The organism is Massilia sp. TWP1-3-3, assembly GCF_049897805.1.
Classification (GTDB): Bacteria; Pseudomonadota; Gammaproteobacteria; order Burkholderiales; family Burkholderiaceae_D; genus Telluria_A.
In genome coordinates this window covers 57,436-104,691 of the sequence record NZ_JAFCWX010000022.1, presented here as the reverse complement: position 1 = coordinate 104,691, position 47,256 = coordinate 57,436, and the positions used below count along the sequence as shown (strand labels likewise).

37 protein-coding genes (1 of these 37 only partly in view) are annotated in these 47,256 nt (G+C 63.5%); 16 read left to right on the top strand and 21 right to left on the bottom strand.

Annotation, left to right across the window (positions count from 1 at the left end; translation table 11 throughout):
* Positions 1-96: 96 nt before the first annotated feature.
* The 3 genes from ACP7D4_RS19770 to ACP7D4_RS19760 form a co-directional block, all read right to left on the bottom strand.
* Positions 97-1,113 carry a phage late control D family protein gene (locus ACP7D4_RS19770; RefSeq protein WP_426210867.1) on the bottom strand — a complete coding sequence of 339 codons (1,017 nt, stop codon included), beginning with the start codon at positions 1,111-1,113 and terminating at the stop codon, positions 97-99.
* A 12-nt stretch (positions 1,114-1,125) separates the two neighbouring features.
* Complete coding sequence (locus ACP7D4_RS19765) at positions 1,126-1,317, bottom strand: hypothetical protein (protein ID WP_426210863.1); 192 nt, start codon at positions 1,315-1,317, stop codon at positions 1,126-1,128.
* Between the two features lie 678 nt (positions 1,318-1,995).
* Positions 1,996-3,549, bottom strand: coding sequence for a glycosyl hydrolase family 18 protein (locus tag ACP7D4_RS19760; protein ID WP_426210861.1), 1,554 nt, complete (start codon positions 3,547-3,549; stop codon positions 1,996-1,998).
* A 333-nt stretch (positions 3,550-3,882) separates the two neighbouring features.
* On the opposite strand from ACP7D4_RS19760, the gene ACP7D4_RS19755 reads away from it, so the two are divergent.
* Entirely contained in the window at positions 3,883-4,986 is a 1,104-nt protein-coding gene (locus ACP7D4_RS19755) for a serine hydrolase domain-containing protein (protein WP_426210860.1), read from the top strand.
* Positions 4,987-5,163: 177 nt separating this feature from the next.
* Here the strand turns inward: ACP7D4_RS19755 and ACP7D4_RS19750 are convergent, their stop codons facing one another.
* The 5 genes from ACP7D4_RS19750 to ACP7D4_RS19730 form a co-directional block, all read right to left on the bottom strand.
* Positions 5,164-7,425 (bottom strand): hypothetical protein, encoded by a 2,262-nt coding sequence (locus tag ACP7D4_RS19750; protein ID WP_426210858.1) that lies wholly within the window; start codon positions 7,423-7,425, stop codon positions 5,164-5,166.
* Positions 7,426-7,554: 129 nt separating this feature from the next.
* The gene (locus tag ACP7D4_RS19745; protein WP_426210856.1) at positions 7,555-9,924 is read right to left on the bottom strand and encodes a penicillin acylase family protein; all 2,370 of its coding nucleotides are present in this window, start codon (positions 9,922-9,924) and stop codon (positions 7,555-7,557) included.
* A 252-nt stretch (positions 9,925-10,176) separates the two neighbouring features.
* Entirely contained in the window at positions 10,177-11,163 is a 987-nt protein-coding gene (locus tag ACP7D4_RS19740) for a HEAT repeat domain-containing protein (RefSeq protein ID WP_426210855.1), read from the bottom strand.
* Positions 11,164-11,173: 10 nt separating this feature from the next.
* Positions 11,174-11,881, bottom strand: a complete 708-nt coding sequence (locus tag ACP7D4_RS19735; RefSeq protein WP_426210853.1) for a hypothetical protein — start codon at positions 11,879-11,881, stop codon at positions 11,174-11,176.
* 200 nt (positions 11,882-12,081) lie between these two features.
* Positions 12,082-12,846 carry a helix-turn-helix transcriptional regulator gene (locus ACP7D4_RS19730; RefSeq protein WP_426100921.1) on the bottom strand — a complete coding sequence of 255 codons (765 nt, stop codon included), beginning with the start codon at positions 12,844-12,846 and terminating at the stop codon, positions 12,082-12,084.
* 205 nt (positions 12,847-13,051) lie between these two features.
* On the opposite strand from ACP7D4_RS19730, the gene ACP7D4_RS19725 reads away from it, so the two are divergent.
* Both ACP7D4_RS19725 and xth read left to right on the top strand, forming a co-directional pair.
* Positions 13,052-13,438: a cupin domain-containing protein gene (locus ACP7D4_RS19725; RefSeq protein ID WP_426210852.1), complete on the top strand. Its 387-nt coding sequence runs from the start codon at positions 13,052-13,054 to the stop codon at positions 13,436-13,438.
* Positions 13,439-13,530: 92 nt separating this feature from the next.
* The gene (xth, locus tag ACP7D4_RS19720) at positions 13,531-14,304 is read left to right on the top strand and encodes an exodeoxyribonuclease III (RefSeq protein ID WP_426100917.1); all 774 of its coding nucleotides are present in this window, start codon (positions 13,531-13,533) and stop codon (positions 14,302-14,304) included.
* Between the two features lie 116 nt (positions 14,305-14,420).
* Here xth and ACP7D4_RS19715 read toward each other — a convergent pair whose 3' ends face one another.
* Entirely contained in the window at positions 14,421-15,074 is a 654-nt protein-coding gene (locus tag ACP7D4_RS19715) for a pyridoxamine 5'-phosphate oxidase family protein (protein WP_426210851.1), read from the bottom strand.
* 110 nt (positions 15,075-15,184) lie between these two features.
* On the bottom strand, positions 15,185-16,597 hold the full coding sequence (locus tag ACP7D4_RS19710; protein ID WP_426210850.1) for a pyridoxal phosphate-dependent decarboxylase family protein: 1,413 nt from the start codon (positions 16,595-16,597) through the stop codon (positions 15,185-15,187).
* Positions 16,598-16,743: 146 nt separating this feature from the next.
* On the opposite strand from ACP7D4_RS19710, the gene ACP7D4_RS19705 reads away from it, so the two are divergent.
* The 4 genes from ACP7D4_RS19705 (at position 16,744) to ACP7D4_RS19690 (ending at position 20,687) form a co-directional block, all read left to right on the top strand.
* The gene (locus ACP7D4_RS19705) at positions 16,744-18,150 is read left to right on the top strand and encodes an L-cystine transporter (protein WP_426210849.1); all 1,407 of its coding nucleotides are present in this window, start codon (positions 16,744-16,746) and stop codon (positions 18,148-18,150) included.
* A gap of 76 nt (positions 18,151-18,226) precedes the next feature.
* Entirely contained in the window at positions 18,227-18,988 is a 762-nt protein-coding gene (locus ACP7D4_RS19700; RefSeq protein WP_426210847.1) for a histidine phosphatase family protein, read from the top strand.
* 25 nt (positions 18,989-19,013) lie between these two features.
* Complete coding sequence (locus tag ACP7D4_RS19695) at positions 19,014-19,916, top strand: NAD(P)H-hydrate dehydratase (protein ID WP_426210846.1); 903 nt, start codon at positions 19,014-19,016, stop codon at positions 19,914-19,916.
* A gap of 222 nt (positions 19,917-20,138) precedes the next feature.
* On the top strand, positions 20,139-20,687 hold the full coding sequence (locus ACP7D4_RS19690) for a hypothetical protein (RefSeq protein WP_426210845.1): 549 nt from the start codon (positions 20,139-20,141) through the stop codon (positions 20,685-20,687).
* A 71-nt stretch (positions 20,688-20,758) separates the two neighbouring features.
* Here ACP7D4_RS19690 and ACP7D4_RS19685 read toward each other — a convergent pair whose 3' ends face one another.
* The 3 genes from ACP7D4_RS19685 to ACP7D4_RS19675 form a co-directional block, all read right to left on the bottom strand.
* The gene (locus ACP7D4_RS19685) at positions 20,759-23,992 is read right to left on the bottom strand and encodes an efflux RND transporter permease subunit (RefSeq protein WP_426100903.1); all 3,234 of its coding nucleotides are present in this window, start codon (positions 23,990-23,992) and stop codon (positions 20,759-20,761) included.
* Between the two features lies 1 nt (position 23,993).
* Positions 23,994-25,136: an efflux RND transporter periplasmic adaptor subunit gene (locus ACP7D4_RS19680; RefSeq protein WP_426100901.1), complete on the bottom strand. Its 1,143-nt coding sequence runs from the start codon at positions 25,134-25,136 to the stop codon at positions 23,994-23,996.
* 177 nt (positions 25,137-25,313) lie between these two features.
* A complete protein-coding gene (locus ACP7D4_RS19675) occupies positions 25,314-25,736 on the bottom strand; it encodes a divergent PAP2 family protein (RefSeq protein WP_426100900.1) in 423 nt (140 codons plus the stop codon).
* Between the two features lie 153 nt (positions 25,737-25,889).
* Here ACP7D4_RS19675 and ACP7D4_RS19670 point away from each other — a divergent pair, with 153 nt between their 5' ends.
* Complete coding sequence (locus ACP7D4_RS19670; protein ID WP_426100898.1) at positions 25,890-26,939, top strand: DUF475 domain-containing protein; 1,050 nt, start codon at positions 25,890-25,892, stop codon at positions 26,937-26,939.
* A 59-nt stretch (positions 26,940-26,998) separates the two neighbouring features.
* Complete coding sequence (locus ACP7D4_RS19665; protein ID WP_426100896.1) at positions 26,999-27,364, top strand: hypothetical protein; 366 nt, start codon at positions 26,999-27,001, stop codon at positions 27,362-27,364.
* 62 nt (positions 27,365-27,426) lie between these two features.
* On the opposite strand, the gene ACP7D4_RS19660 is transcribed toward ACP7D4_RS19665, so the two are convergent.
* Both ACP7D4_RS19660 and ACP7D4_RS19655 read right to left on the bottom strand, forming a co-directional pair.
* Positions 27,427-27,822 (bottom strand): hypothetical protein, encoded by a 396-nt coding sequence (locus tag ACP7D4_RS19660; RefSeq protein WP_426210843.1) that lies wholly within the window; start codon positions 27,820-27,822, stop codon positions 27,427-27,429.
* Between the two features lie 68 nt (positions 27,823-27,890).
* Positions 27,891-30,632 (bottom strand): polysaccharide deacetylase family protein, encoded by a 2,742-nt coding sequence (locus ACP7D4_RS19655; RefSeq protein ID WP_426210842.1) that lies wholly within the window; start codon positions 30,630-30,632, stop codon positions 27,891-27,893.
* A gap of 209 nt (positions 30,633-30,841) precedes the next feature.
* On the opposite strand from ACP7D4_RS19655, the gene ACP7D4_RS19650 reads away from it, so the two are divergent.
* Positions 30,842-32,638 (top strand): alkaline phosphatase D family protein, encoded by a 1,797-nt coding sequence (locus ACP7D4_RS19650; RefSeq protein ID WP_426210840.1) that lies wholly within the window; start codon positions 30,842-30,844, stop codon positions 32,636-32,638.
* Positions 32,639-32,886: 248 nt separating this feature from the next.
* Here the strand turns inward: ACP7D4_RS19650 and ACP7D4_RS19645 are convergent, their stop codons facing one another.
* Together ACP7D4_RS19645 and ACP7D4_RS19640 are read right to left on the bottom strand one after the other, a co-directional pair.
* On the bottom strand, positions 32,887-35,148 hold the full coding sequence (locus ACP7D4_RS19645; RefSeq protein ID WP_426210839.1) for a hypothetical protein: 2,262 nt from the start codon (positions 35,146-35,148) through the stop codon (positions 32,887-32,889).
* A 327-nt stretch (positions 35,149-35,475) separates the two neighbouring features.
* Entirely contained in the window at positions 35,476-36,465 is a 990-nt protein-coding gene (locus ACP7D4_RS19640) for a serine/threonine protein kinase (RefSeq protein WP_426210838.1), read from the bottom strand.
* A gap of 107 nt (positions 36,466-36,572) precedes the next feature.
* Between ACP7D4_RS19640 and ACP7D4_RS19635 the strand changes: the two genes are divergently transcribed.
* Complete coding sequence (locus ACP7D4_RS19635) at positions 36,573-37,268, top strand: UPF0149 family protein (RefSeq protein WP_426100884.1); 696 nt, start codon at positions 36,573-36,575, stop codon at positions 37,266-37,268.
* Positions 37,269-37,341: 73 nt separating this feature from the next.
* Here the strand turns inward: ACP7D4_RS19635 and ACP7D4_RS19630 are convergent, their stop codons facing one another.
* Complete coding sequence (locus ACP7D4_RS19630) at positions 37,342-38,565, bottom strand: HPP family protein (RefSeq protein WP_426100882.1); 1,224 nt, start codon at positions 38,563-38,565, stop codon at positions 37,342-37,344.
* A gap of 129 nt (positions 38,566-38,694) precedes the next feature.
* Between ACP7D4_RS19630 and ACP7D4_RS19625 the strand changes: the two genes are divergently transcribed.
* The gene (locus ACP7D4_RS19625) at positions 38,695-39,264 is read left to right on the top strand and encodes a hypothetical protein (RefSeq protein WP_426210836.1); all 570 of its coding nucleotides are present in this window, start codon (positions 38,695-38,697) and stop codon (positions 39,262-39,264) included.
* 40 nt (positions 39,265-39,304) lie between these two features.
* Here ACP7D4_RS19625 and ACP7D4_RS19620 read toward each other — a convergent pair whose 3' ends face one another.
* The 3 genes from ACP7D4_RS19620 to orn all read right to left on the bottom strand — a co-directional run bounded on the left by ACP7D4_RS19620 (position 39,305) and on the right by orn (position 42,340).
* A complete protein-coding gene (locus ACP7D4_RS19620; RefSeq protein ID WP_426210834.1) occupies positions 39,305-39,478 on the bottom strand; it encodes a hypothetical protein in 174 nt (57 codons plus the stop codon).
* Between the two features lie 89 nt (positions 39,479-39,567).
* Positions 39,568-41,625: a hypothetical protein gene (locus tag ACP7D4_RS19615; RefSeq protein ID WP_426100876.1), complete on the bottom strand. Its 2,058-nt coding sequence runs from the start codon at positions 41,623-41,625 to the stop codon at positions 39,568-39,570.
* A 115-nt stretch (positions 41,626-41,740) separates the two neighbouring features.
* Positions 41,741-42,340, bottom strand: a complete 600-nt coding sequence (gene orn, locus ACP7D4_RS19610) for an oligoribonuclease (RefSeq protein ID WP_426210832.1) — start codon at positions 42,338-42,340, stop codon at positions 41,741-41,743.
* Positions 42,341-42,387: 47 nt separating this feature from the next.
* Between orn and ACP7D4_RS19605 the strand changes: the two genes are divergently transcribed.
* The 4 genes from ACP7D4_RS19605 to ACP7D4_RS19590 form a co-directional block, all read left to right on the top strand.
* On the top strand, positions 42,388-43,650 hold the full coding sequence (locus ACP7D4_RS19605; RefSeq protein ID WP_426100872.1) for a M48 family metallopeptidase: 1,263 nt from the start codon (positions 42,388-42,390) through the stop codon (positions 43,648-43,650).
* A complete protein-coding gene (locus ACP7D4_RS19600; RefSeq protein ID WP_426210831.1) occupies positions 43,647-44,003 on the top strand; it encodes a 4a-hydroxytetrahydrobiopterin dehydratase in 357 nt (118 codons plus the stop codon). Before ACP7D4_RS19605 ends, ACP7D4_RS19600 begins: the two co-directional genes overlap by 4 nt.
* A gap of 20 nt (positions 44,004-44,023) precedes the next feature.
* Positions 44,024-44,914, top strand: coding sequence for a ribosome small subunit-dependent GTPase A (rsgA, locus tag ACP7D4_RS19595; RefSeq protein ID WP_426100868.1), 891 nt, complete (start codon positions 44,024-44,026; stop codon positions 44,912-44,914).
* Positions 44,915-45,005: 91 nt separating this feature from the next.
* Positions 45,006-47,256 carry the 5' portion of an ATP-binding protein gene (locus tag ACP7D4_RS19590; protein WP_426210830.1) on the top strand. It continues 620 nt past the right edge of the window, so only the first 2,251 of its 2,871 coding nucleotides appear in the window; it begins with the start codon at positions 45,006-45,008; its stop codon lies beyond the right edge, outside the window.

Here is a 47,256-nt window from a genome sequence, read left to right as displayed (position 1 = left end):
GGGCCGGCCCCCGCTGCGACGATGCCAGCCGGTCACGAGCGGTCGCGTCGCGGCAGAGCGTCCGATTGACCATCAGATATCGTGACCATCAAGCCATCAAACATCTTGCACGCGCTCACCTGCTTCATTTCCGCCCGTGGCATCGTCGTCGGTGCGCCAGCGATTCAGCGCGAAGAGGCGGTTGATCCGGTCGCCCAATGTCTTTGGCAAATTGTTCTCGGCGGCGACGCGAATTTCCGTGAAAACGAACTCGCGCTCCGACGCCGGATGGCTGTCGAGGCCGGCGTGGCCGGTGACAACAACCCACTGGCCAGGCGTCCAGTCGCGCCCTCCGCCTTCGCCCCTGCAGCACTTAGCGATGTATTCGTGGTACAGCATGCGCAGGGTGCTCAGCGCGTCGTAGTCGGCTGCGTCGTCGCCGGCGTGCTGCACGTCGATCAGGCCATCATCCAGTCCTGCGGCGAACTGATCGCCAAGCGCGCCCTGATCGCTGCCGCTAGGAACACTGACGTGACTGGCCTGCCCTGTCTTGTAGTCGAAACTTTGTCGTGTAACACTCCCGGGACTCAGGGTGCGTATGGCATGCCAGGCGGTGATGCTGTCGGCGACTTCGGTGCCATCGTCCCGGTGGTAGCGTACGGTGCCAGCTGCGTTCTGCGCAAGCGAGGCGACTTCATCAAACAGGACAAGGGTGTGTGAAGGAGCGTCTTTTTCCTCCCTGTTGGCGGTAGGCTCAAAGAACCATGCCAGGCCGCGCCGCTTCCACAGGCGACGCAGGAAGGCAGAATCGGACTCCCTGTACTGCATCGTAAATTCGCGCTGCGGGTATTGGGACTTTACCCCTGATAGCTCAAAAGCGAAGGCGCCCGCCAGCACGGGGTTGGCGGCCCGCCAGTCGGCCAGGACTTCATTGGTGATGTCCACTTCGTTCATGTGGCTGAATATGCGGGTGTTGCAGCCCTTGTCCATGATGGACAGCGCATCGCGCACAATCAGCTGATAGGTGGCCAGGCCGCCGTCCGATCCGCCCTCTTCGGCGACATCGACAATGCCGCAAACCGAGCGCAAGGTGCCGGTGCTGGTGACAAATTGCACCTCGACTGGCATGGCGATGAATTGCTTGAGCTACAGGCCGGCTTTGGCCGCGACGCATAGCAGGCGATATTCAATGCCTCCACAGACCGCTTCGATGCCGACGACTTGCTTCACATACAGGAGGTCGTCCACGAGCCCATCTTCATTCCACAACTTCAAACGAAGTGGGCGGTTTGCCCCCGTCAGGCCCGACAGTGATGTAAAGACGTCGTTCAGATTCATCGCGGGTTTCCGAGGTAACAGATGCGGTTTGTCAATTTTCGGCAATAAATACTAAAGAAATATTGTACAAGAGCTAATATTTATCAAGTATAGCACCGATGCAATATTGAACGCCTGCACCGTCTCAGGTGCAAGATATGAGTGTCGGAACATTGTTTTGGATCAACCATGCTAAGGAGCGTCAAGCATGCGGTCCTTCACCTGGCGCCCACATCTTGCAGTACTTGTGGGCGGGACAGCGCATCGCGCAACACCGAGTGCGCCAAAGCACCACGCTTGCGCTTGCGCTTGCGCTTGCGCTTGAGCGCGGGCAGCAGGTGCCGATAGTGGACGACGCTCCGGCCGCCGACCGGTCGGGTTGGCCGCGCAGCAACCGGATGCGCTGTGCCGAATTTGTGACGTGCCAAACCGATGGCGAACCTTGACGCCCTTGGATGATGTTGGGAAAGGTACGCGGCAAGCGTTGTAGGTGTTTGATTTTAAATGAACTTCTAAAAACCCAACCGTCTTTTAATCCGTTGGTCGCAGGTTCGAATCCCGCACGGCCTACCACGAATGCGCAGTAAGCAAAATGAAGCAGTTACGAGTGATCGTAACTGCTTTTTTTGTTTGTGGGTCATGTCTTACGCTGCGATCTGCCGATACGGCACATCGGACTTTGGTAAGCGAACTTCGTAGTCACATTGACGACCTTCGGCGCGAAGCCGACCAGGCAAATGCGCAGTCCAGGTAGTCGGGGACGATCGCGTTTTGCAGGTTCAGCGCGTGCCACAGCGGGTTGCCGCCGCCAGGTACCGGCTGGCCGTTACTGTCGAGGTCGTGCCACACGTTATCGATGCCAACCGCGCCTTCGCCGCACGTCTTCACACCGGCGCAGGTAACCGTCGAGCTGACGAGTGCCGTTGTTCCCCACAGGCCATTGGTGCCGCCTGTGACATTTTTCCAGCTGCGGGTGTAATACGGCACGCCGATATTGATGCGGCCAGCCTGCAGCGCACCATGGTAATAGCGATACGACCAGTCCGCGTTCAGGTAGCCGATGTTGGCGAACTGGTAGGCGTTGCCGGCCCGGAGTTCAGCGTCGTTGCCGTCGTCAAACAAGGGCGCGTTCGGACCCACGTACTGGTTCCAGCCGCCGTGCAAGTCATAGCTCATCAAGCTTGCGTAGTCGAGGTATTTCAGGCCCGACATGTTTTCTGCACCGCGCAGTATCCATGCCGATGCCGAGCCGGCAATCGTGAGCATGTAGTACTTCTTGTCGGCGACTGCAGCCTTGTCGAGCTTGGTGCGCACTCGTTCGAGCAGGACGTTGTAGTTTCGCATGAGGCCAGCCTGGCGCGGCTTTGACAGCGCGAAATCGAGCGGATTGCCGGCCTCATTATTCGTGGTCGGGTGCTCGTAATCGATGTCGATGCCGTCGCAAAACGTGCACTGCCGCAGGAAGGCAACCATCGAATCGGCCAGCGTATCGATCCCGGCACTGTTGAGCGTGCCGTCGCCATTCGTGGTGGCCGTGTAGAAGCCGCCACTGCCAGCCCAGCCGCCCACCGACAGCATGATTTTTACGCCCGGGTACTTGCGCTTGTACTGTGCCAACAGATTGAAATGGCCCTTGTAGGGCAAGCTGGCATCCATGGCCGCTGCGGGATTGTTGGGCCAGGTCAGTCCAGTGTCAGGATTGTCCGGTCCGGTTCCGAGCGCAAGCTTCGCGCTTGTCGTATCGACCGCCGCGAACGCGTAATTCACATGGGTGATTTTGTCCCGCGGGATATTGTTGACCAGGTAGGACGGAGTCCCGCCCGCACCCGTGTGCCAGCTGGTGACGTAGCCCACGATGCGCCGGTTCAGCCCATTGGCCAAGATTTCGCGGCCGTTCTGGTCGTACACGCCGCAGTATGGCACGGCAGTTACACTCGACTGCAATCCGTCCGGCCGGCACGGGACTGGCGTCGGCGTCGGCGTCGGCGTCGGCGGCGTCGGCGTTTCCGGGACGGTCATGGCCCGCAGCTCCCACGGCCCCCACTGCTCACCTGGCACGTTGTTCAGCGTCCACCATTTGGCTTTGTACGTCTTGCCGCCGTAGGTGGCGCAGTCTCCCGCCAGATAGGTGGTGGCAGCGGACCAAGGCGGGCAGCCTGCCGCCGCGGCCAGCAGCCGAACCGGGCTCTGGGAAGGTGTTTCCAGCGACGTGGGCGAACTTCTGCCACGGCCAGCCAATGCAGTGGCCAGCATGGCGATTAATAATCGCGCACGAGCAAAAAGTGCGCTGGCAAAACGCCGCTGAAGCGCGCGCCAGCGTCACGAACGATATCCAGACCATTTGCATGCAGGCAGTGGTATTGCTGAATAAATAAACATCCCCCTCAGATTCATTGCGATATCCATGGTTTAACGTATATTATTTCGCTTCGCATCCCCGGCAACCGCTTCCCCTCGCCGCTACTCTTCTACAAACATCCAAATCAGATGCCATCCCACAAATCGCCTACGCTTCGCCCGTGTCACCTTGTAATGCTAGTCGCTGTTATCTCCTTGTCCGGTTGCGCCGATCTGCCTGGATGGATGATGGCGCAGCAGCAATCGGCCATTACGGATCATCGTCATTTCCAGAATGCGGCGATCGCCCGCGCGCCGAAGGCGTCACTGCTTCCCTCCGCCGTCGGTGAGCCGGTACAGGTTCCCGATTTCGGGGGCGAGTCATTCGATGCGGTCATGGAAAAGACCGGAACGGTGGCCATCGTGGTCGTCAAGCATGGAAAGGTCGTGCTGGAGCAGTACTACAATGGCTACCAGCGCGACAGCATCGTCACTTCCTTTTCCGTCGCCAAGTCGATGGTGTCAGCCCTGGTGGGCATTGCCATCCGCGACGGTCACATCGCCACGGTCGACGACCCGATCACCCGTTATTTGCCGGAACTGGCCATCAACGATCAGCGCTTCACACGCATCACCATACGCAACCTGCTGGAAATGCGAAGTGGCATTCAATTCGTTGAGGGCTACGGTTCGCCCTTTGCCGATGCGTCCAGATTCTATTTGACGCCCGATCTGGCAGGCAAAATAAAAGGTTTGCGCATCGAGCACGCGCCCGATGCGGCCTACCAATACAGCAGCGGCGATACCCAGCTATTGGGCACCATTGTCCAGCGCGCCACGGGCGTGCCACTACCGCGGTATTTGCAGGAAAAAATCTGGCAGCCGATGGGCGCAGCGTACGATGCAAGCTGGAGCCTGGACAGCCAGCAAAGCGCCCTGCCCAAGGCCTTTTGCTGTGTCAACGCGCGCGCCCTCGACTTTGCGCGCTTTGGCCAACTGTACTTAAAGGACGGCAGCTTTAACGGCCAACAGATCGTGCCGGCCGAATGGGTCAGGCAAAGCACGCAAGTGCGCGAGCATGCCGGAAGCAGCGCGGCAAGCCGCTGGAATATGGAAGCACCCAACACCTTCGCGGCAGCTTATTACGCATGGCAATGGCGGCGCCCGCCCGTCGTCGATGTGCCTTCGGAACTCGGCGTCAAGCCCAGCCACGACTTCTATGCGGAAGGCCATCTCGGCCAGTTTATTTACGTTGCCCCGGACGAGGACATGGTCATCGTCCGTTTCGGCAAGCGGTATGGAAATGCATGGTGGCCCGGCGTGCTCGGGCGCATTGCGCGGCTGAATCGATAGCTGACGCGCCAAGCAAGCATCGCAAGCCCACGAGGGCAATGGCGGCGAGCTGATGCGTGCCAAGCATCCCGGGGCTGGCCTGAACGCGGCAATTCGCCTACCCGCTTGCGTGCCGATTCGGCAGATGCGTACATGCACAGGTGTGAGGCTGGCGCGAAGCCGGTTTTGACGCCGCTGCTAAGGAACCACTCCCATGTGCGCGAAGTGCACGTCGGTGTCAGGCCGAATCGCAAGTGCAGCCTTCATGTCGCGCTGCGCCCCGATCTCGTCTCCCAAACGATGCTTGACCACGCCACGGCCATACAAAGGCACCGCATTCGCACGCCCGTCCCCCACTGCGGCGTCGTAGGTCGCCAGCGCTTCCCGATAGCGCTTCATGCGCATGAGCGTAAAGGCCTTGCTGTCGAGCGTGTGCCAGGCGGTAGGGTCCTGTTCAAGCGATGCATTGCAAATTGCCAGTGCAGTCGGCAGCGCGACATCGTGAACGGCCATTGCACAACATAATTCGTTCAGATCTTGGTATGTCTTTGCCGCTAGTCTTGCCGATGTAAAGTCCGCAGCCGCTTTTTTCATCTCGGCCCGCTTGGCATAGCCGATGCCTCGACTCATTGTTAGAAATTGCCTTCGATCTTTCATCGACGGCTGCGCCATTGCCCGACTTGCGTTCTGGATGACAGCATCCCACTGTTTGGCCTGCAAATCGGCGCTGACCAGCAAGCGCAGGCCCCATGCCGAATCAGGCTCCAGCTTGAGGGCCGCTTCGATGTCAGCGCGCCGGGCGGCCTCGTCTGCAGGTGGTCGCAGCCGGGATCGCTGCAGGTAATTGTTGGCCACGGGGGATGCGGCCACGGCCTTGTCCATGCTGGCCAAGGCGTTCGGCAGATCCCCGATTTCCTGATAAACATTGGCGGCGATTCTGTAGGCGTAATCGCCGCGCTTGTCGCGCGCATGAAGCACCGCATCCGCCTCAGCCTTCGCCGCAGCCACGTCTTTGCGAGCCCTGAAGACGTCCGCTCTCAGCCAGTGCGCCAACGCCGAGTCGGGGGCCAGTGCGAGTACCCGGTCGGCGTCGCGCAATGCGTTGTCCAGGTCGTCCGCTTTAGCATGCACCTGGCCGCGTCGCATGATGGTGAACACGTTGTCGGGATCAAGCTCAAGCGACCTGGTATAGGCCACGACTGCATCTTGAAATCGCATCTCGTCCTGCGCGAGCATGCCGCGTGAACGGAACAGAAGCGGGTTCAATGGCGCCAAGGATTCGAGTTTTTCAAGGTCAGCAAGTGCGCGCTTTTTTTCACCCAAAAAGACCAAGGCCATCGCCCGGCCCGCATAGGCGGCCGCGTTGTCCGGGTCTTGACTGAGCGCCCGGTCATAACTCAGGATCGCCTTGTCGTATTCATCTTCACCAAGGAAATGGTTGCCTTGTATAAGATCCACTGAAGCGGTCACCGGCGCCGCTGGCCCATGCCCGTTAGACCCGATGGTGCTGGAAATGAGCCTGAGCACAACCAGCAACACCACCAACGCAACCCAAAACGGAATATTGAAATCGCGCCTGCGCAGTTTGCGCCGCCATGACGGGACAGCCTGGTCCAGGTTGAGCCAGTGCGAGATCGTGTCGGCATCGGCAATCAACGCCAGCCATGCCGGAAAACGCGCTTCGACCGTCGCCAGCACCGGCATCAAATCGATCAGTTCATTGGTCGTGGGCGGCGTTGCCTCGCGCAAGCGAGTGATGAGCTGGCTTTGTTGTTCGCATGCATGGTCCGATTGCTGGTCGTGCATGGCGCGCTGGTCGATCGCAAAATGCAGCGTGTAGCCGGCCATGCCAAGGGACTGAACGCGCCGCCGATCGCTGTCCCATTCGAATCGCTTTGCCGCCACGTGAAACAGCAAATGGTGTCCGGGCCGCCAGCCGGCGGCCAGCAAATCGGCGATGCGTTGTTCGAATGCCTGGCGCGTGGGAATGTGAATCAGGCGCGCGTCAGCAAGGCTGGCCTGCAATTCGCGCGCCCACGACGCACTCGCGTGCAGATCGTCCAGACCGGCGCATCGGGCCTGAAACTGGGCGAACACTTCTTGCGACAAGGTGTCGGCATCAAGCTCAGGCGCCGCTGGCGCGGGTAACTGGCGCTGGATGCGGTTGCCGTCGTTTGCGGCGGCCGGCCGCAAGTGCAGTTCTTTTGCGGCACGGTCGATCTCGTCGAACGGATCGGCAGCGCCAGCATCAAGCTGCGCTGCTGCGTGGCGCCACCAGATGAGCGCGGCCTCGTAGGCTTCGCGCAGGTCTTGAAAGCCGGCTAAATCGGATTCTTGATCAATCAGTTTGAGTTCACGCGCATACGCGCGCTTGATTGTCCGCTCGTCGGCGCCAGCGTCGATCGTGAGCCGCCGGGCAAAGTAAGGCGCATCGTTCACTTGCAATTCGTCGTCGGTCACAGCGGGTCAATCCCTTATTTTGCAAGTCAAAGTCGACGGCATTCCAAGATGCCTGATTGGCAACTATTTTAACAGAAAGTACCTCCGACTTCCCTCATTCAGGGGGCCTGTAGCGCTATCGACGGTTTCTTACTTGTGCAGCCAAAGCCCCCGCTGCTCCGGCTCGGGCAGCCTGAACACTTCCCCGCGCGAAAACGCCGGCAGCTGGTTCAGATAATACGGCGAGCGCGGATCGGTGCTCTGCGAGTAGCTGAGGATGCCTTCTGCCGACAAGCCATGGGGGTGGTGCGAGATGAATTGCACGTAGCTCACCCCAAAGTAAGGCTGGTAATGGCCGTCGGTAAACGGACGCGATTCAAGCTTGTTGAGCACGCCTTCAAATTCCTCACCCCCGGGCACCGCAAACTTGCGCGTGCTCGAGAGCATATACTGCATCGCACCGAGCTGCGCGTTCGGCGGCACGCCCGCTGCCCGGAACATCGTTAGCGCACGTCCCAGGGCTTGCAGCAATGCCGAGCGCACCGCGACGTCATCCGTGTTCAGTCCCGCCGGCGTGTGAATCGGATCGCGCGGCGTGAACGCGATGCGGTGCAGGTTGGGAATCAGGCGCGCGCTGCGCCAAAATTCACGGAACAGGTGAGCGCCGCGCGAGCTCGTCGCGCTGCGCCGGTCCCAGCGCGACAGCGCGTCCCAGGCCTCGCCGAGCGCTACCTCAGTGCCATCGGGCATCGTGACGGCTTGGTAGCTGCCGCGCAAGGCCAGCAAGTCGTCCAGCACCATGTTGGCTGCGAAGTTGTCGCTGTTAAACAGCAGTTTTTGCAGGTGAGCGGCGCTGAACTGGCGCCCGGGCAGGCCGTCGCTGCCGGCGAGGCGGCGCTCGATCATGGTCAGCGTGGCCCGGGTGCGCAGCCGCTGCGGCACGCCGACCGGGCCGGCCATCGGCGTAATGCCGCTCCAGGCAATGGCCGGGTTGGCCAGCCAGTAGCTGTCGTTGGAATTGGCGACATAGTCGGTGCGGATGGCCACCGGCAGCTGCGCAGCCGGGACAATGCCGGGCGCCGCCGCGCTGCTGTCATGCTTCCAGGCACAGTCGCTCGACGAACCGCGCAGCACCAGCAAATCGGCCACGCGCAGCAAGGCCGCCGCGCCCGGGCTTGGCAGGCAGCGCGCGATGTGGGCCTGGTCAACGTTGGGCATGGGGGTCAAGTCCGCGTACATGACTTCGCCGGTCGAGTCCGCCGCTACCGTATTTACCCACGGGATACCAATGTTGCGCGCCAGCGCGTCGCGCGCCTGGCGCACGGTGCTGGCCCGCCCAATGTCCAGCCAGCTGCGCACTATGCGGTTGTTGCCGATATTCACGTCGCCAAAAGCATAGGCATGCGCGCTCGACCAGGAAAGGCCGGCGCCGGGAATCACCAGCACCGGGCCGAACGCGGTGCGGTACAGGCGCCGGTTGACGTTGCCCAGCGCACCAATGACCAGCACCGGCACATTCACGTCGACCGCTTCCATGCGCTGCTCGGCGCCGTCGACGTAATAGGTCAGCGGGTCGCCCGGCTTGAGGTCCAGCTCAAAGAACGTGAAGCGGCGCGCGGCCGAGACGGTATGGGTCCAGCTCAGGCGCTTGTTGAAGCCGATCTGGATGATGGGCACCCCGCCCAACGCCACGCCGCTCACGTCGAGCACGCCCGGCACCGTCATGCGCGCCTGGTAGAAGCGGTTGCTGCCCGTCCACGGAAAGTGCGGATTTCCAACCAGCAAGCTGCCGCGCCCGAGCGTCGTGTCACGCCCGAAGGCCCAGGCATTGCTGGCCAGCGGCAGCTCCGGGCGCGATGCCCGGCGCAGGTGCTCCAGGTCCAGCTCCGGCTGCGCCGCGCTCTTGCTAAAGGCCGGCGCAAGTGCGCCCGCACCCGGGGGCGTGGCACCGGCAAAGGCTTCGATAAAATTGGCGCCGCTGGCCAGGACTGTCTTGTCGAGCAAGATCTTGTGCATGTCGGCGGTGGTCATTGGACGCACCCAGCTCTTGCCGCGGCAGGCCGGGTCGATGGCGTTCACGCCCGTCTGACTGAGGTAGCGGTTCACGCCGCTGACGTAGCCGGCGATCAGCTCGCGCGTGCTCTGGTCGGCGCCGGCATAGAGCTGGTCGGCGCGCGCGCCGTCGACATAAAAGCGATAAAAGATATCGCTGGCAAGGTTGACGGTGCTGGCCCGGTCGATCTGCATCGGGACCCGCGCATCGGGGCCGAGGTGGCGCGAACGCTCGCCATTGACGGTCATGAGGTAATCCTGCAGCAGGCAAAAGTTATCCTGCGCGTAGGCAAAGCCGAGACCGGCCGCGGCACCGGTCAGCGTGGACGCATGGATCAGCGCCACGCCTTGAGCGTTGCGGCTGAGGGAAAACGGCGCCTCGGTGCCGCCCGCAGAAGCGTTGCAGGAGGTGCCCAGTACCAGTGACAGAGATACGAGAGCGGCGAGGCGTGGCTGAGAAATCTTCATGGTGATTCCTTGGGTCGAGTCGTGAGGTTCCGGTCATGGCACGCCCTGCAAAAATGCCACGTGAATTCGCTTCATCAAACAACTGAAAACCAAGATAGCACAATTACCAACATGAAAAACAGCTGCATAACCGGCTTAACTAAAAAGCCACAAAATGTACGGTGGTGTGCGGACAGGCAGCGCCAGCGAGGCATGCTGTCCGACAGAATCAGGGGGCTGCGCGCTACAGCGATGACTGCATGGTTGCGCCCTTCATCGGGGCGACAAACCGGCCACCTGCGCGCGTGCCGGCGCCAGGCGCGCATACTCTTCTCGGCTCAAGGCAAAGCGCTCCAGCGCCTGCAGGGCACTGCCCCGCAGATCCCGGCTCTCTTGCGCATTGTTGACCAACTCGATGAGCGCCGTCTTGGCCGGCTCCGACCGCACGCCCGCCTGCGCGATCGCGAAAATTGCCGCTTGCCGCACTTCGGGCGCGCGGTCCGTCAATGCCTGGGCCAGCCGCTGCGCAACGTCGCCGGATTTGTCCCATGCGCCGAGCCGCTCAATGCTCATGCTGCGCACGGCAGGATCGGCATGCTGGGACAGGGTGCTCAGTTGCGCCACGATCGCTTGCGACTCTTCCGGATCGGCCACGGACGACTGCAGCGTCGCGAGCGCCTGCAGCAGCACGTCGCTCGACTGCTCGCTTGCCAGCGTGCGCTTGACCAGGCTGCGCGTTTCGGCGGCATCGGGCGCCACGCTTTGCAGCAACTCGAAGCCAAACTTGCGTTCGGCGGCGTTGCTGCTGCTTGCCAGGCGCGTGGAAAACGCGATCACGTCAGGCGCCGGGACGGTGGCCAGCACTGACTTGAGCAAGGCGCGTTCCTGCGGCGCTTGCCCGGCGCTGTAGCGGCTTAGCAAGTTGCGCAGCGCGACAGGATCGGCCTTGGCCAGCTTGCGCAGCCTGTCTTCGGCATCAAAGCCGTGATCCTGCAACGCTGGCCCCAGCAGCGAGCGCGCCCACAGCTGGTCGACGCTGGCGTTTGCGGGCAGGTCGGGCAGTGCCGCGACCGCCGCGCGGCCAGGCGCCGCCCATGGCGCCGCAGGCTGGCTCGGCACAAGCGGCGCGACCGCCAAGGCCACCACTGCGGGCGCGCCATCGACAGTGACCGGTGCATGGATGTACCACGCCAGGCCAAAACCAAGCGCAAAACTGGCCCCTGCACTGGCCAGCCACACCTTCACGGCAAAATCATCCAACGATTGCTCCCTAGTTCATGATGAGATCTGATTGCTTGCTGGTGGTCGATGTCGCCAGCCCAAAATGCCCAAGCGCGTAATCGTAGCTGGCATTTTGCGAGTCGACATTGCTGGTGTGCGATCCATACACATAGCAACTGCCAATGCAGACGATTTCATCGATCCAGCTTTTAATCGAATACATTTTCGCCCCATAGCGCTTGCCGCGCACGGATTGGATCAACGGGCTATCGATCGACAAGCCATTGGCGCCGCACGTGGGGCTGGCCACGTTAAACGGATACACGCCGCAGGAATTCAAACCATGCTGCGCGCCGGCCACGCCGATGAAGGAATTGACCCGTCCCGCATAAGCGAGCTCGTTGATCGCCTTCATCGCCAGCGTGACGCCCATCGAATGGCCGATGACATCGATCATGCCGGTGCAGGAACTGGCAACTGCCGCTTGCAATGCGCTCTTGACGACGCCGGTATTGACGCTGTTATGGTCATTGGCGCCGGCGTTCGTCTTGGAACCCCAGTTCGGGAGAAAAAGCTGGGAATCGAGGTAGCCGCGGCTTTTCAGCGTGCTGACCGTGTTGTTCCAGCGCGACGGGGAATCAGCGTTACCGTGCACCAGCACGACATTGTCCAGGCATGCGCCCTGGGAGCTTGCGGCGCAGACGAGCAGCGTCGCGCCCAACAGGAACCGGCTTACAGAAAACAGCTTTTGAAACATGGTATCTCCTCCGCGTTGATGTTATCGCGGACGCTGGTATTGGTGATTCGCGTCCGAGCTTTTACCGCAGGAGCGTGCATCGTATCGTTATCGTTTTAAGCATGCACCGGGGTTGATGCAAGCTCCATGGGCTGGCTTGACTCTAGCGCCAGGCGAGCCCATGCGCCACTCCCCATTCGGACAGTTTTTCCGGACGCTGCTTAGGCGCGGCAGGCCGCCAGGTCGCGCCCTTTGGCCACCGCTTGGGCGCGGCTGCGCACTTCGAGTTTTTGGAATATCTGGTCGATGTGGTACTTCACGTTCAATTCGGACAGGTCGAGTATTTTCGCAATTTCCCAGTTGGTTTTACCTTCATGCAGCCAATGGAGAATTTCGCGCTGGCGTTCGCTGAGCGCTTTCCTGCTTTTGGAAAGCGCGCCCTGATACTCGTCCACCGTCGCCAGCACGCGGGCCAGCGCAAAATGCAGATGCGGCGTCAATAGTTTTAACAAAAAGGCGTGCTCCGGGCCGACTTCGCCGGGCATGCGCGACAAGATAAAGAAACTGGAAAAGACGCCGCCAACATCGAGCACGCCATGCGCCATCGTGTTGCGCAAATCATACTTGTTGAACAGCCGGACCCAATCATCGGCATACGCATGATCGTCACGCCCGCTTTGAAACAGCTGCGGCTCCAGCGTTTCGCGCCAGCGCTTCATCAGTGGACTGTCGAGCCGTCCGTCGGCATCGCGCAAAGGTTCGAAATATTCAAGCGGATAATTGAAGTTGACGATCTTGCGCACGTGATTACCCTGGCCGCTGATGCCCCCTATCCCGCACAGCATCAGTTCATGGGGAATGACGGCCCGAAACGAGCCTTCAATCACGCGGGAAAATGCGTCGGCGGAGTCGACGCTGGTGCATTCGACCAGGACCGCCATGATGCGCCGGTCGAGATCGCGTTGCTGCGCTAAGTTTTGCGGCATACGAACGTCCTGTATTTATTTTTCTGCATTCCGTTCCGCCGTCTCCAATGCGCGCAACGCAGCCCATGGTATATCGAAAAACCTGTAGCGAGAAGAAAGCACTGCGGTTCGACGCCGCCACCAACTTGCGGCGCCAAATTAGGATACGATGCCTGTTTGCGAACGTTCGCACTTTCGCACTTTCGCACGTTCAATCGGAGGCACCATGTCAGGCTACAGCATCAACATCGAACAGAAGACTCTCGAAGGCAATAACTTCCGGGAAGTGCTTTACACCACCAAGCGCAGCCAGCTGGTTATCATGACCTTGCAGCCCGGCGAAGAGATCGGCATGGAACACCACACCGGCCACGACCAGTTCATCCGCGTCGAAGCGGGCGAAGGGGTGGCCATTCTCGACGGCGAGAAGCACGCGCTGGCCGATGGCGTGGCGGTCGTGGTGCCGGCCGGGGTGGAACACAACGTCATCAATACCTCGGCCACCGAACCGATGCGCCTGTACACGCTGTACACCCCGCCCGAACATCCGGACGGCATCATCCACGCGACCAAGGCCGAGGCGGACGAATACGAGATGCAGCACGGCCATTAATTTTGGCATGATTCAGATCGATGAATCAGCCGTGCGGCGGGCAGGCCGATGTGCGTTCAAAATAGTGGTGAGATACTTACCGCGGAGAATTCATGTTAGTCGCCACATTTAACATCAACGGCATCGGCGCCCGCCTGCCCGCCCTGCTCGAATGGCTGGAAGAAAAAAAGCCGGACGTGGCCTGTCTGCAAGAACTCAAGTCACCCCAGGAAAAGTTTCCCGAGGCGGCGATCAACGATGTCGGCTACCAGGCCATCTGGCTGGGCCAGAAAAGCTGGAACGGCGTGGCGATCCTGACGCGCGGCCAGGCGCCGCAAGAAGTGCGGCGTGGCTTGCCGGGCGACGCGGACGACGAGCAAAGCCGCTACCTGGAAGCGGCGATCGACGGCATCCTGGTCGCCTGCTTGTACCTACCCAATGGCAACCCGGCGCCGGGTCCCAAATTCGATTACAAGCTGGCCTGGTTCGAGCGGCTGATCAAGCACGCCGACGAGTTGATGGCCACCGGCGCCAAAGTGGTGCTGGCGGGCGACTTCAATGTGATGCCTACGGAGCTGGACGTGTACAAGCCGGAGCGCTGGGTCAATGATGCGCTGTTCCGGCCTGAGACGCGCGAAGCGTTTCACCGGCTGGTGGCGCAAGGCTGGACCGACTCGCTGCGCACCATGCACCCAGATGAACGAATTTACACTTTCTGGGATTACTTTAGAAACGCTTATGGACGCGATGCGGGCTTGCGGATTGATCACTTGCTGCTCAGTCCCGCGCTGGCGCCGGCATTAAAGGCGGCCGGCGTGCACCGCGACGTGCGCGGACGGGAAAAGCCGAGCGACCATGCACCGACGTGGATCGAGCTCGATGTGTGAGGAGTAGTGACAAGGTCGGAAAAGCGCCAGCGCATTCCGACAAGCGCCGTCGCGACGCATGGCGCAATGCGGGCCTTGCCCTTTTCCGCCCTACGTTTCCGCGGGAGCGCAGAACTTCAGCTCGCCCCCGCCCACGCACTCACATACCCCGGCGGCGGCGCCACGCACACCTCATCGCGCACCGGCGCGGCGTTCTGCACCACAAACGGCAACACTCCCGCCCACACGGTCAGCGCCATATCCTCCGGCTCGTCACTCGGCCCGCCCGCGCGCACCTTGCACGCCGCTTCATCGAGCGCGATGCGCAAGATGGTCGTCGCATCGAATTCCTTGTCGCTCCCGGCTCTGACTTCGGCCTGCCTGCCAGGCGTAATCTTGTCCATGAACGCCACCATCGAGGCGCGCTTGTCGGCTTCATCGAGTACCTTCTCGAACACGCCATAGATCATCGCCGACCGATAATTCATCGAGTGGCTGAACGCGCTGCGCGCCAGCACCAGGCCATCGAGATGGGTGATCGTCACGCACGCCTGCGCGCCCTGCGCCAACAGCTTGACCAGCCGCCCGCCGTTCGAGCCGTGCACGTACAAATACTCGCCTTCGCGCCAGCAAGCGGTCGGAATGCAATGCGCGCCCTTGGCATCGCTGAACGCAATGTGGCACAGATAGGCCGCATCGATGATGGCGTGCAGCGTGGCGCGCTCGTAGTCGGCGTTTTCGGCGATGCGGCGCACGCGGGTGCGCTCGCTTGGTGGTGCGGAGACGGTCATGGCATTCCAAAGAAGTGAAGGGGCTAAGTGAAGGTGCTAAGTGAAGCCGTAATATAGCGGCCGCCATGGCTCCCGCATAAGATCCATTATCACGTAAATACTTGGGACCACTACTTGGCGAGCACCCGGGCCACCGCCGCCACGGCGCGCGCCACGTCGCTGTCGCTGGTCTGCCAGTTGCACACGGATATGCGCATGCAGCGCTTGCCGCGCCACGTCGTGTTGCTGAAAAAAGCTTCGCCGCCTTGCACCACGGCCTCGCACACCGCGTCGGTGCGCCTGTCATGCTCGGCCTCGGTGGCGCCGGCGCACAAGTCCTGAAAGCGCACCAGCCCCTGGTTGATGCGCGGCTCCCACACCAGCTGCGCACCAGGCAGCGCCGCGATGCCGGTCGCGATGGCGCGCGCCGCCTCGCAGCAGCGCTCAACCAGCGCCGCCACGCCTTCGGCGCCAAGCTGGCGCAGCGCCGCATAGGCGGCCACGCCGCGCCCGCGGCGCGACCAGTCCGGGTTCCAGTCCTTCTGCTCGCGCACCAGGTCGTTGTGCGCAATGTAGTGCGCCTCGTACGACATGGCGGCGCGATGCGGGGCCGGATCGGCAACGAATGCAAAGCCGCTGTCATACGGCACATTGAGCCACTTGTGGCCGTCCGTCGCCCATGAATCGGCCAGCGCCACGCCGGCCAGCAAATGCCGGTAGCGCTCACTCGCATTGACCCACAGCCCGAAAGCGCCATCCACGTGTACCCACGCGCCATGGCTGTGCGCGAGCGGAATCAGCTCGGCGAAATCGTCAAAGGCGCCGATATTCAAATCCCCCGCCTGCAGCAGCACGATCGTCAGCGCGCCGGCATCGTCTGCCAGCGCGCGCGCCAGCGTGGCCCTGTCGAGCTGGCCGGCGTCGTTGGCCGGCAGGCCGGTCACGCATGCGGTGCCCATGCCCAGCATGCGCGTGGCGCGCGTGATGCTGCCGTGGTACTGGTCGCTGCTCAAGATGCGAATGCGCGGCGCGCCGAACAGGCCGTCGCGCTCCACGTCCCAGCCGCTGCGCGCCAACAGCGCGTTGCGCGCGGCGCTTAGTGCCGTCAGGTGCGCCATCTGGCAGCCGCTGGTCACGGCGAAGCTGGCGCCGGTGGGCAGTCCCAGCAACTGCTTGAGCCACGCGCCGCACACTTCCTCGATGACCGCTTCAGCCGGCGCGCACCCAAACGATGCGGCGTTCTGGTCCCAGGCGCCGGTCAGCCAGTCGGCCGCCAGCGCGGCGGGCAGCGCGCCGCCGATCACCCAGCCAAAAAAGCGGCCGCCCGCACTGCCGGTGATGCCGCCGGCGGTGTCTCGCACCAGTTCGTCGATGACCGCTTCGGGCGCCATCGATGCCCGGTTCAACGGCTTGGCGAGGCGCTCGCGCAGCGTTTCCAGGCTGGCGCTGGCCGCGACCGGAGCCAGGTCCAGGCTGTCCAGGTGCGCCAGCGAGTGGCTCAGCGCGCGTTCGAGCACCAGGCGAAAGGGGGAGGCGTTCGTCATGCGGATTCCTGGCAAGAGTAAGATGAATGCCGCCATTATCCACATCCCATCTCAGCCTGTCATGTCGGCCGGCGCCAGGCGCACCTTCGCACTGTGTCCTTGGCAGATTTTCTATAGAATGCCAACATCACTTGCCCGAGGCACACATGATTTTCTCTCCCCTGCTCGCACTCAATATTGCCATCGCCTTGGCCGGCTGCTTCCTGCTGTACCGCATGCAGGCGGCGCATCTGTCGTTTACCAAGCGCGTGTTCAGCGCGCTCGGCATGGGCGTGCTGCTGGGCGCCGCGTTCCAGGCCGTCTACGGCGCCGGCACGCCCATGATCGCCGACACCATCGCCTACCTGGACGTCATCGGCAAGGGCTACGTGGCGCTGCTGCAAATGATCATCATGCCGCTGATCATGGTGTCGATCATCGGCGCCATCCTCAAACTGAAGGATGCCCGTTCGCTGGGGAAAATCAGCGTGCTGACCATCAGCACACTGCTGGTGACGACCATGATTGCCGCCGTCATCGGCATCCTGATGGCCAGACTGTATGGCTTGAGCGCTGTCGGCCTGACTGCCAGCGCCGCTGAAGTTGCGCGCGGCGCCTATCTGCAGGGCCACCTTGAGGCGGCCAAGGCGATTTCGCTGCCCGGCATGCTGCTCAGCTTCCTGCCATCGAACCCGTTCCTGGACTTGACCGGCGCGCGCGATACCTCGACCATCGCGGTGGTGATATTTTCCATCTTTATCGGCATCGCCGGCACTGGTATCGCCGACAAGCAACCCGAGATGTTCGCCGCCTTCAGCCACTTCATCAAGGTTGCGCACGCGATCGTGATGCGCCTGGTCACCCTGGTGCTGCGCCTGACGCCCTACGGCGTGTTCGCGCTGATGGCCAAGGTCGTGGCCGGCTCCAGCCTGGCCGGCATCATGAAACTGATTACCTTCGTGCTGGCCTCATACAGCGCCTTGCTGCTGATGTTCTGCGTGCACCTGATCATCATCAGCGGCGTGGGCCTGAATGCGGTGCGCTATGCCGCAAAAATCGCGCCGGTGCTGCTGTTCGCCTTTACCTCGCGCACCAGCGCCGGCGCCATTCCCATGTCGGTGCAAACCCAGACCACGCGCCTGGGCACGCCCGAGGGCATCGCTAACTTTGCCGCCTCGTTTGGCGCCGTCATGGGCCAGAATGGCTGCGCGGGTATTTATCCGGCCATGCTGGCCGTGATGATCGCGCCCACGGTCGGCATCGACCCGATGACGCTGAGCTTTCTGGTGCCGCTGATTGCCATCATCGTGGTCGGTTCGATCGGCATTGCCGGCGTTGGCGGGGGCGCCACGTTCGCCGCATTGATCGTGCTCTCGGCCATGGATTTGCCGGTGGCGCTGGCGGGCCTGCTGATCTCGATCGAGCCGCTGATCGACATGGGCCGCACCGCGCTTAATGTGAGCGGCTCGATCACCGCGGGCACCGTGACGAGCCGCCTGATGGGCCAGACCGACCTGGCCGTCTTCAACCGCAAGGACGTGCTCGACCTCGACCGCGAAACGCTGCCAGCCTGAGCGCCGTATCGTGCGCTGACCGCCCGCCGACTGCGTCTATCATGACGTGAAGCCAATAGTGAGTTTGGAACAAGCGATGGAACAAAAATGGCCGCAAGAAATCTGGCTGGTCCGGCACGGGCAAAGTGCGGGCAATGTGGCGCGCGACGCGGCCGAGGCTGCGGCCGGGCTGCTGATTGACATTGCCGAACGCGACGTCGACGTGCCGCTCTCGCCGCTGGGCGTGGAGCAATCGCGCGCGCTGGGCGGCTGGTTCGGCTCGCTGCCCGAAGCGTCGCGCCCCAATGTCGTGCTGCATTCGCCCTACGTGCGCGCCGCTGAAACGGCGCGCATCATCGTCGAGCAAATAGGCTTGCCAAAAGTGACGGTGCAGGTGGACGAGCGGATCCGCGAAAAGGAATTCGGCATCCTCGACCGCCTGACCACGCTTGGCATCAACAGCAAGTATCCCGACCTGTACGAGCAGCGCCAGCATGTGGGCAAATTTTATTTCCGCCCGCCGGGGGGCGAAAGCTGGTGCGACGTCATCTTGCGCCTGCGCAGCGTGCTCGACACCATCACCCGCGAATACTGCGGCGAGTGCGTGCTCATCGTCGGCCACCAGGTCACGGTCAATTGCTTCCGCTATCTGTTCGAGCGCCTCGATGAAGCGACCATTCTCGCCTACGACCGCGCCGGCGACGTCCCCAACTGCTCGGTCACCTCGTACGCGTTCGACAGCGAACAAGGCAGGCACGGTAAGCTGGTCCTTCAATTAACCAACTTCGTCGCACCACTCGAAGCGGCGGGAACGCCAGTCACGGTACAAAAAGATGTCCCCTCTGCTCCGAAAGCGTAGGCGCATTGGCCCGATGGAGATGCCTGTGTCACACACCCACATGATCAGTCTCGATGCTGCGGCCCTGCGCGGCTGGCCGCTGCCCTCGCACGAAGGCGACAAGGAAGACCGCGGCCACGTGCTGGTGCTGGGCGGCTCGCGCGAAATGCCGGGCGCCGTCATCCTGGCGGCCACGGCGGCGCTGCGCGCCGGCGCCGGCAAGCTGACCATTGCCACCGGCGCCAGCGTGGCGCAGCTGGTGGCGCTGGCCATGCCCGAGGCGCGCGTGATCGGCCTGCGCGAAACAGCCGACGGCGGTTTCACGCATGAAGCAATGGCCGAACTCGATCCGCTGGCCGACAAGGTCAGCGCCATCCTGATCGGGCCGGGCATGCAGGATGAAATCGGCACCGCCGAACTGGTGCGCGCGCTGCTGCCGCGCCTGGCGGGCGCCAGCGTCATCCTCGACGCCTGCGCCATGGGCATCATCCTCAATCCCGACTTGCCCGACGACGCCCCGCCGTTCCGCTTCGAGCAAGCCGTCATCGTCACGCCGCACGCGGGCGAAATGGCTCACCTGACCGGCAACACCAAGGAAGAAATCGGCGCCAATCCGCAAGCCATGGCCACGGGCGCGGCGCAAACCTGGCACGCGGTGGTGGCGCTCAAGGGGGCGCGCACCATCATCAGCGCGCCCAACGGCGACATGTGGCAGCACGAAGGCGGCAATGTCGGGCTGGCCAGTTCCGGCTCCGGCGATGTACTGGCCGGCATCATCGCCGGCCTGGCCGCGCGCGGCGCAACGCTCGAGCAGGCAAGCTGCTGGGGCGTGGCATTGCACGCACTGGCGGGCGAACGGCTGGCGGCGCGCATGGGCATGCTGGGCTATCTCGCCCGCGAATTGCCGGATGAAATTTCTTCCCTTATGGCACAGGCCGCTCTCGGCTGAATCCGTTTCTTTCCCGCCGCGCAATTCCGTCCTTTGATCTCGATCAAATTGCGCGGGCGTGGACGTCTATTTACCCTCGAACCGCAAAAAAAGCCGAACCCTGAGAGAAGTTACGCGTCTAAATTTTCACAGTCATATTCGTGCATCAGGACTCAAGTGCGGGACTGAAATGCGTCGTCCAACACCCGGGCGGCATCAACTGACGTGAACGAGGAGTAAACGATGAAAGCACTTTCAAATGCACCAAAAATCCTTTTGGCTGCGGCCCTGCTGACCGCCATGCTCGGCGCTTGCAAGCGCAATGACACCACGCCCGCCACCACGGGCGATACCACCACGCCGGCCACCACCTCAGGTACCAGCGGTACCAGCGGTACCAGCGGTACCAGCGGTACCAGCGGCACTGGCGGCGCTACGGGCACCGGCACCACCGGCGATACAGGCACCAGCGGGACGAGTGGTGGCACCAGCGGTACCAGCGGTACCAGCGGTGGCACCAGCGGTGGTACCAGTGGCACCGGCGGGACCGACACCAGCGGCAGCGGCACCACAGGCACAAGTGGATCGTCCGGAACCAGCGGTACCAGCGGCACCAGTGGTACCAGCGGCATGACGGGTAGCGGCACCAGCGGCACCAGCGGCATGACGGGCGGCACCAGCGGAAGCGGCACCTCGGGCAGCGGCACCAGCGGCACCTCCGGCAGCGGCACCAGCGGCACCTCCGGCAGCGGCACCACCACGCCGCCAGAGCGCAACGGCACGCGCCACTAAAGATTGCGGGCGCCGATCAAGCAAAAAAAAAGCCCGCAGAGTTTGCGGGCTTTTTCTCCAAAAAATATGGCTTACATCTTGTTCAACACAACCGGTACCGCGCCCGGCGCACGACGGCCAGTTGCCGTCCGCACACCCAGCATGATGGTGCGGTAGACAAAGCGCACCAGCAGCAGCGTCAGGATCATCTCGACCAAGGTCACCAGGAAGGCCCACAAACCGTTGGACCGCGCGGCCCGGCGTTCAAACTTGGCGAACATTCTGTCGCGTGAGACCTCGATGCTGTCGTAGAACGTCGGCACGACCAGCAAGGTTAGAATCGTCGAGGTGATCGTGCCGCCGATAATTGCAATGGCCAGTGGACGGTAGAACTCGCCGCCCTCGCCCAGCCCCAGCGCCACCGGGATCATGCCGGCGATCAGCGCAAAGGTTGTCATCAAGATCGGGCGCAAACGCATGCGGCCTGCGTCCATCAGCGCCTGCTCGCGGTCAAAGCCGTCCGCCTCGCGCCGGCGCGCAGCGTCCAGCAGCAAGATGGCGTTCTTGGCGACCAGGCCCATCAACATGATGATGCCGATCATGCTCATCAGGTTCAAGGACTGGCCGGTGATCTTCAGCGCCAGCACCACGCCGATCAGCGACAGCGGCAGCGAAATCATCACCGCCATCGGCGCCGTGAACGAGCCGAACTGAATGACCAGGATCATGTACATCAGCGCAATGCCCGACGCCAGCGCAACCACCATGTTCATCATCAGGTCGTTCTGATTCTTGCCCGAGCCACCGAGTTCACGTCCATAGCCGGGCGGGAAATCGAAACTGTCGGCCAATTTCATCGCATCCTTGGTCACTTCGCCGCTGGAGCGGCCCTGCGCGTTGGCCGAGACCGAAATGGTGCGGTTGCCATTCTTGTGTTCAATGCCCGACGGGCCCTTGCCCATCGTAATCTTGGCAATCTGGTCCAGCGGCACCATTTCGCTGGTGCCCGTCACGGCGATCGGCAAGCGTTCGATGTTCTCGGCGTTGACCCGGTCCTCAGGGTGCAGGCGCACCGCCACATCGCGCGACTCGCCGGTCGGGTCGACCCAGTCGCCCACTTCCACGCCGGCAAATGCCACCCGCAAGGACTGCGCCGCATCATTGACGGAAATGCCCATCGAATTGGCCAAGCCCCGGTCCATTTCAATTTTCAATTCATTTTTCGGATCCTGTTCAGACAGGCCGACGTCGACTGCGCCAGGCACGTTGCGCAGCTTTTCCATAAAGGTGTTGGCAATTTCAAGCAGTTTGCGCGAGTCGGGACCGGTAAATTCAATTTGAATCGGTTTGCGCGAGCCATTGTTCAAGTCGTCCATCACCACGTATTCGGCGCCCACCAGCGTCTTGATTTTTTCACGCAGCTCGACCGCAATTTCCTTGGCGCTACGCGTGCGTGTGCGCTTCTTGCCGATATCGATCCGCACGCGACCGCCGCTGGCGTCCACGCGGCTATTGGTTTCCTTGACTTCCTTGATCTCGCGCGCCATGGCGGCGGCGCTTTCCATTTTCAGGCGGGCATATTCCACGCTCGACGAGGCGGGCGTGCGCACGGTGATCATCAACTGGCCGGAATCGGTCTTGGGCAGAAATTCGCTGTCGCCCTTGAGAACCTGCAGCGCGATCGCGCCGACAAACGTGACCAAGGCAAGCAGCGCCATCCAGACGCGGTGATGCAGCGCCCAGGCAATGACTTTGCTGTAGCGGTTGGCCTGCTCATCGAACCAGTGATTAAAGCGCTGCAACACCCGGCTGATGCCCGTTTTTGGCAAGGTATGGTGGCCGACCGGGTCGCCCCAGTAAGCCGACAACATCGGGTCGAGCGTGAAGGAAATGACCAGGCTGACCAGCACCGAGCACGTCACGGTCAGGGCAAAGGGACGGAAATATTCGCCCGAAATACCCGGCATGAAAGCAACTGGAATGAACACGGCAATGATCGAAAACGTGGTCGAGGCAACCGCCATACCGATCTCGGCGGTGCCGTTCAGGGCCGCGGTGCGGCGGTCCGACCCCAGCTCCTCCATGTGGCGCACAATGTTTTCGCGCACCACGATGGCGTCATCGATCAGCACGCCGATCGCCAGCGACAGGCCGAGCAGCGTCATGAAGTTGAGCGTGAAGCCGCACAGCCACACGGCAATAAAGGCGGCCACCACCGACGTTGGCAGCGACAGCGCGGTAATGAGCGTCGAGCGCCAGGAATTGAGAAAGGCGTAGACCACGAAAATGGTCAGCACCGCGCCGAAGATCAGCGACTCGATGACGTTATTCAAGCTTTGCTGCGAACGCTCGCCGGCGTCGTCGATGACTTCGAGCTTGGTGCCCGGCTGCAGTTCCTTGGCCGTTTCCATTTCCTTGACCAGCGCCTTGACCTTGTTGGCGACAGACACCGTACTTGCTTCGCGCGAACGGCTGACCGAAATACCCACGTTCGGCTTGCCGCTGCGAATCGACAAATTGTTGACGTCGGCAAAACTGTCTTTGATTTCGGCCACCTGGGCCAAGCGCACGATTTCGTCGCCGCGGCGCTTGACGACGATCTGCTGGAATTCTTCAGGCGTCTCGATGCGCCCGACCAGGCGGATGCTCTGCTCGTCCAGGCTGCCGCGAATCTTGCCCACCGGCGCATTGGTATTCTGGTTGCGCAGCGCCAGCACCACTTCGCCGACCGACACATTATATTCACGCAACTTGGCCGCCCGCAGCAGCACCGACAGTTCGCGCTTGAGCGCGCCGCCCACGTTGACGATCGACACGCCGTCGATCGAACGGATGCGGTCGGCAATGTTGTCTTCGGCCAGCCGCGAAATTTCGGCCGCGCTCTGGGTGCTCGACGACAGCGCCAGCTGGATAACGGGTTCGGACGCCGGATCGGCGCGCTGCAAAATAGGCTCGCGCATCTCGGTGGGCAGCTTGTAGCGCACCGCCGCGATCGCGTTGCGCACTTCATCGGACGCTTCGATCAAGTTCTTGTCGAAACCGAACTCGATGAAAAACGTGGCGCTGCCTTCGTTCGAGTCGGACTCGATCTTGCTAACGCCGGGAATGCTGAGGAAGGATTTCTCAATCCGGTTGACCACTTCGCGCTCGACGGTGTCGGGCGAGGCGCCGGGATACGGCACGTTGACGATAATGAAGGGAATATCGACGTCGGGATTCTGGTTTACGCGCAGCTTGGACAGTGCCAGCAGCCCCATGGCCATCATCGCGATGATCAGGACGACGGTGGCGATCGGCCGCTTGATGGAGAAATCGGATAAAAACATCTTATTTCCCCTGCACGGCAACTGGCGTAGCGGCGGCGGCAACCTTGGCGACCGTCATCTGATACTTTTGGCCATTTTTGAGCGACGAATTGGGCGTACGCAGCACAACGTCGCCAGCGGCCAGGCCACTACGCACTTCCAGGTCGCCCGTGCGGGCATCGCGCGCGCCCAGCACCAGGTCGGCCTTGCTCAGCACATTACCCTTCAGGCGCCAGGTGTAGGCCTTGTCGCCCGCTTTCACCAGCGAGCTTTCGGCCAGCATCAGCGCGTCGGTGCTTTCGGCCTCGATCCGGCCCTCGCCAAACAAGCCCGACACTTTCGGCTGCGGCGAGCCGGGCGCAAAAGCGACCAGCACTTCGACCTGGCGCGTGACTTCATTGGCGGCTGGATCGACCCGCTTGACGATGCCGCGAAATTCCTGGCCGGCATAACCGTTGATCTTGAAGGTGACGTTCTGGCCCACCTTGACCGCGCTGATGCGGTCGGCCGAGACGCGCCCTTCAAAGCGCATGCTGGTCGTATCGATGATCTTGACCAATTCCTTGCCTGGCGACGCGGTGTCGCCGGCCGACACCTTGCGGTCGCTGACCACGCCGTCGAACGGCGCGCGCACCAGCGTGTGGGCCAGTTGCAGGCGCGCGCTGGCGGCGCGCGAGCGCGCTGCGGCCACTTCACTGGCGGCGGCGTTGCGGCGCACTTCGGCGTCATCCATTGCCTGGATCGAGGTCATGCCGGAGGCGCGCAGTGTTTTCATGCGGGTAACCTGGCGCTCGGCCTGCTCCAGCGCCTGCGACGACGAACGCGCCGACGCCTCGGCCGAATTGAGGCTGTCGCGAATGGCCGCTTCGTCAAGCTTGACCAGCACATCGCCTTTTTTGACGACATCGCCGTTTTCCTTGAGCACTTGCAGCACCAGTGCGGAAATTTCGGCCCGTACGTCGGCCTTGCGCTCGGGCTGAATGGAACCGGTCACGACGGGACCGGAGGCCAGCGAATTGGAATGCACGGTCAGGATATCTTCCGGCGCAATGCTCAGCACTTTCGGCGCTTCTTCCTTGCCGTCCTTCTTGTCCGCGTCATTCGGCTTGTTGCAGGCGGCCAGGGCCGCCGCGATGGCGAGGACAAGAAATGTTTTGCGCAGCATGTGATTCTCCGGAATGAACAATATTGAAACTACCAGCGTACAAGTATCCCAAAGGCACCCCAGGGCGTCAATTGCCTTGCCTGTGTACTGCGGTTTTGGATGACTGAACTGCGCAATTAGGGGGATGAGCTGCAATTGAAGTAGCATGAATTGCTCCCGCCCATTGCCTATTGAAACTTAGAAAGACTTAAACAGATAAAAAACGGCGAAGCCCATGCCGACGCCGGTGCAGATGCCCCCGCCAATTTCGACCAGCGTATGGCCCATCCGTTCCCGCAAATGGGTGTGCTCGGCGGCGCCGTTGGCGAGGCGGTTGATCGCGCTGGCCTGGCGTCCCACGTGCTGGCGCAAGCTGTTGGCGTCGATCATGACAATAAAGCCCAGCGTGACCGCCACCCCGAAAGCCGGATGGCCCATGCCTTCGCGCAGCGCGATCAGGGTCGCCATGCTGGTGACCACGGAACTATGGTTGCTTGGAAAGCCGCCGTTGCCGACCAAATTGAACGCCCAGCGGCGCTGGCGCGCGCTATTGATAAGAAACTTGATCGGGCCAACCACCAGCCAGGTCAGGAAGGGAGTGACGAGGTAACTGATATCCATTGATGCCTTCTAAAAATCGATGCGGTAGATGCTCGGCAGAATTATCGCAGATGACCGGCGCCGCAGCCACATCCGCTGCGCCTCGGCCGGCCCCGCTACGGTTAAACTGGCGGGAGTGTGTCATTTCGGCGAACACGACGGCAAAGGAACAGCATGAAGCATTTCAGATTATCGGTAGCGGTGACCATTGTATTGATGGGCCTGGCTGGATGGTGGGGCTACCATCGCCACGGCATGCCCGGGTTGCTGTCGGCGCTGTGGATTACGGCGGTGCTTGGCATCCTCGAAGTGTCGCTCTCGTTCGACAACGCGGTCGTCAATGCCTCGGTGCTGCGCCACTGGGACGCGTTCTGGCGCAAGCTGTTTCTGACGGTGGGGATCATGGTGGCCGTGTTCGGGATGCGTCTGTTCTTTCCGCTGCTAATTGTCTCCGTAGCGACGGGCCTGGGCATGGGCGACGTCTGGCACATGGCGCTCGACACGCCGGACGTGTATGCACACCACCTTGGCGCCAATCACGCCCAGGTCGCCTCGTTCGGCGGCGCCTTCCTGCTGCTGGTTTTCCTCAACTTTTTGTTCGACGAAGAGCGGGAACTGCATTGGCTGGGATGGATCGAACAGAAGGTCGGGCAGTACGGCAGCGAAGGCTTGGCCGTGTTGGTCACCCTGTGCGCCGCGTTTGGCGCCATGTCGCTGGTGCCTGCGGCGAGCAAGCTCAGCGTGCTGGTGGCGGGCGTGCTTGGCGTAGTGGTGTATGTGGGCGTCAACTGGGTCAGCGGTTTGCTGGAAGAAGAGGAGCACGACCCGGTACTAGGCAAGATGATTTCGCGCGGCAGCATTGGCGGCTTCCTGTACCTGGAAGTGCTCGACGCATCCTTTAGTTTCGACGGCGTGATCGGCGCCTTTGCCATCACCAATGATGTTGTCATCATCATGCTGGGGCTGGCCATCGGCGCCATGTTCGTGCGTTCCATGACGGTGTATTTGGTCGATAAGGGAACCTTGCAAGAGTTCGTGTACCTGGAACACGGGGCGCACTACGCCATCGGCATCCTGGCGCTGATCATGTTCGCCAGCGTGACGTATGACATCAAGGAATGGGTGACGGGGCTGTCGGGCGTGGCGTTCATTGCCGTGTCGCTATGGTCATCGCTGCGCTATAAAAAGCAGCAGGAAGCGCTGGGCTTGAGCGTCGAGGCTTGATAAATCGGCCATTAGTGGCACAATAGGCGCGACCTTTAACCAACCACAGTCTATACACCATGCCAAAACGCGTCTTGTTCCTGTTTCTGTCACTGCTCGGGGCCGTTCTGGTCCTGCTCTCCCTGTACACCTGGTTTACGCTGAGCTGGTCGTACTCCGAGGGCGAGCGGGCCGGCTATCTGCAAAAGTTTTCCAAAAAAGGATGGCTGTGCAAGACCTGGGAAGGCGAAATCCTGCTCTCAAGCATGCCCGGCGCCATTCCCGAGCGCTTCCCGTTTTCGGTGCGCGATGACCTTGTCGCCAAGGACTTGCTGGCGGCAACGGGCAAGCGCGTGGTACTGACGTACGCGCAGCACAAGGGCGTGCCGTCATCCTGTTTCGGCGAGACCGAGCATTTCATCGAGAAAGTGGCGGTATCGCCTTGATGGCGACGACGCCGCTGACGCTGGTGTGAACCTGGCGTTGTGAGCGCTCCTGGCACGGCTCTTTACCAGCGCTTGCGCAGCATATGAACATGCGCAAGCGCGCCTACAACCAGGCAAATCAGGACAACAAGGTCTGCCACGACGACACGGGCAATCTGCGCGTTATGGCTTCCTGCAGCGGCCGCAAGAATGAGGAACGAAACGACGCTGAACAGTCCTCCAACAAAGGCAATGGATTGCAGCGCAGGTTTGAAGGCAGAGAGCAGCAAAAAGCTGCCAACAAGGCCCTGGCGTCCGACTCGTTGTTGAAAGCAAATGCAATCGTCCTGGGTGCCGTCGCACCTATCCGGACCGGTGTATTGCGCTTCGCCCAAAAAATACGGCCCAATATGCACCACTGCAGGCGAGCATGATTGCACCACCGCCAGATGCGTGCGGCGGCGGCGCGTTTGCGACAAACCGCTACATGTAGGTGGCCAGCCCGATCAGCATCGCTTCCTTTGAATAACTTCCAAAGCCACAGCACTTACAGCTTCTCCAGCTGCTGCTTGACATAATCGGCGCCCGCACCCGTGGGCGCGAGCGCCAGGTACGTTGTGTAGGCCGCCTTTGCTTTCGCGCTTTCCCCCGCCCGCAATTGGGCGTCCCCCAGATTGCGATACGCGACCGAGCGCGACGGATCCATCTTCACCGTATTGTCAAACCAGCGCGCCGCCTCCTTGTACTTTTCCTGCTTGTAAAACACAAAGCCCAGATTATTTGCCGCCAGCGCAAAATCAGGGCGCAGCTTGAGCGCCTCGGTAAATTCCGCCTCGGCCTGCACATACTGCTTTTCCTTGTACATCTGCAGCCCGCGATCGTTCGCCCGCTGCGCCAGCTGGCGCATCGACGACGGCACCGCCTGCGGCGTCACCAGTTTTTGCTCATTGCCTTGCAAATCCTTGACGGTTACCGGCGTCGCCGGCGATACCTTGCCCGGCTTTTCCTCCGCCTTGGCCACCGGTTCCGGCCGCGCCGCATCAAGCTTGGAATTGAGCGCAATTGCCTCGCTGGACAGCTGCGCGCTCTGCGGACTAAGGAACTCGGTCTCGGCCGGCAGCTCGAACACGAAGTCGCCCCCTTCCGAACCCGGCAAGCTGCCGAACGCTGGCGTCTGATTCGACACGCTGGCCACCGCCGGCGCCACATAGGCCGCCAGTTCAGTGGCGGTGATCAAGCCGTCGCCATTCAAGTCGCCCTTGCCCGCCAAACCTTGCAGCAAGGTCCAGGTGAACACCGAGTGCCCGTTCGGCCCGCCGTCCGACACCAGCTGGTCGACCCCGCCGGCAGTGAGCATCTGGCGCCCGGTGCGTTTCGCGTTATCGCGCAAAAAGTTGCCGGCCCCGCCGCCGCGCGTCAAGCCAAGGCCGCTGTAGCAGGCATCCATCACGAACAGCACGTGCTTGGCGGTGAGACTCTCGCCGATATTCTGGATCTCGGTCATGGGAATGGCGTCGGTGGCAAACTGCGCGGGGTCCGAATCGTAGGGCACGATGTAACCTAGGTCGCGCCCGGAACTCAGGTGCCGGGTGGCGCCGTGGCCCGCAAAAAACACGAAGATGCGGTCGTTCTTTTGCACCCCGCCGTGCGCCAGCCGGTCATGGAACGCGGCCAGGATGCCGCTGCGCGTGGCGGCCGCGTTTTCAAGCGCGACCACGCGCTCGGGCGCGAAGCCGAATTTGTCCACCAGCGTCTGGCGCACCCCGCGCGCGTCGCGCACCGCGTACTGCAGCTTGGGCCACTTGGGGTAGTCGTCGATGCCGATCACAATGGCCCATGAATTGGCATAGCCCTGGCTGGCGGGCGCCGCCGGCGGCGCCATCGCGGCGCCCTTGGCGGTCTTGAAAGTGGTGCCGTCCCAGCCGGCGAACTGGTAGCCGTCCGCAATCAGGCGCTCCAGGATGGCCGGCAGCGCCTTGACCGCGCGCGCGTGGATATCGTGGAACAGGATGATCCCGCGCCCTTCTTTTTCAACCGAATGGAGCACCCGTTCGGTGATCGAGGATGGCACCGGATCGGCCCAGTCGAGCGAATCGATGTTCCACATCACCGAGCGCAAATGGGCGCCCGCCAGCGTGGTCAAGCCTTCCTTGTTGCGCGCACCGTAGGGAAAGCGGAACAGCTCCGAGCGGTCCTTGTCGACCGCTTTGAGCAGCAGGTCGGTATTGAAGATCTCGGCTCGGAGCTTTTCGCCGGTTTCCTTGGACAGCTGCGCGTGCGTGTAGCTGTGGTTGGCCAGCACGTAACCGGCCCGGCTCAACTTGCGGCTCACTTCAGCGCCGGCGTTCAGTGTGGCCTTGCCGTCCGCGCCCACGGTGCCCAGGTTGGTGCCCACGTTGAAGAACACGGCCGGCACATTGTACTGCTTGAGGATGGCGGCGATCTCCTCGCTGTAGCGCCGGTGCGGGCCGTCGTCAAAGGTCAGCACCACGGTCTTGGGCGGCAGGCCGGCCCCGAAAATCTCGCCCGCTTCCTCCCTGCCGGGTGCGCCGGCGGCCGGCACCTCGGGGCGCGGCGGATACGGCAGCACCACGCCGTGCTCCTTGAGGATCGCTTCGCGGCTGTGCAGCGTCTTCAGGTAAGCGACGTAGGCTTCCCACTTCTCGCGTTTCAGTTCAATGCCACGCTGCTCGTAGCGCCCGAAGATCTGGCGGATCTCCTTTTCGTAATTGTGTTCGATCTCGGCGAGCGCATCGACGTCCTCGGAGACGCGCTTGTGCAGTTTGATGGCCGGCAGCGACGAGTCGCGCGCCACGTCGGCCAGCAGCGCCTGCAGCAGTTCGCGAAAGGCCAGCCGGTCGGCGTCGTACAAGCTCTTGTCGGACTCGATGAACTCGAGCAGGCCATGCAGGATGTCATAGCGGTCGGACCGGTTCGACGCGAGCAGCGCTGCCAGTTCGCTCTCCAGCGCCACGCCGCGCGCCTGGTTTTGGTGAAACAGCTCCTGGCCCACCTCGGTGGTGTGCGCGCGCTGTTGTACGGTCAGTGTGGCCTCGTCGGCCAGCAGCACGATGATTTTGCGGTAGTCGGTCAGCAGCTCCTTGACGCCGCGCTCGAGCAGCGCGCCCTTGGCCGGGTCGGCCGGCGCCGGGGCCACTTGGTTGCCCTGGGCGACGGGCGCGGACAGTGCGACCGGCGGCGCCGGTGGACGGGCGGCGAACAGCGCGGCAGCGCCGATGGCGCCGGCGGCGGCCACTGCGGCGCCGATTCTTGCGGGTTTGGAGATCACGATAGAGCCTGTGGGTCGAATGAGTGCGGTAAAGGTGCGTAGATTGTATTGCAACATTTGGTCCAAGGAAAGGTGAGCCGTTCGCCGCTGTGGCGCAATCGCGCAAGCAGCTGTCATCAATGCGCAATACCAGCGCGCCGCAGTTGGCTAAGCTCATGGCAAAAACACCACGTGATGGCAAAAACTACAATCCCCAGGAGACAAACCGTATGGATCGCCGTTCATTCTTACGCAGTTCGATGTATTTCACCGTGGTGTCGGCCGGCGCCAGCCTGGCCGCCTGCGGCGCAAGCGACAACAGCGACGACACCGCGCAAGCGCCGGCCGGGTCCTTTGCATTCCCGCTCGGCGTCGCCAGCGGCGACCCGAAGGAGGCGAGCTGCGTCTTCTGGACCCGCTGCCTGTCGAGCCATGGCCTCGAAACGGTGCCGGTTAGGCTCGAAGTGTCGAGCGCCAGCACCTTCGCCACGCTGGCCGCATCGGTCGACCTGTCCGCCACGCGCCAGTACGACTACACGGTGCGCGCGAAAGTGACGGGGCTTGCGCCCGGCACGCGCTACTACTACCGCTTTTGCGCAGGCCAGGACAAGAGCGTCGCCGGCCAGACCAAAACGGCGCCGGGGGCCGCGAGCGCGCCGGCCAAGATGACATTTGCCTGGATGACCTGCCAGGACTGGAGCGTGAACCACTGGGCGGCGATGGACCTGATCGCGGCCGAAGAACTCGATTTTTTGGTACACCTGGGCGACTACATCTACGAGACGGTGGGCGCCACGTTCCAGAGCGGCGCGGCGGAAGCGGCGCACGGCCGGATCACGCTGCCCGACGGCACTGCGCGCAGCGGCGCCGAAACGGGCGTCTACGCCACCAGCCTGGAAGACTACCGCACGCTGTACCGCACCTACCGCGGCGACGCGCGTCTGCAGGAACTGCACCGCAAGTTTCCGATGATCGCGATCTGGGACGACCACGAGTTTTCCGACGATTGCTGGCAGGACCACCAGACCTACAACAACGCCAACACGCGCCAGACCGAGCGCCGGCGCAGTGCCACCCAGGCCTGGGCCGAGTACATGCCGATCGACTTTGGCGACGTCTCGTTCGACCTGGGCAAACCTGGCCACGAGAACATCCGCATTTACCGCGACTTCCGCTTCGGCACACTGATGCACCTGGTGATGACGGACCAGCGCCTGTACCGCGACGACCATGTGGTGGGCGAAGCCGAACTGGCAACGCTGACCGGCCACGATCGGCTGCAGGGCGACGACAAGATCGGCGCGCGTTATTTTGTGCCGCTGCCGGTGCTGCAGCAGTTCGAGCTGGTCGACAGCCAGGTGCTGGGGCACGCGCCGTCGATCCTGGGCCGGGCCCAGACCGAGTGGTGGAAGGACACGCTCAAGGGCGCCACCGCAAGCTGGAAAGTATGGGGCAACGAAGTCACGCTCAACCGCATGCAGATCGACCTGCGCGCTCTAGCCCCGGCGCCGTACGACAAGCAGTACGTGGTCAATGCCGACGCCTGGGACGGCTACCCGAGCCACCGCGCTGACTTGATGACATTCCTGAAGGCGAACAGCATCAAGAACGTGGTGGCGATCACGGGCGACCTGCATGCGTTCCAGTGCGGGACCATCCGCGACAATGCGCATCCTGCGGTAGGCACGCCCGTGGCGGTCGACTTTGTGGCGGCCGGCATCAGCAGCGACTCGTTCTACCGTTATCTGCGCGACGGCGCCGGCGCCACGCCGCTGGCGCCGCTGGTGGCAACGCCGGCCACCTTCGACGCTGTCATTCGCGGCAATAACCCGGACTTTGCGTATGCCGACCATGACGCGCAGGGGTTTGCGGTGGCCACCGTGACGGCGGCCAGTTTTGTGGTCATGTTCAACAAGGTCAAGCCCTTGAATGCGGATGGCAGCAAGCCGGCGTCGCCGCTGCTCAAGCGCACCCGCATCACGCTGGCGTCAGGGTCGACCAGCCCGGTGGTGGAAGACAACGTGTGAGGTCGGAAAAAGCGTTGGCCCGCTTCCGCAAGGCGCCCGGCCTCTACAGCGTGCCGCTGACGCGTAGGTCGAAAAAGGCCGAAGGCCGCATTCCGACAAGCGCCGTCGAGACACTTGCCGCAACCAGGGCCTTGGCCTTGCCCTTGACCTTGGCCTTTACCGCCCTACGGCAATCACCAAGTCGGCTCCGCGCGCCAGCAGCACCAACGAGCAGGCGAAAAAAAAGCGGCGCATGCGCCGCCCGGCATTTACACTTTCACTGGCATCGCCGAAGGCTGGCTCAAGCGACCGATGACCTGGTGCGTCATCGTGGCCGACGTTGCGCGCTGCACTGCGCCGGCGGCGCTTTCGACCTGCTCGAGCCGAATTGCCTGCTTGGCCGCCACCAGCGTTGCCGTATCGGCTTCCAGGCGGCGCGACTCCAGTTCGAGCAACAGCTGCTTGGCCTCGGCCATCTCGCGCGTGGCGAGGGCCGCCTTGCGCTGCATCTCGGCGTGCGCCTGGGCGCTGTCAAGCAGCAAGCGCTGGGCGTTGCGCTTGTCGACGGCCGACTGCGCCGCGCTTTCCTGAGCCGCCTCGAGCTGGCGCGCCATGTCGGCCTGCTCCTGCTCGGCGTCGGCGCGCAGGCGGGCCGCCTTGCATGCTGCCTGCTCCGACGCCACGCGCGCCGCGATGGCCGCGTTGGCGCGTTCGTCGGCGGCGGCCTTGTGGCGCTGGGTCGCCAAGGTTTGTTCAATCAGCGACAGCGAAGCGCGTTCGGCCGCCAGCGTTTGCGAGGCCAGCTCCAGCTTCAGCTTTTCATTGTGGGCGCGCTCGGCCTGGACCCGGCCCAACTCGGACGCCATGCGCAGCTGCGCGATGACCGCGTCGGCCGCTGCCGCCTTGTCGGCCGCGGCGCTGGCCGTTTGCGCCAGCAGCGCGCTGGTGCTGTCAATTTCCGCGCGCTGCGCCTGCTCCAGGCGGCGCTCCGCGTCCGCCATCTGGCGCATCAGCAGCGCCTGCGCCTGTTCCGCATCGGCGCGGGCGTGGGCGGCGGCCGCCGCCTCCTGTTCGGCCGCCAGCCGCTCTTGCAAGCGCACCAGTGCGCCCTGCTCGGCCAGCGCGTGCTCGTGCTCGGCATGGGCCAGCAACGCCGACTGCGCCGCTTTTTCGCTTGCCAGCGCCGCGCTTTGTTCCTGCAGCGCGACCTGTTCGGCGATCGACGCCACCAGCGACTGCTCGGCATCATTCTCAAGCGCGGCCGCAGCGGCCGACGCGGTGGCCAGCGCCGCGCGCTCCTCGGCCAGGGCGCGGGCGCGCTGCTGCTGCTCGGCCTCGAGCGCGGCGGCGGCGGCGGCGGCCTGCTCGGCCAGTTTGCGTTCAGCGGCCTTTTCGGCGGCAATGCTTTCCGCTTCCACCCGTGCGTGCACTTCCAGGCTGGCGTCGTCTTCGGCCTTGGCGCGCGCCAGCGCCACTTCGCGCAGCTTGCGGTCCACTTCAATGCGCGCTTCGGTCGCGCTCATGATGCGCGCCTCGGCTTCGCGCCGCGCCTCGGCGCTGGCGGCCGCCATCTGTTCCAGGCGCTCACGGTGCATTGCCGCGTCGCGCAATTCCTTTTCCGACTGCAGACGCAGATGGATCGATTTGGAAGCCATCCGCTCGGACTCGGCCTGGGCGATCGCGATCGCCTCGCGCTCCTGTTCCACGTGGGCCAGGGCGCGCGCTTCCTCCAGCGCACGCGCTTCGGCCACGGCGCGGGCAAAGGCGGCGGCCAGCGCCACCTGATCGGCCTTTTCGCGCTGCACCGTCAGCTCCAGCGCTTCGGCCTCGGCGTCGGCCAGCAGTTCGGCGGTCTGGCGCGCGCCGCGCGCCTGGCGTTCGCGTTCGCGCGCCAGCGTGGCCACGCGCGCGTCGGCGCTGGCGATGTGCAGCACTTCCTCGCGCGCCGCGTGAACGGCGGCGACCCGCTCGACCGCCTGCAGGCGCGCCTGTTCGGTGTGCAGCATCAGCTCGTCGGCGGCGCGCGCAGCCAGTTCGGCCATGACCGCTTCCGCTTCGATCTGCTCCGCGGCGCGGCGGCGCGCCTCCTCCTCGGTCTTGGCGCGCGCTTCGGCGGCCAGCTTGATCTGGGTATCGGCTTCGACGCGGGCGCGCAGCTCGGCCGTTTCCAGGCGCACCGCTTCGAGCCGCTCCAGGCTCGCCTGCGCGGCCAGGCGCAGCGTCTCCAGTCGGTCGCGGTTGGCTTCGATGGCCTCCTCCGAAGCTTGCGCATTTTGCAGCGCGGCGGCGGCGGCGGCGGCATCCATCGCGGCGCGCTCTTCGGCCAGCGAGCGGGCGCGGGCCTCGGCATGGGCCCGGCTCTCGGCCGCGCACGACGCCTTGGCCTCCGCCTCGACGCGCGCAATCGCCTCGTGAATGGCCCGCATTTCCGACTTGGCCCGTCCCGGCGCGCCGGCCTGCGCTTGATTGTCCGCCACCGGCAAAGCAATGGTGATATCGGCGTCGTCGTGCAGGCAGGCTGTGGATTCCATCGTCTTCTCGCTATAAGAGCCCTCCGCAGACGGGTAGGCGTACAGCGATTATCAGGCGACCGGCCGATTGGCGGCGTACCGAGCAGAAGCCTAAAACCCGCCCAATTCGCCAGATGGCAATTCTTTTTTAATTGGGGTCAGACCTCCGGTTTTGTGCAATATTGCCAATTTATAACGCGTTATCCGATACTTTATTTAACTCGTCATTTCCGAGTATTACGAAGCGACACCAAGATATTGACTAGCGAATAGCAACCGTCAGGCCAGCTGAGAAATCGCAGCCAACCGGAAATGTTGAACAATTGAGGTCTGACCCCGATGTTGTTGTCAGGCGGGCCAGAGGGGGGGCTCGTCCATGAGGGCGATTTGCTCGCGCAGTTCGAGGATTCTGTCTTGCCAGTAACGTTGGGTGTTGAACCACGGGAATGCGGCGGGAAAGGCGGGGTCGTCCCAGCGCCGTGCCAGCCAGGCGCTGTAGTGGATCAGGCGCAGCGTGCGCAGCGCTTCGACCAAATTCAGCTGGCGCGGCTCGAAGTCGCAAAAGTCTTCGTAGCCGGCCAAGATGTCGCTCATCTGGCGCACCATGTCGGCCCGCTCGCCCGACAGCAGCATCCACAAATCCTGGATCGCCGGCCCCATGCGGCTGTCGTCGAAGTCGACGAAATGGGGACCGTCGCCCGTCCACAGCACGTTGCCGGCGTGGCAGTCGCCGTGCAGCCGCAGCGACGGCGTCGCGCCGGCCCGGTCGTAGCAGCGCCGCACGCCATCGAGCGCCTGCGCGGCCACGCTGCTGTACGCAGCGAGCAGCTCGGGAGGAATAAAGTCGTGCGCCAGCAGGTAGTCGCGCGGCTCGGTGCCAAAGGTCTCGATGCTCAGCGCGGGCCGCTCGGCGTAGGTGCCAAGCGCGCCAACGGCGTGGATGCGCCCGATGAAGCGCCCGCTCCACTCGAGCGTGGCCGGGTCGTCCAGCTCGGGCGCCCGCCCACCCTTGCGCGGGAAGACGGCGAAGCGAAAGCCGCCAAAGCTGTGCAGCGTGCCGCCGCCCAGCGTCAGCGCCGGCACCACGGGAATCTCGCGCTCGACCAGTTCATCGACAAAGCGGTGCTCTTCCAGGATGGCGGCGTCGCTCCAGCGCGCCGGCCGGTAGAACTTGGCCACCACGGGCGGCCCTTCTTCCATGCCGATCTGGTACACCCGGTTTTCGTAGCTGTTGAGCGCGAGCAGGCGGCCGTCGGAAAACAGGCCGACGCTGTCGAGCGCGTCGAGCACGCATTCGGGGCTGAGGGTGGCAAACGGGTGCAGCGGCGGTGTCTCCATGCGCGCTATTGTACGGCCCAAGCTTGGCGCGCGACCAGCGAATAAGTGCGTCGATCGGGCCCCGACGCGTTAAACTAGCGCCTTCAACGACGATTAAGAGCCCCGCCATGCAACTCGACCAGCCCCTTTCAGAAAAAGAATTCAACGAACTCGATCAGTTTTTGCTGTCGGACCGCTCGTCCGACGACGCGATGACGATGGATACCCTGCACGGCTACATGACCGCCATTGCGATCGGCCCGGAAACCATCATGCCGGCCGAATGGCTGCTCAAGGTCTGGGGCGACGATGCGGCCGCGGCGCCCAAATGGAAAAACGCCAAGGAAGAGGAGCGCATCGTCGAACTGATCATGCGCTTCATGAACGAGGTGCTGGTGACGTTCGAGGTGGCGCCCAAGGAATTCGAGCCGCTCTTTTGCGAGCACGAGGAAGACGGCGAAACCCTGATCGACGCCGAAGCCTGGTGCTGGGGCTTCTGGGAAGGCATGGAGCTGCGAGCCGGTTCGTGGGACCCGATCTGGCAGTCCGACCTGGCACCCCTGATGCGCCCGATCTACCTGCTCGGCGCCGACGAGATCGAAGAAGCCGAACTGGCCGAAGTCGACAATCCGGTCAAGGGCCACAAGCTGGCCGTCGAGATCGAGGCGAACCTGCCGGCCATCTACAAGTTCTGGGTTCCGCTGCGCAAAGGTCCCGTGCAAACGCTCAAGCGCGACGAGCCGAAGGTCGGCCGCAATGACGACTGCCCTTGCGGCAGCGGCAAAAAATACAAGAAGTGCTGCGGCGCCGACGGCGCAGAATAAGCCGCCCCGCATCAAGCCAAGCCGCCCGCAGTCTAGGCGGCTTTTTCACGCCCGTGCAACCTGATCAATCCATTCAAGTCGCCGGCGCCGGCACCGGCCGCGCCGACGGGCGCGCCGCTGGCGGCCCGTCGCCGAGCGGCTCGGCAAGCCGGCTTTGCACCAGCGCGGCGATCACGTCGGACTGGGTCACGATGCCGGCAAAGCGCCGTTCGGCGTCGATCACGGGAATATGGTGCAAGCCGCTGTTGGCCATCAGCGGCACCAGTTCGACGATCGGCGTGTCGACAAAGGCCGAACTGATATGGGTACTCATGATCTGCCCGACCACTTCCGGCTTGTCCGAATGGGTGTGGCGCGTGCGCACGATCAGCTGGCGCAAGCGCGCGCCCAGCGTGCGGAAATCATCGAGGTCGCTGTAGCGCAAAAAATCTCCTTGCGAGACCATGCCGATCACGCGCCGCGCGCGGTTCAGCACCGGGATCGCGTGCACCTGGTGGTAGCGCATCATGCGCCAGGCTTCGCCCAGCTCGGTCGAAAACTCGGCCGTAAGCGCATGGGTGGACATGATGGCGCCGCAGGTGATGACGCCGAAGCGGCGCGAATACGCATGCGCTTCGGTGGCCAGGATGATGTTTTCAAGGTCGTCGCGGCTGACGTCGAGCACCTGCCCGTAGTGCGCCAGCACGTCGTCGAGGTCTTCGCGCTGAAAGCCCAGGCGCGCGCTGGGCACGACGTCGCCGGTGGCGTGCGGATTTTCCAGCACCGAGCGCTGCGGATGCGGATAGCGCTTGCCGCTGAGGTTATTGAACGCCAGCGCGGCCAGCACCATCAAGGCCGAATTGAGCGCCACCGGCAGCAGTGCGAATTGAAAACCCATCGCGTGCACGGCGGGGCCGGCCAGCACGGCCGTCAGCCCGACCGCGCCGCCCGGCGGATGCAGGCAGCGCAGCGCGAACATGGCGCCAATGGCCGCCGCGCCCGCGAGCGGCGCGGCCAGCCAGTGGCCGCCGCACAGCTTGTAGCAGGCCACTCCCGCCAGCGCCGACACCACATTGCCCCCAAAGACGGCCCAGGGCTGGGCCAGCGGGCTGCCGGGCAGGCAAAACAGCAGCACGGCCGAGGCACCCATGGGTGCGATCAGCCACACGCCTGCGCTTCCCAGCCACAGCATCGACAAGCCGGCCGCGGTAGCCAGTGCGCACAGCGCGCCGGCAACCGCGCGCAGTTGTTCGGACAGGGGAACGGTCGGCTTGGCGGGCAGTAGATTTTGCAGCCAGGAAGGAATGTCGTTTGGCATTGTTGAAGATGCGAAAAACATGAATTAGAGCACAAGCGCCCCTTCGCTGCATTGCTTGATACTTTGCAAACACGCGCCGGGGCACGCCGCTAGCATGGACACATCAGTCCGTCATAAAAGGGGAATGCCATGATCCGCACCTGCCTGTTCGCCAGCATGCTCTCGCTCACTTGCCTGCCTGCGCACGGCGCCGCCAGCCTGTACACGGACTTGTATGGCAAGGCCTGCAAGACGGTGGAACTGGACCGCGGCAGCGGCGCCAGCACGCGCCAGTGCGCCGGCGTGGGCGGCTTCAGCCTGCTGGTGCACGAGGCGCGCGCGCAAACGTCGATCGATATCGTCACCCCGCGCGGCGCAGTCTATCCGCTCGAGTATTGGGAAGTGGTCACGCCGGGCTTGTCGCGCGTGGGGCGCAAGGCCGAGTGGCGTGTCGAGGAGCGTAATGGCAAGCCGACGCCCACCGCGCTGCTGGTCAGGCTGGACACGGGCAATACGATCCTGGAAGGCCCGCGCGAGGCGGCCGGCACAATCATCACGGCGGCGCGCATCGCCAGCGATGGGGCATGCGTGGTGTATCAGGGCGATGGCGCGTTAAAAACGGCTGACACGGCGGCGCGCAGCGCGGTAGTGGAGTCCGGGCGCAAGTGCCTGGGGGTATTTTCAACCTCCGGGCGCGTCCGCACGGAACTTGCCAACTAAGACGGATACATGGCCCCCGGTCGGGGACGATGTCGTGTCATTACTGCCCGCGCGGACCCTTGTCGGCGCCCTTGTGATCCTTGGCGCCATCATTCTGGTGGCGTCCATCAACTTCATGCGATTCAGCACGCTGGCGATTGTTGTCGGCGTCTTGCACAGCCTGCTGCGCTTCACGTTGCTGCTGCTCGCGCGTGTCTTCGATAGGCTTGGTCATGGCACTCTCCTTCATGTGATTGAATGAGGACGATACGCGACCTTGCCCTGCCCGACTGTTCGACAGGCAACATAAGAACCCATAAACTTTTACGGTCCCGGCAACCTGTCCAGCGCTTCGCGAAACGGCAAGCGTTCCACTTCCGGCGCGCGCAGCAAGCGGTCCATGCCGTCAAAGGTGCTGTCGGCCAGGGCCCAGGCCAGCGGCGTATCGTTATTCGCCTGCATGCCAAACCACAAAAACCGCTGGGGATCGTCGCGCCGCTCGGCCGAGACGGCAAACGTGGCGCGCGCGGCGCGCGTATTGAACAAGCCCAGCGGCGGGGCCAGCAACTCGGACAGGAACGTCATGTCGAGCCTTGCCGCCAGCGGCGCCAGCCGGCCCGACGGCGCCATCGCGCCCGGCGAATTGCTGATCACCATCACCACCGGCTCGATCACGAAGCCGCGCGCGCGCCAGCGCTCGAGCATCGGGCGCATTGCAAAGAGCAGGTCGCGCACCGATTCCACGCCCGAATTTTCAAAGTAGCCGCCATCGATCACCCGCCCCCACGGGTAGCGCGCCTGGCCCGCCTCGCACACGGCGGCGCGGCCGTTGCGCTGGCAGCCCGACACCGTTCCCGCCGGGCTGATGTAGCTAAAGCGCGCGCTGTTGTGCACCGCCGTGGCCAGACTCATCTGGCGCAAGTCGAGCATGGGATCGAAGGCGTCGTAGGCGTCCGGGAAACGCCCGTCGATCACCAGGTCGCTGGCGATGACGCGGTTGCCGCCGTCGACCAGCGTGGCGTTGAGCAGCAGCGAAGGCACGTCGAGCGCGCCGTCTTCGCTCCACAAGGTGTCGAAGCGCTGCGCGAAACGCTCGCTACCGGTGGCCTTGCGCCAGCCATGCTCCCAGCCCTGCTCCATGGCGCGCGCGCGGTCGGCGCTCGGCATGCGAAATGGCAGCAAGCGCTGCAGCATGTCAGGATACAGCAGGTAGCCCAGCGTCGGCGACAGGTAATCCTGGCGCAGCATGGCGCGCACGCAGGACTGGTACATGGCCGCCGGATGCGCGCGCGCGCATTGGCTGCGCGCCAGTGTGTCGCTGCCGGCGTCGGCCATCAGCGCGGCGAAGGTGGCGCCCGCCAGGCTGCCGCCGGACACCCCGCTCAGGGCAAACAGATGGCGGCCGAAGCGCGATGCGCTCTCGTCCTGCAGCTTGGCCAGCACGATGCCGGCCCAGTAGGCGGCGCGGATGCCGCCCCCTTCAGCGGCCACCAAAAACAGTGGGAAGGGCGTACCGGCGCGCAGTTCGCCCCGCGCCGCGCGCGACTCGAGCCAGGCGTCGAGATGCTCGTCGACCTGGCGCCGCATGCTCACGCCCTGATCTGCTTCGATCAGGGCGATGGCGTGGTTGTCGTTCCAGGCGCTAAAGGCAATGAACAGCAGCAGCGGCGCGGCCGCCATCGACGGCAGCCTGGCCTGCTTGAAAAAATACGTCAGCACCAGGTCGCCGAACAGGATCCAGCTGGCCAGCGCAAAGCACAGCAGCACCGGCGCGGTAACGAACGAGGTCACTTCAACCGGCTTCCACCAGACCGCGAACAGCAGCGCAAAGGTGCAGGAGATGGCGAGCACGACCGTGCCCAGGGTGCGCTGCTGCAGCGAGCCAAAGCGCACCTGCAGCTTTTGCCCCGGCTCAAAACCGCCAAAGCGCGAGGCGAACCAGCTGCGCCGCTTGACGACGAACAGGGCGATGGCAAGCGTGGTTGCCAGGCAGGCCAGCGCCAGCGCCGCCAAGCCCAGGCGGCGAAACTGCAGCGTGAGCACGGCGCCGGGCAGCACGGCCAGCACGCGCGGCAGCCACAGCCGCATGCCATTGACAAAAGGCGTGTCGCTGCGGTCGATGACGGAGGTGTGCTCGAACACGCGGCCAAGCGTCAGGCGCGCGCTGTACCAGGCCGACAGCGACCAGGTGGCCACCGAAAATAGAAATAAGGGAAAGTTCCAGCCGGGCTGGCTGACTAGGCGCAGGCATTCGGCGCCCTGCGGCACGCCCACCAGGCCGATTGCGCCCAGCACGGTCAGCGTCACGCTGTAAAAACAGCGCCACAGGAGCGAACCGATTTCCTTCAGGCGATCGCCAATTTCGCGCACCAACTGCAACATGCAACTTCCCCTCGCGGACACCTTTGTTAAGGAACATCACAAGGGTGACTGCTGGGGCTGCTAGCGGAGTTGCGCGAAATCAAAGAAATGCGCGTGGACTACCAGATCGTAGCGCTTAATCGAGCTTGATGAAATGCTCGCGGTAGTAGCGCAGCTCTTCGATCGATTCGATGATGTCGGCCAGCGCCGTGTGCTTCTGGTGCTTCTTGAAGCCGCCGACGATGCCCGGCTTCCAGCGCTTGCACAGCTCCTTGAGCGTCGACACGTCCAGGTTGCGGTAGTGGAAAAACGCTTCCAGCTTGGGCATGCCGCGCACCATGAAACGGCGGTCCTGGCAAATGGTATTGCCGCACATCGGCGACTTGCCGGCCGGAACCCACTGCTTCAGGAAGGCGATCAATTCAAGCTCGGCCTGCGCTTCCGTCACGGTCGAGCTCTTGACGCGCTCGATCAAACCGGAGCGGCCATGGGTGCCCTTGTTCCACGCATCCATCTTGTCGAGCGCTTCGTCGGACTGGTGGATCGCAAACACGGGACCTTCGGCCAGGATATTCAGATGCAGGTCGGTAACGACCACGGCCACCTCAATGATCAGGTCGGTATCCGGTTCGAGGCCCGTCATTTCCATGTCCACCCAGACCAGGTTGAACTCGTTCGGACGCTGCTGCGCGGCCGGTGCCGGGATGGCTGCGGGTATTTCAGTGGCTTGTGACATAATTCTCTCTTGGCCTAAACAATCCTGCATTTTCTCACAGGCACCGAATGTATTCATCTGCGTTTTCAATTTTGTTCGTCAGTTTCTTCATCCTGACGCTGGCGCTGCGCTTCTGGCTGGCGTCGCGCCAGGTGCGCCACGTCAAAGCGCACCGCGGCGCGGTCCCGGCCGAATTTGCCGCCAGCATCCCCCTTGCAGCGCACCAGAAGGCGGCCGACTACACCGCCGCCAAAACCACCTTTGGCTTGCTCACGCTGTTTGTCAGCAGCGCCGTGCTGATCGGCTTCACGCTGCTGGGCGGCCTGCAATGGCTGTCGATGACGCTGCTGCCGCTGACCGGCGCGGGCATGACCTACCAGTTGGCGCTGCTGGCCGCCTTCGCGCTCGTCAGCGGCCTGCTTGACCTGCCTTTCGACTACTATCGCCAGTTCATGCTGGAGCAGCGCTTTGGTTTCAACAAGATGTCGGTGGGCCTGTGGCTGGCCGACATGGCCAAGGGCGTGGCGCTTGGCGCGCTGATCGGCCTGCCGCTGGTCTGGGTGGTGCTCACGCTGATGGACAAGACGGGTCCGCTGTGGTGGTTGTACGCCTGGCTGGTCTGGAGCGGCTTTCAGTTGTTGCTGATGGTACTCTACCCGACCGTGCTGGCGCCCCTGTTCAATCAATTCACGCCCCTGCAGGACGCCAGCCTGCAGGCGCGCATCGAAGCGTTGATGCAGCGCGTGGGCTTTGCCTCCAAGGGGCTGTTCGTGATGGACGGCTCCAAGCGCAGCGCGCATGGCAACGCCTACTTCTCCGGCTTTGGCGCCAACAAGCGCATTGTGTTCTTCGACACCTTGCTCGCGCGCCTGGCGCCCCAGGAAATCGAAGCGGTGCTGGCGCATGAACTGGGCCACTTCAAGCTCAAGCACATCGTCAAGCGCATTGCCGTCATGTTCGCCGTCTCGCTGGCCTTTCTGGCGCTGCTGGGTTTTCTCAAGGAGCAGACCTGGTTTTACCAGGGCTTGGGCGTCGATCCCGTGCCCGGCAGCGGCAACGACGCCATGGCGCTGATCCTGTTCATGCTGGTGCTGCCGGTGTTCACCTTCGTGTTCTCGCCCCTGACGTCGATCAGCTCGCGCAAGCACGAATTCGAGGCCGACGCTTTTGCCGCCACCCATTCCAGCGCGCGCGACCTGGTCTCGGCGCTGGTCAAGATGTATGAAGACAATGCCTCGACGCTGACGCCCGATCCCCTGCACTCGGCTTTTTACGACTCCCATCCGCCGGCCTCCGTGCGGATCAAGCAACTGAACCTGGCGGCCACATGACCCACACTGATACGCTCAATGCCACCCTGGCCGAAACGCACTGCGCCGAGAACGCTCCCGCCCTGGACGCCGGCGCCATCGATGACCTGCTGGGGCTGCTGCCCGGCTGGGCTATCATCGACGGCAAGCTGCAAAGCAGCTTCTCGTTCGCCAATTACTACCAGACCATCGCGTTCGTCAACGCCATCGCTTGGGTCAGCCACCAGCAAGACCACCATCCGGACCTGATGGTCTCCTACAAGCTGTGTGCGGTCAGCTACACCACCCATTCGGCTGCCGGCGAACTGTCGCTCAACGACTTCATCTGCGCGGCCAAGGTCAGCGCCCTGTATGTGCAGCGGACGGCTCAGTGAACGGCACAGCGAACAGCCCCATGAATAAAATCACCGGTACCATCATCGCCGGCCACGGCCGCCATTACGTGGCCGAAGCCGACGGCCGCAAGCTGCAATGCGTCACCCGCCAGCGCAAGACCAATATCGCCGTGGGCGACGTCGTCAACCTAATGATGACGTCCGATGACCAGGCCGTCATCGAATCGACCGCCGAGCGCAAGACGCTGCTGTACCGCTCGGACCAGTACAAGTCCAAGCTGTTGGCTGCCAACCTGACGCGCCTGTTCATTGTCGTAGCGACCGAACCCGGTTTTGCCGACGACCTGATTTCGCGCTCGCTGGTGGCCGCCGAAGCGGCCGGCATCGACGCCCACCTGATCCTCAACAAGACCGACGTCGCCGACCTGCTGCCCAAGGCGCGCGAGCGCCTGCTGACCTACACCTCGCTCGGCTACCCGTGCCACGAAGTGTCGGCGCGCGGCAATCCGGAGCACGCGGTGGCCACCTTGATGCCGCTGCTAACTGGCCAGTCGTCGATCTTCATCGGCCAGTCCGGCATGGGCAAGTCGTCGCTGATTAATTTGTTGGTGCCGGACGCCGACATCGCGGTGCGCGAAATTTCAGCCGCGCTCGACACCGGCAAGCACACCACCACCTTTACGCGCCTGTATTCGCTGGGCGAAGGTTCGTCGATCATCGACTCGCCCGGCTTTCAAGAGTTCGGCCTGTACCACCTGTCCGAAGGCATGCTCGAACGCGCCTTTGTGGAATTCACCCCCTACCTGGGCGGCTGCAAGTTCTACAACTGCCGCCATCTGATCGAGCCCCAATGCGCCATTTTGCAGGCGCTCGAAGAAGGCAAGATCGCGCGTTTTCGGCACACCCTGTATGGACAGCTGCTGCACGAATCGGCCCAGACGCTGTATTGACGGGGCATTGACGTTCCATTCGCTGTAGAGGATCGTCGCTTTTTTGTTGCTCAAGGCATACAATCGCTGCATACACCGGCGAGGCGATTCCATGGACATGTTCACGGCAGACGACAAGGTAGCGCAGTGGGAAAGCGCCCTGCTCCCGCTGCGCGGCGCCGAGCGCTTGCCGCTGCTGCTGCCGCTGGCCTGGCACCTGCGCCAGCGCGACACGCGCCGCGCCCTGGCGTTCGCCACCGAAGCACTGGCCCTGCTGCCCGATTCTTCCCTGCCCGACTCCTCCCTGCCCGACCCCGAACACGCCAGCCAGGTGGCGCGCATGCACCTGGTGCACGCCGAAGGCAAATGGCTGGACGGCCACCTCGATGATGCGCAAGCGCGCGCCACCGACGTGCTGCGGCGCTTTGCCGCGCTCGATGACCGGGCAGGCTGCGCCGACAGCCACTGGCTGCTGGCCTGGATCGCCGTCGATCAGGGCAAGCATGGCGCCAGCGACGCCGCCCTGGCCGCCGGCGCCGCGCAGGCGCGCCTGGGCGGGGACATGTTGCGCGCCGAGCTGGCCGATGCGGCCCGTGCGCGCTGGGCAGTGCTGGTTAAGCGCAACAGCGCGGTGGCGCAATGGGGCGGCCAGTTCAATGCGCATACGCGCGTGGCCGACCCTGCGCTGGCGACCTGGGTCAACGATTTCCTGGCGCTGGCCGCCAGCCAGACGGGCGACTTTGGCGCCGCCGCCGGCTACTTTATTGGCTGCTACGAATGTGCGCTTGAGAGCGGCCAGCTGCGCGCGGCGATCATCGCCGCCACCAACATCGGCGAAGACTTCACGCTGCTGGGCGACCATCACTCGGCCCTTGAATGGATGCAGCGCGCGCTGGAGCTGGCGCGCCCCACCGGCTGGCCGCGCAGCGTGGGCGCCTGCCTGATGCACACGGCCGACACCTTGCGCCGCCTGGGCCAGCTCGACCCGGCGCACGACCTGCTGCAAGAAGCGCTGACGATTTTAAAACCCCTGGCCGGCGCCCGCAGCTACGCCATTGCACTGCAGTACCTGGGCGACCTGTCGCTCGACCAGGGCGACTTCGACGCCGCGCTGAACGCCTTTACCCGGCTCGAAGCGCGCGCCGACGTGCTTGGCCAGTCGGACTTTCACAGCATTGCACGGCGCGGCCAGGCACACGCGCTGGGCCGGCTGGGCCGCGCCGACGAAGCGCTGGCCGTGGCCGCGCAAGCGGTGGCCATCAGCGTGGCCGACGACAACCCGCACAACCAGATCGCCGCGCTGCGCGTAATGGCCATGGTCCACTCCCAGCATCCGCGCCACGGCCTGCCCGCGCCGGAGGGCATGACCGAGCCGAACGCCGCCCTGCACTACTTGGTGCAGGCATTGGCGCTGGCAGCGACCATCGAAGGCTATACCGTGCCGGGCGACCTGTACGACGCCATGGCGCGCGAATACGCCGCCGCGGGCGACTTTCGGCGCGCCTACGAAGTGGCCATGGCCGGCTCGCTCGCGCGCGAAACCACCCACAGCCAGGAAGCGACCAACCACGCCATTGCGATGCAGGTGCACCACCAGACCGAGCACGCGCGCAACGAAGGCCACCACCACCGCGAACTCGCCGCCTCCGAAGCGCGGCGCGCCGAGGTGCTGGCCCGCACCAGCGCCACGCTCGAACGCCTCTCGACCATTGGCCAGGAAATCACCGCCCACCTCGACGCGGCCGCCGTGTTTAGCGCGCTCGACCGCCACATCCACGGCCTGCTCACGGCCAGCACCTTTGCCATCTACATGACCGACCCGGCGCACACCGAGCTGCAGCGCGCCTTTGGGGTGGAACTGGGGCAGGCGCTGCCCCCGCATGCGATCGCACTCACGCACCCGTCGGCGTACGCGGTGCGCGCGCTGCTGGAACGGCGCGAAATCTACATCGCGCACTGGCCCGACTGCGAACATCAACAGGTGGTGCCCGACACCCTGGTCAACATGAGCGCCCTGTTCGTGCCGCTGACGGCCGGCGAACGGGCGATCGGCGTGATGACGGTGCAGGCCCCGCAGTCGCATGCCTATGGCGAAAACGAGCGGATGATTTTTCGCACGCTGTGCGCCTACGGCGCCATTGCGCTCGACAACGCCGACGCCTACCGCCAACTGCAAGATGCACAGGCGCAGCTGGTGTCGCAGCAAAAGCTGGCCGCGCTCGGCGCGCTGATGGCCGGCGTCGCCCACGAATTGAACACCCCGATCGGCAACAGCTTGCTGATTGCCTCGACCATGCAGGAAAAGACCAGCGAGATCGAAACGCTGATGAACGGGCGCGGCTTGCGCCGCTCCGAACTGGCCG

Excerpts from the sequence above, each read along its gene's own strand:
- ACP7D4_RS19715 (WP_426210851.1), bottom strand. The coding sequence starts at position 15,074 with ATGACCGTCTCCGCACCACCAAGCGAGCGCACCCGCGTGCGCCGCATC.
- ACP7D4_RS19605 (WP_426100872.1), top strand. The coding sequence starts at position 42,388 with ATGTATTCATCTGCGTTTTCAATTTTGTTCGTCAGTTTCTTCATCCTG.
- ACP7D4_RS19635 (WP_426100884.1), top strand. The coding sequence starts at position 36,573 with ATGCAACTCGACCAGCCCCTTTCAGAAAAAGAATTCAACGAACTCGAT.
- xth (WP_426100917.1), top strand. The coding sequence starts at position 13,531 with ATGTTAGTCGCCACATTTAACATCAACGGCATCGGCGCCCGCCTGCCC.
- ACP7D4_RS19685 (WP_426100903.1), bottom strand. The coding sequence starts at position 23,992 with ATGTTTTTATCCGATTTCTCCATCAAGCGGCCGATCGCCACCGTCGTC.
- ACP7D4_RS19760 (WP_426210861.1), bottom strand. The coding sequence starts at position 3,549 with ATGCTGGCCACTGCATTGGCTGGCCGTGGCAGAAGTTCGCCCACGTCG.
- ACP7D4_RS19725 (WP_426210852.1), top strand. The coding sequence starts at position 13,052 with ATGTCAGGCTACAGCATCAACATCGAACAGAAGACTCTCGAAGGCAAT.
- ACP7D4_RS19705 (WP_426210849.1), top strand. The coding sequence starts at position 16,744 with ATGATTTTCTCTCCCCTGCTCGCACTCAATATTGCCATCGCCTTGGCC.
- ACP7D4_RS19735 (WP_426210853.1), bottom strand. The coding sequence starts at position 11,881 with ATGTTTCAAAAGCTGTTTTCTGTAAGCCGGTTCCTGTTGGGCGCGACG.
- ACP7D4_RS19665 (WP_426100896.1), top strand. The coding sequence starts at position 26,999 with ATGCCAAAACGCGTCTTGTTCCTGTTTCTGTCACTGCTCGGGGCCGTT.
- ACP7D4_RS19640 (WP_426210838.1), bottom strand. The coding sequence starts at position 36,465 with ATGGAGACACCGCCGCTGCACCCGTTTGCCACCCTCAGCCCCGAATGC.
- ACP7D4_RS19625 (WP_426210836.1), top strand. The coding sequence starts at position 38,695 with ATGATCCGCACCTGCCTGTTCGCCAGCATGCTCTCGCTCACTTGCCTG.
- ACP7D4_RS19645 (WP_426210839.1), bottom strand. The coding sequence starts at position 35,148 with ATGGAATCCACAGCCTGCCTGCACGACGACGCCGATATCACCATTGCT.
- ACP7D4_RS19675 (WP_426100900.1), bottom strand. The coding sequence starts at position 25,736 with ATGGATATCAGTTACCTCGTCACTCCCTTCCTGACCTGGCTGGTGGTT.
- orn (WP_426210832.1), bottom strand. The coding sequence starts at position 42,340 with ATGTCACAAGCCACTGAAATACCCGCAGCCATCCCGGCACCGGCCGCG.
- ACP7D4_RS19615 (WP_426100876.1), bottom strand. The coding sequence starts at position 41,625 with ATGTTGCAGTTGGTGCGCGAAATTGGCGATCGCCTGAAGGAAATCGGT.
- ACP7D4_RS19765 (WP_426210863.1), bottom strand. The coding sequence starts at position 1,317 with ATGAATCTGAACGACGTCTTTACATCACTGTCGGGCCTGACGGGGGCA.
- ACP7D4_RS19700 (WP_426210847.1), top strand. The coding sequence starts at position 18,227 with ATGGAACAAAAATGGCCGCAAGAAATCTGGCTGGTCCGGCACGGGCAA.
- ACP7D4_RS19755 (WP_426210860.1), top strand. The coding sequence starts at position 3,883 with ATGGCGCAGCAGCAATCGGCCATTACGGATCATCGTCATTTCCAGAAT.
- ACP7D4_RS19745 (WP_426210856.1), bottom strand. The coding sequence starts at position 9,924 with ATGAAGATTTCTCAGCCACGCCTCGCCGCTCTCGTATCTCTGTCACTG.
- ACP7D4_RS19620 (WP_426210834.1), bottom strand. The coding sequence starts at position 39,478 with ATGACCAAGCCTATCGAAGACACGCGCGAGCAGCAGCAACGTGAAGCG.
- ACP7D4_RS19650 (WP_426210840.1), top strand. The coding sequence starts at position 30,842 with ATGGATCGCCGTTCATTCTTACGCAGTTCGATGTATTTCACCGTGGTG.
- ACP7D4_RS19730 (WP_426100921.1), bottom strand. The coding sequence starts at position 12,846 with ATGCCGCAAAACTTAGCGCAGCAACGCGATCTCGACCGGCGCATCATG.
- ACP7D4_RS19710 (WP_426210850.1), bottom strand. The coding sequence starts at position 16,597 with ATGACGAACGCCTCCCCCTTTCGCCTGGTGCTCGAACGCGCGCTGAGC.
- ACP7D4_RS19670 (WP_426100898.1), top strand. The coding sequence starts at position 25,890 with ATGAAGCATTTCAGATTATCGGTAGCGGTGACCATTGTATTGATGGGC.
- ACP7D4_RS19630 (WP_426100882.1), bottom strand. The coding sequence starts at position 38,565 with ATGCCAAACGACATTCCTTCCTGGCTGCAAAATCTACTGCCCGCCAAG.
- ACP7D4_RS19600 (WP_426210831.1), top strand. The coding sequence starts at position 43,647 with ATGACCCACACTGATACGCTCAATGCCACCCTGGCCGAAACGCACTGC.
- rsgA (WP_426100868.1), top strand. The coding sequence starts at position 44,024 with ATGAATAAAATCACCGGTACCATCATCGCCGGCCACGGCCGCCATTAC.
- ACP7D4_RS19690 (WP_426210845.1), top strand. The coding sequence starts at position 20,139 with ATGAAAGCACTTTCAAATGCACCAAAAATCCTTTTGGCTGCGGCCCTG.
- ACP7D4_RS19680 (WP_426100901.1), bottom strand. The coding sequence starts at position 25,136 with ATGCTGCGCAAAACATTTCTTGTCCTCGCCATCGCGGCGGCCCTGGCC.